This is a genomic window from Paenibacillus roseus (genome assembly GCF_016424485.1).
Classification (GTDB): domain Bacteria; phylum Bacillota; class Bacilli; order Paenibacillales; family Paenibacillaceae; genus Paenibacillus_D; species Paenibacillus_D roseus.
Genome location: NZ_JAELUP010000016.1, coordinates 1 through 56912 on the forward strand (window position 1 = coordinate 1; position 56912 = coordinate 56912).

General features: G+C 49.0%; 55 protein-coding genes (1 of these 55 running past the window's edge). 29 read left to right on the forward strand and 26 right to left on the reverse strand.

Annotation, left to right across the window (positions count from 1 at the left end; translation table 11 throughout):
• Positions 1-64: 64 nt before the first annotated feature.
• Complete coding sequence (locus JFN88_RS06295; RefSeq protein WP_199018492.1) at positions 65-709, reverse strand: TetR/AcrR family transcriptional regulator; 645 nt, start codon at positions 707-709, stop codon at positions 65-67.
• A 461-nt stretch (positions 710-1170) separates the two neighbouring features.
• Between JFN88_RS06295 and JFN88_RS06300 the strand changes: the two genes are divergently transcribed.
• Positions 1171-1740: a beta-class carbonic anhydrase gene (locus JFN88_RS06300; RefSeq protein ID WP_199018493.1), complete on the forward strand. Its 570-nt coding sequence runs from the start codon at positions 1171-1173 to the stop codon at positions 1738-1740.
• Positions 1741-1826: 86 nt separating this feature from the next.
• Here the strand turns inward: JFN88_RS06300 and JFN88_RS06305 are convergent, their stop codons facing one another.
• From JFN88_RS06305 to JFN88_RS25130, 3 genes are all read right to left on the reverse strand, one after another.
• Entirely contained in the window at positions 1827-2258 is a 432-nt protein-coding gene (locus tag JFN88_RS06305; RefSeq protein WP_199018494.1) for a hypothetical protein, read from the reverse strand.
• 138 nt (positions 2259-2396) lie between these two features.
• Positions 2397-2537 (reverse strand): transposase, encoded by a 141-nt coding sequence (locus JFN88_RS25125; protein ID WP_199018495.1) that lies wholly within the window; start codon positions 2535-2537, stop codon positions 2397-2399.
• A gap of 145 nt (positions 2538-2682) precedes the next feature.
• Positions 2683-2997 carry a helix-turn-helix domain-containing protein gene (locus JFN88_RS25130; RefSeq protein WP_199018624.1) on the reverse strand — a complete coding sequence of 105 codons (315 nt, stop codon included), beginning with the start codon at positions 2995-2997 and terminating at the stop codon, positions 2683-2685.
• A 236-nt stretch (positions 2998-3233) separates the two neighbouring features.
• On the opposite strand from JFN88_RS25130, the gene JFN88_RS06320 reads away from it, so the two are divergent.
• Positions 3234-3386 carry a hypothetical protein gene (locus tag JFN88_RS06320; protein ID WP_199018496.1) on the forward strand — a complete coding sequence of 51 codons (153 nt, stop codon included), beginning with the start codon at positions 3234-3236 and terminating at the stop codon, positions 3384-3386.
• Between the two features lie 410 nt (positions 3387-3796).
• Here the strand turns inward: JFN88_RS06320 and JFN88_RS06325 are convergent, their stop codons facing one another.
• Positions 3797-3949, reverse strand: a complete 153-nt coding sequence (locus JFN88_RS06325; protein WP_199018497.1) for a hypothetical protein — start codon at positions 3947-3949, stop codon at positions 3797-3799.
• 204 nt (positions 3950-4153) lie between these two features.
• Here JFN88_RS06325 and JFN88_RS06330 point away from each other — a divergent pair, with 204 nt between their 5' ends.
• From JFN88_RS06330 to JFN88_RS06340, 3 genes are all read left to right on the forward strand, one after another.
• The gene (locus JFN88_RS06330; RefSeq protein ID WP_199018498.1) at positions 4154-4825 is read left to right on the forward strand and encodes a hypothetical protein; all 672 of its coding nucleotides are present in this window, start codon (positions 4154-4156) and stop codon (positions 4823-4825) included.
• A gap of 20 nt (positions 4826-4845) precedes the next feature.
• Entirely contained in the window at positions 4846-5460 is a 615-nt protein-coding gene (locus tag JFN88_RS06335; protein WP_199018499.1) for a hypothetical protein, read from the forward strand.
• A gap of 290 nt (positions 5461-5750) precedes the next feature.
• On the forward strand, positions 5751-6050 hold the full coding sequence (locus JFN88_RS06340) for a hypothetical protein (protein ID WP_199018500.1): 300 nt from the start codon (positions 5751-5753) through the stop codon (positions 6048-6050).
• 309 nt (positions 6051-6359) lie between these two features.
• On the opposite strand, the gene JFN88_RS06345 is transcribed toward JFN88_RS06340, so the two are convergent.
• Together JFN88_RS06345 and JFN88_RS06350 are read right to left on the reverse strand one after the other, a co-directional pair.
• Positions 6360-6992: a DUF3238 domain-containing protein gene (locus JFN88_RS06345; RefSeq protein WP_199018501.1), complete on the reverse strand. Its 633-nt coding sequence runs from the start codon at positions 6990-6992 to the stop codon at positions 6360-6362.
• Between the two features lie 124 nt (positions 6993-7116).
• Entirely contained in the window at positions 7117-7773 is a 657-nt protein-coding gene (locus JFN88_RS06350; RefSeq protein ID WP_199018502.1) for a hypothetical protein, read from the reverse strand.
• Between the two features lie 652 nt (positions 7774-8425).
• On the opposite strand from JFN88_RS06350, the gene JFN88_RS06355 reads away from it, so the two are divergent.
• Positions 8426-8635: a sigma-70 family RNA polymerase sigma factor gene (locus tag JFN88_RS06355; protein ID WP_233167504.1), complete on the forward strand. Its 210-nt coding sequence runs from the start codon at positions 8426-8428 to the stop codon at positions 8633-8635.
• Positions 8581-8793 (forward strand): hypothetical protein, encoded by a 213-nt coding sequence (locus JFN88_RS06360; RefSeq protein WP_199018637.1) that lies wholly within the window; start codon positions 8581-8583, stop codon positions 8791-8793. Before JFN88_RS06355 ends, JFN88_RS06360 begins: the two co-directional genes overlap by 55 nt.
• A gap of 495 nt (positions 8794-9288) precedes the next feature.
• On the opposite strand, the gene pyk is transcribed toward JFN88_RS06360, so the two are convergent.
• A complete protein-coding gene (gene pyk / locus JFN88_RS06365; RefSeq protein ID WP_199018503.1) occupies positions 9289-10704 on the reverse strand; it encodes a pyruvate kinase in 1416 nt (471 codons plus the stop codon).
• 108 nt (positions 10705-10812) lie between these two features.
• Here pyk and JFN88_RS06370 point away from each other — a divergent pair, with 108 nt between their 5' ends.
• Complete coding sequence (locus tag JFN88_RS06370; RefSeq protein ID WP_199018504.1) at positions 10813-11595, forward strand: AraC family transcriptional regulator; 783 nt, start codon at positions 10813-10815, stop codon at positions 11593-11595.
• Between the two features lie 109 nt (positions 11596-11704).
• On the opposite strand, the gene JFN88_RS06375 is transcribed toward JFN88_RS06370, so the two are convergent.
• On the reverse strand, positions 11705-12001 hold the full coding sequence (locus JFN88_RS06375; RefSeq protein ID WP_199018505.1) for a hypothetical protein: 297 nt from the start codon (positions 11999-12001) through the stop codon (positions 11705-11707).
• Between the two features lie 228 nt (positions 12002-12229).
• On the opposite strand from JFN88_RS06375, the gene rnhA reads away from it, so the two are divergent.
• Complete coding sequence (gene rnhA / locus JFN88_RS06380; protein ID WP_199018506.1) at positions 12230-12907, forward strand: ribonuclease H; 678 nt, start codon at positions 12230-12232, stop codon at positions 12905-12907.
• An 86-nt stretch (positions 12908-12993) separates the two neighbouring features.
• On the opposite strand, the gene JFN88_RS06385 is transcribed toward rnhA, so the two are convergent.
• The 4 genes from JFN88_RS06385 to JFN88_RS06400 all read right to left on the reverse strand — a co-directional run bounded on the left by JFN88_RS06385 (position 12994) and on the right by JFN88_RS06400 (position 18025).
• Positions 12994-14343: a glycoside hydrolase family 30 protein gene (locus tag JFN88_RS06385; protein ID WP_199018507.1), complete on the reverse strand. Its 1350-nt coding sequence runs from the start codon at positions 14341-14343 to the stop codon at positions 12994-12996.
• Between the two features lie 125 nt (positions 14344-14468).
• On the reverse strand, positions 14469-16046 hold the full coding sequence (locus JFN88_RS06390; protein ID WP_199018508.1) for an extracellular solute-binding protein: 1578 nt from the start codon (positions 16044-16046) through the stop codon (positions 14469-14471).
• A 69-nt stretch (positions 16047-16115) separates the two neighbouring features.
• Positions 16116-16997, reverse strand: coding sequence for a carbohydrate ABC transporter permease (locus JFN88_RS06395; RefSeq protein WP_199018509.1), 882 nt, complete (start codon positions 16995-16997; stop codon positions 16116-16118).
• Between the two features lie 113 nt (positions 16998-17110).
• On the reverse strand, positions 17111-18025 hold the full coding sequence (locus tag JFN88_RS06400) for an ABC transporter permease (RefSeq protein WP_199018510.1): 915 nt from the start codon (positions 18023-18025) through the stop codon (positions 17111-17113).
• 486 nt (positions 18026-18511) lie between these two features.
• Here JFN88_RS06400 and JFN88_RS06405 point away from each other — a divergent pair, with 486 nt between their 5' ends.
• Positions 18512-19531, forward strand: coding sequence for a LacI family DNA-binding transcriptional regulator (locus JFN88_RS06405; protein ID WP_199018511.1), 1020 nt, complete (start codon positions 18512-18514; stop codon positions 19529-19531).
• An 81-nt stretch (positions 19532-19612) separates the two neighbouring features.
• On the opposite strand, the gene JFN88_RS06410 is transcribed toward JFN88_RS06405, so the two are convergent.
• Entirely contained in the window at positions 19613-20170 is a 558-nt protein-coding gene (locus JFN88_RS06410) for an NUDIX hydrolase (protein ID WP_199018512.1), read from the reverse strand.
• A 115-nt stretch (positions 20171-20285) separates the two neighbouring features.
• A complete protein-coding gene (locus JFN88_RS06415; protein ID WP_199018513.1) occupies positions 20286-21002 on the reverse strand; it encodes a DUF421 domain-containing protein in 717 nt (238 codons plus the stop codon).
• Positions 21003-21214: 212 nt separating this feature from the next.
• Between JFN88_RS06415 and JFN88_RS06420 the strand changes: the two genes are divergently transcribed.
• The gene (locus JFN88_RS06420) at positions 21215-21607 is read left to right on the forward strand and encodes a hypothetical protein (protein ID WP_199018514.1); all 393 of its coding nucleotides are present in this window, start codon (positions 21215-21217) and stop codon (positions 21605-21607) included.
• Positions 21608-21686: 79 nt separating this feature from the next.
• On the opposite strand, the gene JFN88_RS06425 is transcribed toward JFN88_RS06420, so the two are convergent.
• Positions 21687-22667 (reverse strand): hypothetical protein, encoded by a 981-nt coding sequence (locus tag JFN88_RS06425; RefSeq protein ID WP_199018515.1) that lies wholly within the window; start codon positions 22665-22667, stop codon positions 21687-21689.
• Positions 22664-22816, reverse strand: a complete 153-nt coding sequence (locus JFN88_RS06430) for a hypothetical protein (RefSeq protein WP_199018516.1) — start codon at positions 22814-22816, stop codon at positions 22664-22666. The genes JFN88_RS06425 and JFN88_RS06430 overlap by 4 nt, the downstream gene beginning before the upstream one ends.
• 227 nt (positions 22817-23043) lie before the next feature.
• Here JFN88_RS06430 and JFN88_RS06435 point away from each other — a divergent pair, with 227 nt between their 5' ends.
• From JFN88_RS06435 to JFN88_RS06470, 8 genes are all read left to right on the forward strand, one after another.
• Positions 23044-24804: a vWA domain-containing protein gene (locus JFN88_RS06435; protein ID WP_199018517.1), complete on the forward strand. Its 1761-nt coding sequence runs from the start codon at positions 23044-23046 to the stop codon at positions 24802-24804.
• A gap of 63 nt (positions 24805-24867) precedes the next feature.
• On the forward strand, positions 24868-28257 hold the full coding sequence (locus JFN88_RS06440) for a tubulin-like doman-containing protein (RefSeq protein WP_199018518.1): 3390 nt from the start codon (positions 24868-24870) through the stop codon (positions 28255-28257).
• A gap of 2 nt (positions 28258-28259) precedes the next feature.
• Complete coding sequence (locus JFN88_RS06445; RefSeq protein WP_199018519.1) at positions 28260-30644, forward strand: transcription initiation factor TFIID; 2385 nt, start codon at positions 28260-28262, stop codon at positions 30642-30644.
• A gap of 26 nt (positions 30645-30670) precedes the next feature.
• A complete protein-coding gene (locus JFN88_RS06450) occupies positions 30671-31939 on the forward strand; it encodes a vWA domain-containing protein (protein WP_199018520.1) in 1269 nt (422 codons plus the stop codon).
• 22 nt (positions 31940-31961) lie between these two features.
• On the forward strand, positions 31962-32585 hold the full coding sequence (locus JFN88_RS06455) for a beta-mannanase (RefSeq protein WP_199018521.1): 624 nt from the start codon (positions 31962-31964) through the stop codon (positions 32583-32585).
• Positions 32586-32617: 32 nt separating this feature from the next.
• The gene (locus tag JFN88_RS06460; RefSeq protein WP_199018522.1) at positions 32618-33877 is read left to right on the forward strand and encodes a TRAFAC clade GTPase domain-containing protein; all 1260 of its coding nucleotides are present in this window, start codon (positions 32618-32620) and stop codon (positions 33875-33877) included.
• The gene (locus tag JFN88_RS06465; RefSeq protein WP_199018523.1) at positions 33877-36699 is read left to right on the forward strand and encodes a GAP1-N2 domain-containing protein; all 2823 of its coding nucleotides are present in this window, start codon (positions 33877-33879) and stop codon (positions 36697-36699) included. The genes JFN88_RS06460 and JFN88_RS06465 overlap by 1 nt, the downstream gene beginning before the upstream one ends.
• A gap of 137 nt (positions 36700-36836) precedes the next feature.
• The gene (locus JFN88_RS06470; RefSeq protein WP_199018524.1) at positions 36837-37082 is read left to right on the forward strand and encodes a carbon storage regulator; all 246 of its coding nucleotides are present in this window, start codon (positions 36837-36839) and stop codon (positions 37080-37082) included.
• Positions 37083-37214: 132 nt separating this feature from the next.
• Here JFN88_RS06470 and JFN88_RS25610 read toward each other — a convergent pair whose 3' ends face one another.
• Together JFN88_RS25610 and JFN88_RS06485 are read right to left on the reverse strand one after the other, a co-directional pair.
• On the reverse strand, positions 37215-39437 hold the full coding sequence (locus tag JFN88_RS25610) for a flagellin N-terminal helical domain-containing protein (protein WP_233167455.1): 2223 nt from the start codon (positions 39435-39437) through the stop codon (positions 37215-37217).
• A 316-nt stretch (positions 39438-39753) separates the two neighbouring features.
• On the reverse strand, positions 39754-39924 hold the full coding sequence (locus tag JFN88_RS06485; RefSeq protein ID WP_199018525.1) for a carbon storage regulator: 171 nt from the start codon (positions 39922-39924) through the stop codon (positions 39754-39756).
• Between the two features lie 400 nt (positions 39925-40324).
• Here JFN88_RS06485 and JFN88_RS06490 point away from each other — a divergent pair, with 400 nt between their 5' ends.
• Entirely contained in the window at positions 40325-40828 is a 504-nt protein-coding gene (locus JFN88_RS06490; RefSeq protein WP_199018526.1) for a hypothetical protein, read from the forward strand.
• Positions 40829-40971: 143 nt separating this feature from the next.
• Here the strand turns inward: JFN88_RS06490 and JFN88_RS06495 are convergent, their stop codons facing one another.
• Together JFN88_RS06495 and JFN88_RS06500 are read right to left on the reverse strand one after the other, a co-directional pair.
• A complete protein-coding gene (locus JFN88_RS06495) occupies positions 40972-41640 on the reverse strand; it encodes a peptidylprolyl isomerase (RefSeq protein WP_199018527.1) in 669 nt (222 codons plus the stop codon).
• A gap of 174 nt (positions 41641-41814) precedes the next feature.
• Complete coding sequence (locus tag JFN88_RS06500) at positions 41815-42171, reverse strand: hypothetical protein (RefSeq protein WP_199018528.1); 357 nt, start codon at positions 42169-42171, stop codon at positions 41815-41817.
• A gap of 201 nt (positions 42172-42372) precedes the next feature.
• Between JFN88_RS06500 and JFN88_RS06505 the strand changes: the two genes are divergently transcribed.
• From JFN88_RS06505 to mgrA, 3 genes are all read left to right on the forward strand, one after another.
• The gene (locus JFN88_RS06505) at positions 42373-43083 is read left to right on the forward strand and encodes a class I SAM-dependent methyltransferase (protein ID WP_199018529.1); all 711 of its coding nucleotides are present in this window, start codon (positions 42373-42375) and stop codon (positions 43081-43083) included.
• 240 nt (positions 43084-43323) lie between these two features.
• Positions 43324-44175 (forward strand): AraC family transcriptional regulator, encoded by an 852-nt coding sequence (locus JFN88_RS06510; protein WP_199018530.1) that lies wholly within the window; start codon positions 43324-43326, stop codon positions 44173-44175.
• Between the two features lie 157 nt (positions 44176-44332).
• Positions 44333-45328: an L-glyceraldehyde 3-phosphate reductase gene (gene mgrA, locus JFN88_RS06515; protein WP_199018531.1), complete on the forward strand. Its 996-nt coding sequence runs from the start codon at positions 44333-44335 to the stop codon at positions 45326-45328.
• A gap of 166 nt (positions 45329-45494) precedes the next feature.
• Here the strand turns inward: mgrA and JFN88_RS06520 are convergent, their stop codons facing one another.
• Complete coding sequence (locus tag JFN88_RS06520; protein ID WP_199018532.1) at positions 45495-46280, reverse strand: Cof-type HAD-IIB family hydrolase; 786 nt, start codon at positions 46278-46280, stop codon at positions 45495-45497.
• 95 nt (positions 46281-46375) lie between these two features.
• Between JFN88_RS06520 and JFN88_RS06525 the strand changes: the two genes are divergently transcribed.
• Complete coding sequence (locus JFN88_RS06525) at positions 46376-46951, forward strand: GNAT family N-acetyltransferase (RefSeq protein WP_199018533.1); 576 nt, start codon at positions 46376-46378, stop codon at positions 46949-46951.
• Between the two features lie 29 nt (positions 46952-46980).
• Here JFN88_RS06525 and JFN88_RS06530 read toward each other — a convergent pair whose 3' ends face one another.
• Positions 46981-47952: an aldo/keto reductase gene (locus JFN88_RS06530; RefSeq protein WP_233167457.1), complete on the reverse strand. Its 972-nt coding sequence runs from the start codon at positions 47950-47952 to the stop codon at positions 46981-46983.
• 117 nt (positions 47953-48069) lie between these two features.
• Here JFN88_RS06530 and JFN88_RS06535 point away from each other — a divergent pair, with 117 nt between their 5' ends.
• Positions 48070-50211, forward strand: coding sequence for a HelD family protein (locus JFN88_RS06535; protein WP_199018534.1), 2142 nt, complete (start codon positions 48070-48072; stop codon positions 50209-50211).
• A 7-nt stretch (positions 50212-50218) separates the two neighbouring features.
• Here the strand turns inward: JFN88_RS06535 and JFN88_RS06540 are convergent, their stop codons facing one another.
• Both JFN88_RS06540 and JFN88_RS06545 read right to left on the reverse strand, forming a co-directional pair.
• Entirely contained in the window at positions 50219-51055 is an 837-nt protein-coding gene (locus tag JFN88_RS06540; protein WP_199018535.1) for a hypothetical protein, read from the reverse strand.
• 150 nt (positions 51056-51205) lie between these two features.
• Complete coding sequence (locus JFN88_RS06545; protein WP_199018536.1) at positions 51206-52111, reverse strand: LysR substrate-binding domain-containing protein; 906 nt, start codon at positions 52109-52111, stop codon at positions 51206-51208.
• Between the two features lie 255 nt (positions 52112-52366).
• Here JFN88_RS06545 and JFN88_RS06550 point away from each other — a divergent pair, with 255 nt between their 5' ends.
• The 3 genes from JFN88_RS06550 (at position 52367) to JFN88_RS06560 (ending at position 54871) form a co-directional block, all read left to right on the forward strand.
• Complete coding sequence (locus JFN88_RS06550) at positions 52367-53797, forward strand: NAD-dependent succinate-semialdehyde dehydrogenase (RefSeq protein WP_199018537.1); 1431 nt, start codon at positions 52367-52369, stop codon at positions 53795-53797.
• Between the two features lie 67 nt (positions 53798-53864).
• A complete protein-coding gene (locus JFN88_RS06555) occupies positions 53865-54386 on the forward strand; it encodes a CBO0543 family protein (protein ID WP_199018538.1) in 522 nt (173 codons plus the stop codon).
• A complete protein-coding gene (locus JFN88_RS06560; protein WP_199018539.1) occupies positions 54383-54871 on the forward strand; it encodes a CBO0543 family protein in 489 nt (162 codons plus the stop codon). The genes JFN88_RS06555 and JFN88_RS06560 overlap by 4 nt, the downstream gene beginning before the upstream one ends.
• Before the next feature lie 63 nt (positions 54872-54934).
• Here the strand turns inward: JFN88_RS06560 and JFN88_RS06565 are convergent, their stop codons facing one another.
• Positions 54935-55837 carry a J domain-containing protein gene (locus tag JFN88_RS06565; protein ID WP_199018540.1) on the reverse strand — a complete coding sequence of 301 codons (903 nt, stop codon included), beginning with the start codon at positions 55835-55837 and terminating at the stop codon, positions 54935-54937.
• A gap of 170 nt (positions 55838-56007) precedes the next feature.
• Between JFN88_RS06565 and hprK the strand changes: the two genes are divergently transcribed.
• On the forward strand, positions 56008-56912 hold the 5' portion of the coding sequence (gene hprK, locus JFN88_RS06570) for an HPr(Ser) kinase/phosphatase (RefSeq protein ID WP_199018541.1). Its footprint extends 4 nt past the window's final position; the window shows 905 of its 909 coding nt (coding positions 1-905); its start codon is at positions 56008-56010; its stop codon lies off the right edge, out of view.

Genomic DNA, 56912 nt, shown 5'->3' on the forward strand with positions numbered 1-56912 from the left:
CTTCTGGTAACAGAGGCCTTCATTTAACAAGTGACATTTTCATAGCACAATTAGAGTGACATTTTCACAGACGTTTGACACCTTTTTTTACAAATTGCAGCAGCGCATCCGGGTTTTTAATGGTAAGCAGTCTGAGCACTTTGTCCGCCGTAACGGAGGAAATCTCCTGAAAGCCTGGAATATCGTGAAGAATTAATCCTTCCATTAGCGATACATAAATGAGCGCCAGTTCGAATGGATCGCCGTCTACGATTGTCCCTTCCCGTTGTGCGTCTGCAATGAGCTCCGCCATGGGCTTCAAATTATCGAGAAAACGGGCGCTGACGGCTTCCTTGACTTCCACTGCCACAGCCTCTGACGTTCTGGCATGTTGCAGGATGATCGTAATAGCCCAGCCATTCCTGTACACAAGCCAATCTTCAGTATAACGGTGCAGCTTCATAAGCGGAGACAGTGGCAAATCCCGAATTTGCTCAACAAACTCCCGGTATTCCCGTTGTCCCATCTCTACCAAGGACTTAAATATATGCTCCTTCGATGTGAAATACTTATACACATTTCCCACGCTTAGCCCGGCCGCTGTGGCAATATCGGCGATTTTGGTAGCAGGCAACCCTCTTCTGGCAATAACATGCATGGCCGCCTCCAAAATCTCCTTTTGCCTCCGGCTCCGCAGCTCCTGATCCTTGGCAATATTTCTTGGGGACAACTGCTTTACCTCCTTGCATCTGAGACACGTCATCCAGCCTTACAGACTGCTGTGTTCTTGCTGCGCCGCACGATAGCGGTCACATGTATGATAACAGTCTGGTGAACAACGATCAATCGTCCCGCTGCATTTCATGCGAGGCTGCAAATTTCGGCTGCGCCCGTCTGTGTATATTTATACAAGAAGAAAAAAAGGATAGAAGAGGGATCGATCCTTTTGCACCAAGGCGATACTGCTATTCTTACGAGGCCCGGTACCAGAAAAAATGAGGGAGATTAGTATAAATATAATGCCGGAAGAAATGAGCGGATTTCTAGTTTGGCATTCCAATAAATGTAAATTATTGCTCGACAGGAGGGGCACAGCCCGTAAATTCCAGCGGGAAAACGTTGACGGCGATCAGGAATCTATGAATAATAGAAACATGGTATTTTGTTTAGGGCAAAGAGGAGGCTTATAAAATGTCAATTATTCCAGATATGATGGCGTTTAATAAAAAGTTCGTGGAAGAGAAGCAATATGAAGCTTATTTAACAAGCAAGGTGCCTAAGAAAAAGGTAGCCGTACTTACCTGTATGGATACCCGTCTTGTTGAGTTGCTGCCTCAAGCATTGGATATTAAAAACGGCGATGCCAAATTTATTAAAAATGCAGGTGCGATTCTGACTCAGCCTTTTGGCAGTGCCATGCGCAGCATTCTGGTGGCGGTGTACGAACTGGGCGCGCGTGAGGTGCTTGTAATCGGGCACCATGGCTGCGGTATGACGAACCTGGATACGGAAGGCATGGTACGCAAGTTTGCCGATCACGGGATCGATCCGCTCGCAGTTAAGACACTTGAGAACTCGGGGATTCGCATGGAAAAATTTTTGCGCGGCTTCCCAAGTGCCGAAGAAGGCGTCATGCACAGTGTCAAAATGATCCGCAAGCATCCGTTATTCCCGAAGGCGGTTCCGGTACATGGCTTTGTCATTGATCCGGAAACGGGCGAACTGGAGCTGATTGCCGAGGATTACAGGGAAGAAGAATAATATAACCTGGAACAACATACAAGCGGCATGCCCTGTAGAGGGTACTGTTTTACAGGAGCAGTCCGAGCAATCGGGCTGCTTTTGTACTATTCATTTATGTTGGATGGAGGTAACGAAGGTAGTCCGGTTAATTGGTTTATTAACTGAAAAAGTTTGTCATCTCCTCCCCATCCTAAAAGCTGTTCATTCTCTAGCCCTACATTTGCGAATTGGAATTCTAATAGAACTTCTGATTTAGATGTTTTAACTTTGTATTGTAAAATTAGTATGGGTAGATTACCTTCAATGGAATTATGGGATTTTATCATTCTGTTCCACAAAGACTTTTTTATAAAATAGTTTTGATTAACTACTTCTATACTATCGATTTCAATTTCTTGTTTTGTATAGGGAGCCAATTGTTTTCTTAAATCATTCTTGAAGAAATATTCAGCTTGTGCTATAGCTTCTTTTTTGGGCATGTATTCTAACCCTAAAATATAGCGTGATACAGCAGTACCGTTTTCTCTGTCTGTCAAGGTCGAGTAACTGTAATAAAACACAAATACGAGCAGGAGTATAACAACTGGTTTTCGTAATTTGTTTTTTGAGGGGAGGATTTTAACGCACTCCTTTGTTAGAAGGGTACTCCTTATTTAAGAAGTACCCTGGAATAATTAAAACTTGTAGCTTCTATGTCCCTCTGCACTATTGAGTTGCGGGCTGTAGGTTGGCAGGAACACACAGGTTAATCGCGGGTGCTCCGCCACAAACGACTGAAGCGATTTGGCATGGTGAATGTGAGCGTTATCTAGCAAGCCGTCAGCATTGGATACAAAAAGGCAAAAATTTTCGGCGGTGCATTGTTCATCTTCTCGCCAGACGATCTGGCCGATGTCACAATGAACGGTCTACAGGCGCTTCACTTCACGATGTTACCTGTCGTTTGGACGATGTGCTGCTTTACTTTTTCAAACCATGCTCGTTGCAGGGCCGATTAGTCGCGGATCTTACTTTAGTCCTCGAACAAAAGATGACGAATTTCGCCAGTTTCACCCCTTTTAACGAGGGGCACGTTTCTTCGACAAAGCTTTGCTGTTTCGCGGCATCGACCGCGGCTACTGTATACGTTGGTTTGGTGTAGCTCATATTCATCCGCTCTATTAATTTGGAGTTGCCACGCAACGAATAATGGAAGCCATAGTGACGTTCGCTATACTTCGAGATCAGTTGCAGCGTCCAATTAAACTTCGCGATAAAACCTACGTTAGCGGGAATTCATAATGACTTGTTTCCACGCGTCCAGATGCTCTTTTGTAAGACCCGATGATTTTTTAGGAGGCGACTGGATGACCACTCTTTCTATACTAGTAGGGTAACCCTTCGCAGTGTTTTCTCGAAAAGATATATCATTCGCGATATCTCTTTGACGGGAATACTCATCCGGCGGAGCCAAATCGTTTGAAGGCGTTCATTCATGCGACGGTTGTCGTAACTCGAGAGTTCATAGAATAATGATTTTACAATATACGGTTTTGCTCTCTCTTTCAAGAGAATTATTTCAACTATCTATTTCTGAATATATAGAAATGAGTCAACAAGTTAAGGCAAAGAAAGCTGGAGTAAACGAAAATCAACAAATTAGTACAGCAGTGAACAAAAAATAGAAATAAGACCTAATTAACTACATGAAACATCAAATTCATACATGATATTGATACAAAAGAATTATATACATAAATTATATAAATAAGGTAAATTTGGTATATTAATTTCATTCTGAATCCGTGAAAAGATTTGAACACCAACAAAAAAACGAAACATTACATGGACATGAATGAGATTACAGGAATCTGTCCGTCCTAAGTTTGGCTGCGGGGCAGATGCAAACAGAGCGTTCCTCTCAAGGCCACGCTGCAGGTGTTATGCGTGTCTCAGGAATAAGACAGTTTGGAATGACATGGGCCGGAACGTTGGAAACCACGGACTACAGAATGCCGAAGCGCAGCTTCATTCTGCGCGCATGCTTCCCCATACGCGAGGCCAGCCAAATCAAGTTTTTAATGATGGTTCTTACTCAGCGGCGCGTCACTCCCGTTTTCACCGGCGCATCGGGCGCTTGAAGCGAGATTTGACCAATCGCCCAGAGCACCAAATCATTGGTGACGAATTTGCCGGAGGATCCCAGATTCAAATCCGTTTTGAGTTCGCTATGGAAGTGCTCGTTCATTGAGAAGACAACTCTTGTTTGTGGTAGTGATTGTTAGACAGCTTTACTTTGCCAAACGAAGCGGTGTTTTCTATTTCTGTCAAGACAACAACCCAATTGAATTCAAACCTAAGCTAAACGTACTTTTGAGCTGATTTTGACTCTGCGAAAGTTGAGCTATTGATCTTGAAAAAGAAATAATCTTTAATTAATGGAGGAGTTAACATGTTGAAGAGATTTGGAATTGTTCTCATTTTATCATTTATTTCAGTCTTGTCATTTACAACTTCTGCTAGTGCTTTGGTTAATTACGGTAATGTCTCTGGCTGGATGGCATCCACATCTGTTAGCAAAATTGGATTTTTTTCCGCTTCAGATATAAAATTGTATATAACTAAGAATTCAAATTGGCTTATGACTGACACAAATTTCTCTACTTATATTACTCATGCTATTGATTCTTGGCACTCTGTTGTAAACAAAACAACAAGTACAGGAACTTCTTCAAATTTTGTAAAAAGTTTTAATGGAATAGGAAGAAGTGACGCGAATTCACTGAGTATCCCATCTAATGTATTGGGTCTTAATACTTGGACTGCTTCTACTTATTACGGGTATGGAAAAGCATATGGAACTCATAATTTTGATGTTTATACAATACAAAAATCTGTAACATATTTGATATGGAGTACGTCTGGTGCAGGTAAGACAAGTGATTTTACTGCAAATCAATGGAAGAATGTTTTTGCACATGAATATGGTCATGGCCTAGGATACTATGGACATAGCGCAAACTCGACTAAGGATTTAATGTGGGAGGATACTAGCTCATACAGTGACTGGGGAACAATTAGTCCAACCCAGTATGATAAAGGACATATGGGCATCGTTTACTAAAACTAAGGAGGGTGACGAAAGTGAGTTCAAAAAAAATATTAATAGCCTTATCAGGGACAGCAGTCTTGGGGGCATTTCTTTTATATGCTAATGGGTTTGGGAACAACGAAAGTAATTCTAATGATTCTGATTTACGTGCAAATGATTTGGTTATTGTTAAAACGGATGAGAAAATTTCTATTCCGGAAGGTGCAATAGCTGCAGAAGGGATTGTTTCCGATACTTCACAGTCCATTGAGGAAATGAGTATTAAATCAGATTTGATTATTAAAGGTAGGGTTGTTAGCCAAGAACAATTTAGCAGTATCGTTACGCACTCAACTATTGAAATTATTGAGCAATGGAAAGGGAACTCGGATACTGAAACAGTAATTGTATATCAACTTTCTGACGAGACACTGGAACTCGATAAACAATATATTCTTTTCTTAGGAAAGCAGGAGGAGGAGAAGGAGAACTCATACTATATTAAGGGTGGGCATCAAGGGGATTTATTAATAGATAATGGGGATTTAATAAGTCATAGCTCAATAATTTCAAATGAATTAATCAACTTGGCATCTGAAAAGTCAAGGAGTTCTCGTGAATCATCAGTTGAAGAAAAACTGAAACTGTTAATTACACAAAGTAATTGATAAAATTTGATTTTTAAATAGTATTTTATAGTCATTGTCTGTAGTCCCTCGTGATGAATTTGGCACGCCGCTTGCGGCTTCTTTCTTCTTCATTTTCAACATGCTGCTAAATCCTGCCGCCTACATTATTTTTGCTCTGTAGTGTTTCGTCCAGCACGCCCTGAATCCAGGAGTTAGGCACTTGCATGGAAAAGTTTGCAATCGGGCCATAAACGTTTAAAATATAAGTAATGGAGCCGCAAGCTCTGCTCGTTGTGGCGAAACATCCTGGAATGAAGGGGACGATTCATATGAACGCAAGACTGGATCAATTGGAGAAAAGATTGGACGCACAGCATCACCGGGATTTATTCCTGCAGACGAAGCATACCCTGAAAGCCCTGGACGATCTTGCAGAGCAGCATCGGCGTTTTACCTCTATGCAGGCTATCAGCGGGGTTAAGATTGTTGGCAGTGAAGAATCTCTGTTCTATGAGACGATTGCCGAGGCTAAGGAGCAGATTGTGGTGACTCTGGAGAGAACCTTAAGCGATCTGGAGCATAAAGGCGATAAAAATTATGACAAGAACTTCAAGGATGGCGTTGAGTAGCAACCGGCAGCACAATTAACGTCGTTACTTACCCTGACATAAAAAGGAGCACCCCTTGCGAAGGTGCTCCTTTTATATTGTGCACGATATAGGCAATAACCTAGCCTATGTAGACCAAATGAAGCGAATGGGAAGCACCGGCTAGATTACTCTCGCAGTGTCGGAAGAGCGCAATATTTCAACGCTCTTGTTATAAACGAAGCTTCAAGATTCGTTTGAAATGGATATCTCTTTTATTCATCAGAACAAAGATAAAGTAGCCGCTGAGAACTCTCGGTAGCTACTTTATCGATGATCGCATAACTGTTTTTAACCAGCGTGGTTTACGGTAACATCCATCGGCGGAAAGAGCGCGAGGAGGTCTTTCCCTTGAGCAGGGCCATCCCAATTATACACCGTGGCCCAAGGGCTGCCATTTACCTTTTTGTAAACCTCATAGCAAGGAAAGCCGTCATGAGCTCCTTCGACTTGGACAAGACCTGTGCTGTACACCGTTATTTTGAAGTCGTAATCAATGTCTGGAGCGTACCATTGAAACGGCTCGGAAACGGCGCCTGTAAGCTTAAAAACGAACTTTCCCGGATTTCCAGAGGCATCTTTGCCGGTATTGCTTACTTCCTTATAAACCATTCCAGAATCCGATGCCTGGCGGCTCGTAATTGTTTCGCGCGGAGGAACAAGGTTCTTCTCCAGAGTCTTCTTGTACGAGATACCAGTGTTCTTATAAGGGTATGCCGCAGTCATTTTGCCGGTTGTGTCGTTGATTGTGATGTTAACTTGTTGTGCTAGGCGAAAGTTAGGCGAATCTGGATTAAACCCATTAGTCCCGCCGCGTTGGGCGGGTGTGCCATCACCTTTGTACCAGGTAGTGAGTGAAGGTGTGTTAGAAAATTGAATCCAATCAAATGGTAACCATACCGCAACCCGAACTGCTACGTTCATAATAATAAACTCCCAAAAATAATGTAGTGACTCAGGGACTAGGTTTAAGGGATCCCTGTTCTCTTAAACCGTATTCGTCACTCATTATTAAGGGAGTTCTCTAGCATATTTTCACAACAGTATTCTACTTTTTCTTTCGTATCCAAAATCTACATAACATAACTAGTCCGATTAACGCCATTGCTAATCCAATTATGCACAATATCATGGGGATCATTAATGCGCTAACACTTCCAGATGCGTACCCAATGTCAGATTCATATCCCATCATAGGATTACTGCTTAACTTAATCAACAGGGTGTCAAGGTAATCCTGTGATTTCTGATCAATGCTAATGTGTCGGACTTCATATCTTTGATCTTGATCTAGGTAATAGATTGTCCAGTTCTTTTGTGCGGCAGTCATTACGACAATAGCGGTTTTGTCATTTGCATCTGTGCTCTGACTGTTTTCATGAATATTGAATACGGCGATCCATACTCCTTTTGCATAGGTTAAGTTGTTCGTAGCGTTTTCTGCAAAAATCGGATCACCTAATTTCACATTATTTAATACCAACTGCAAAAAGGCCCCTGATTCTTTAGTATCTTCAATAATTTCTATTCGATTGTTGTTCAACTCGATACGATTATTCACCAGATCCTTATTAGACACAGTATAAAGTTGAGTAAGCTCTTTTATAATGCTGTTTTCTTTGTAATATAAGTATATAGGATTCAGTGTTCCAACAATTATTAAAATACCAATTACCAACAAAATAGTGCTACTTATCTTTTTCATATCTTCCCACCTTATTTGTTTTACATTTGTTGCAAAGCGGTGAGACGGACTTGTAATTCCGCCATAGCGAAGTGTCTACGTTATGAGCATTTTTCCTTTTTATCCAGTATACAACAATTCAACAATTTGAGTGCTGACACAGTATTGAAATTTGTTTTACAGAAACTGTGCTCGTTTTGCAGGGCTCTCCAGTCGGAGGGTCTTTTTTGTATGGTAAAGAATAAAACGATGAGCTATTTAAGCCACGGCGATCGTTTCTTGTACGTCCGGAGTGGGCGTCATCTATAGGGTGAAAGTCTGAAGTGGGGGATGGCAAGCGCCTACACAAGCCAAGAGAGCATAGGTGCCGTTGCGAGGCGGAAAGATGACATATTTAACTGGCAGGGCTTCGGAATATGCGAGGTGTTAAGGTTAAAAACGGAAAAAAAGGAACAAATGTTCTTATTTTGTTGTAATTTGTTACTTTTAATCACCCTACAGGTAGAGCCTGGTAAATCGAAGGGGGAATATAATTTTGGAGAAAAACGTCTCTGTGTATGAGCTATATCGAAAGGAGTTGTATCGAATCGGGTGGAGGGTTCAATACCACGCTAAAGTGATAAGAAGGAGAGAAAACATGTATTCACAGATGGAGGATATTGGACAAGACACAATGTTTGACGTAGATAATCGGTTAATAATCTGTAAACTCTTGGAAGGTCTTTCGTCGTCTGTGGGCAGAGAGATACTACTCAAACTTTACATTAAGGATCAAAAGGAAGCAGAAGTTGCACGGGAGCTCAATATCAGTCAACAGGCGGTGAATCGATGGAAAAACAAAATGTTGAAGGAACTATCTCAAATGCTGAGATCAGCCAATTAATATTGGAAGCCAAACAAGCTAATCATGGGTCTACGTTGAAATTATTACAACTATTTAAAAAAGATATTAACCGTATGAGTCAGTTTATTCGAATGCCTAAAGAAGATGCAGTCTCGCATATTATCGTTGAATTTCTTGAGTTCATCAAAAAGTCATAGATGTTATTGGTGAACTCTAATAGTTACAGGCCCTGTTATTCTGCTCTTCACCAATGGTTCGGCAAAACACATCGTTGTACATGAACATTACTGGAATCAACATCAAGGACTTGCTAGAAAAATCGTCCAGTTGAGATTAAACAAAATGGGATTATGGAACGGGGCACGTGGGGACTGACGGAAGCCCACATGGCTCAAGGTTGCTGATTTCATCGACACTTGCGAATATCTATCTGCACTATGCGTTAGACTTATGGTTTAAGATAGTCATGAAGAACGTGTCGCAGAGAAAGCAGGCATCAATACCCCGATGATTGTGCGCAAACGAAAGACTCGCACAGGCAGGTTGTTATGACTTTCCTGCACAGTACGAGCGTCTTCGTCAATTGCGCGTAAACGGTTGAACCGGCGTATACCGAACAGTACGTACGATGGTGTGAGTGGTCGGCTACTCAAATAAAAAGTGGCCTCCTACTCGATTATGCCAAGTCAACTTTACACTTGCTGGATTTGCAGCAAATTCGTGCGGCCGGATTCCCCGAGCGGTACGCCTGCAGATAATACAACCGTATCGCCGGGCGCTATATGGCCGTTCTCCAACGCCAGGCGCGTGGAGGAGTCGAACATTTCATCTGTCGTTGCGTAGCTGTCGCCCTTGATCGGGATAACCCCGAACAGCAGGCAGATTTTTGCCAGCACATGCTGATGGCGGGTGATTGCAATAATTGGAGCTTGCGGACGATATTTGGATACCATACGCGCTGTAAAGCCGCTCTCGGTTGCGGTAATGATCGCTTTGGCTCCAAGCTCGAGTGAAGCGCTCACTGCGCCTTGGCTGATTACTTCGGTAATGTTGGTGGAATGCTGGGCTTTCTTCTTGGCGAATTGCTGCTGGTAGTTGATCATCGTCTCGGCTTTGCGGGCGATCGAGGCCATGGTGCGAACCGATTCCACTGGATATTTACCTGCAGCGGATTCCCCGGACAGCATTACTACGTCTGTCCCTTGCAACACTGCATTTGCTACGTCGCTTACTTCTGCGCGGGTCGGACGCGGGTTAAGCTGCATGGACTCCAGCATGTGAGTTGCAACAATAACCGGCTTGCCGGCCAGATTGCATTTGCGGATCATTTCCTGCTGCATCATCGGAACCTCTTCGACCGGTACTTCTACGCCGAGGTCGCCGCGTGCTACCATGATGCCGTCGGAGGCATCAAGAATGCCGTCGAGATGATTCATGCCTTCTTCGTTCTCAATTTTGGAGATAATCTGGACATGTCCGGCTCCATGCTCTTCCAGAATGCGGCGGATTTCCAGAATGTCCTCGCCTTTGCGTACAAAGGATGCTGCTATAATCTCGATATTGTGCTGCAAGCCGAATTTGATATGAGCGACGTCGCGCTCGGTTACGCCCGGAAGCGTCGTTTTGATGCCCGGCAGGTTAACGCCTTTTCTCGGCTTGAGCAGTCCGCCGCTCACAATGGCGCAACGAATTTCCGTTCCTTCACTGGACAGTACAGTCAAATCGACCAACCCGTCATCAATGAGAATACGGTCACCCTTCTTTACAACTTGCGGCAGTTCCGCATAATTAACGCCGATGCGCTTCTCGTCACCGAGAATGTCCTCGGCAGTGAGAATGAGCTCTTCGCCTGCTTTCAAATCAACAGCCGCTTCCTTCAGCTTGCCGATGCGTACCTCAGGACCTTTAATGTCCATCATAATCGGTACGAACGTATTCAGCTCCTGCGCTGCCCGTCTGACGTTTTCAATACGCATTACATGATCTTCAAGCTCGCCATGAGCCATATTTAAGCGGGCGACGGTCATCCCGGCCAGAATCATTTCCTTTAAAATTTCCACAGAATCACACGAGGGTCCCATTGTACAGATGATTTTTGTCTTTTGCATTAGAAGCACACCTCCAAGAATAGTTTCATTGTAGCCGTTCTTTTGATCCGATACTATGAACTATAGTATACTAAGTGAAACATAGTACGGTAACAAGGAGCTTGGCTGATGATAGAGGTATCCGAGGTTCGTCAGGATCATGGCGTCGAATGGTATGAAGAAGGACAGTTGCAGCAGCAGGGATACTGTCTGGTTATCGTGACATACGGCAAATGTGTCTATTGGGTTAACCACGAGAAGTTGATTATGGAAAAGGGCGATCTGTTGCTCCTTGCCGAGGGCGTTCCGTTTTATGGAAAGAGTATCCCGACTGTATTTCATACCAAATATAAAATCAAATTTCAGGCGCGGGAAGACGCAATGAAGCTGTCGATCCTGCAGCAGCCGGAGCTGTTCAAGCATAGAATGGGCTGCTACGACATCGTGCTGGAGCGTTTGAAAGAGCTGTTGCATCAGTGGAAGGAGAAGCCCTCTTATTACGAGATGATGAGCGCAGCTCTGTTTACCGAAGTGTTGATACAGATCAGTCAGGAGCTTGACCGGGGCATGATCTCGACGGAAAAGCACCGCTGCGCGGAACGGATGAAGTATTATATACAGCAAAATTACCGTGACCGAGTGACGAAGGAAGAGCTTGGCAATGCCATTCAGAGGACGCCGAACTATGCGGCGGCGCTTTTCCGTCAGGTCACAGGGCAGACGATCAGTGAATATGTGCATCATCACCGAATCAAAACAGCTCTGTATTTGCTTACGGAGTCAATGCTGACGATCAGCGAAATCGCCGAGTATGTGGGCTATAGCGATGTATCGTACTTTTACCGCATCTTCAAGCGGATTACAGGACACTCGCCCTCCGATTATGTTCATGAGCGGTCCCCGATTGTATAGGCAATTCAATTGTATAGGAAATTCAGCGGGGATATTGACAGGGCATTTGTAGGGGGGATGTCCATTCAAGAAGTATAGAAGGAAGGCTGGAGCGGGAAACCCTCCGCAGCTAGAGCAGAGGGTCCTGCTTTATAAAGCTTTTAGCCAGATTTTCAGTGTGGCGGTCTCTTTGCGCCGGCCTGTAGTCCTCCAGCACATCAATCAAATATTCTTCACCGTCCTGGTAAGCTTTGAAAATATAACGTTCAGGATCCATAATTTGAACATTGTGGCCGCAATCCCGCAAACATTGCTCAAATTCATGCAATCCGGGTTCTTTGCCTTCCTCCAGATAAATCAATCCTCTGAGCCGCTTCGTCTCATCCTTGCGGATGACCTTGAAATAAACGGTATGTTCTCTCTTCACGAGTGCTCACTCCTTTTCCTGAGGCTTACAGTCTTATTGTAGCGCAAAAGGTTTTATGAAGCTGTGATTAATTATACAATGAAACAATTTTTCACCCAATTTTACGTAAACTGCGATCTAATGGGCCTCCTTGCAGCAGCCAGTACCGGACATCGGACATTGTAAGACATCTGCAAATAATGATAGAATGACAGACAGAAGCTTAAGCAGAAAGACGGGTAATGAAATATGTCTAAATCGAAGTTTTATGTCGTGTGGGAAGGCAAAAAGCCCGGAGTATACACGAGTTGGCCAGAGTGCCAGAAGCAAGTGGCAGGCACTAAGGGCGCCAAATACAAATCCTATGAGTCGAAGGCGGCAGCGGACAAGGCTTTCCGGGAGGGCTGGACCCGTCATTGGGGACAAGGCGGTCAGGCAGGAGTCGCTTCTGCCGATACAACGGGGAAATCTCGTACAGCAGCTAGCAAGCGCAAGTCTGATGGAATAACTTCTGCCCAGGAGATTGATTATGACAGCATTTCAGTCGATGTCGGAACACACGGAAACCCGGGGCCGGTGGAGTATCGCGGTGTGGATACCCGCACGGGACAACTATTATTTTCCAATGAAAATATCGGCAAAGGCACGAACAACCTGGGCGAATTTCTCGCGATTGTACATGGGCTTGGATATCTGAAGCAGCAGGGCAGCAGCAAGACGGTGTACAGCGACTCGCTCAATGCGCTGAAATGGGTGCGGGAGAAGAAGGTATCGACCACGCTCGTCAAGGATGCGTCTACCCGCCAAATTTGGGAGCTGATCGAACGGGCGGAATCATGGCTTCGCAATAACACCTACGACAATAAAGTGCTCAAGTGGCAAACGAAGCAGTGGGGAGAGATTAAGGCGGACTATGACCGCAAATAGATAAAGCCATCACAACAGGGGCTATAGCCTTTTGGTCCAGGACAGACCATCAGGCTATAGCCCCTGCTTCATCATATATCCAACAATTAGGCCCAATAAAGCGTAACGGCTGCTTCTTCAGGAAGTGTGTAGGTGGTGTATCCTTTGCCGGTATTGATTTCAATGACGCGCTCTTGAGCCGTCCGATTCGAGAGAATCAATACGGTTGAGCCATCAGGATTGCGGAAGGCTGTGCTCTCCAACTGGTCGCGGACCATGGTCGACTCGATCCGGTAAGCGCCCGGCTTTACGAATTTGCTGATATGGCCCATCGTGTAATAATCCAGTTCATACTTGACGGCTCTCGTCTGCTGGTTAATCTGAACAAGTCCGCGGCAGGTGCTTCTCGACAGTACGGTCGGGCCATTGTGTTCGTCAAGGGCAATGTTCCACCAGACGACAGTCTTGGACCAATTGCGAGTCGTACGGATGACATGCTTCATCTGATCAAGGAAAGCGGTACGGAACGGAGGAATCCAACTGCCGCCGGAAGCTTCGGTGAACCAGACACCTTTATCTGTGAAAGCTTCCTGAACGCGGGACATGGCTTCATGCTCCCCCCCGTATACGTGCCATGCTACCCCTGCTATATAGCGTGAGGCTTCGGGATCTGAAAGTACGGTCAGCGGATGAAGCGGCACATCCCAGTTATGGTCATAGCATAGAATCTTGGCTTTAATGCCTGCCTGTTCAAAGGCGGGACCCAGATGCTTCCCGATAAATTCAGCTTCCTCTGCCGGGCTTACAAGCATGCCGGGATATTCCTTTGGCTCATATCCCGGCTCATTCTGCACAGATACCGCATAGATCGGAATTCCGGCTTCCTCATAAGCCTGGACGAATTTCACAAAATATTGGGCATAAACACTATAGCATTCAGGACGGAGTTTGCCTTTCACCATATGTCCTGTCGTCTTCATCCACCCGGGAGCGCTCCACGGGGAAGCCATCACTTTGATATCCGGGTTAATTTGCAGGGCTTCCAGCACGGCAGGAATCACATAGCCCCGGTCGTGATCGATGCTGAAATGCTTGAGTTCAAAGTCTTCCTGTCCCTCCGGCAAATCATTATAGCTATAAATTTCCGATGTATAGTCGGACGCTCCGATAACCTGGCGAAGGAAGCTGATGCCGATTCCTTCATTTGGATCAAACAGGCGTTTCATGACCTTTTTCCGTTCATCCTCGGGGAGGACTTTGTATACCAGATAAGCTGATGCGTCAGTAAAAGAAGCGCCGAATCCGTCCATATCCTGAAACCGTGTCCGTGTATCAACCAGGATTCGGTCTGTAATTTGCTTGATTGCAGGCAATTCCGTAATCTCGATCTCCTTTTGCTTTTGCAATTCTTGCGCTTGATCGATTGTGCTCAACCAGGCTTGTGCATAGTGATGCATGATCGTTCCTCCTTACAAATCAGGCAGCGCCCCGCTGCCGCGGATTGCCAGGGAAGCTCCTGCTGGATACTTCCGTCCGTCCGCCGCGCAGATTAAAGCGCTGCCTTTTTTGAAATATCAAAAGTTTATTTCAGGCCTCTTGTATCTGCGTAAGTGTTGACTTCCTTCTGCACATATTCGAGAACCGCATCTACGCCTGCCGATTTCAATCTGTTGCGGTAGTTCTCAATCGCCTTGTCTACATCCGGTACAAGTCCCAGCATCAACGGCTGGCCAAATTGCTGATACACCTGGTTAACCGCGGCCAATTGGGCTTTTACAGGCTGGTAGTCCATCAGTATCGGAGAGAAGATGTCTGGTCTTGCAATTTGCTTATATTCCTCAATAAGGGCATCTTCGCCTTTCCAGCGGTTGGCGGACGGACGATCATTTTTGTCTGTTCTCCAACCCCAACTGGCAATTCCGTACGCAGTAACCTTCGCCGGATCTTTGCCTGGAGCAGGGGAGACCAGTGCTCCATTCTCGTCTAGCGCATAGTTATGGCCTTCCAGACCATATGTCATCAGTTCATAGTAAGTTTTGTCATTGCGCAGCTTCTCCAGAACCATCAAAGAACGCTCAGGGTTGGCGGCATTTTTAGGAATTGCCATTCCGTTGTTGATTCCCAGGTTCGGTACAACATAGTTATGGAAGCGGGAGAACGGGAAGTAGCCCATTTCAATGCCTTTGTAGTTCTTCTCGACATCGGAGATGAATCCGGCTGCGCCCGGTGTATTCCGCCAGTAGACAGCACCCGTATTGGTTTTGATGAAGTCACCGGACTCTTGTTTGATGGATAGTGTATTGGAAGGCCAGAAGCCTTTGTCTGCCCAAGTTTTCATCCGTTTTACCCACTCTTCGAATTCTTCGGTGAACGGATAAGCGATCACTTCGCGAGGCGTGTCGTATGATTTTGCGACGATGACGCCGCTGTCTCCGCCGATATTTTTGAAATCATTGTAGGTGCGGAAGAGCGTGTTTACTTCGTTCCATGCGCTTCCTTTGATAGGCGTGACTTTCTTCACCTCTTTCACAAGCTCCATGTATTTCTCAATGGAATCCAGATCCTTAATTTCAGGAGCGCCAATTTCACGTCTCCAGTCTTCGCGGTATACGATGCCGTCCGGTGTATATTCCGGGTGTGTGCTTGGAATCGCGTAGATTTTGCCATTGATCGTAACATCTTTCCAGTCATGCTCCGGAACATCCTTTTGTGTCTCAGGAGCGTAGACCGGCAACAAATCAGTCAAATCAAGGAATGCTCCCTGCTTGGCGAATTTGAAGAAGTCAGCCCAGGATGAAGCGAAGATCATGTCGATCTTTTCGCCGGAAGTGAGCAGCAGATTGTATTTGGTCTGCCATTCATTCCAGGTTGTGAAGTTCAGCTTGACGGTTGTGTTCAAATCTTTCTCCAGCAATTTGTTCCATTCCTTGACTACTTCTGGTGTATCCTTGTGAGCATCCCCGACCAGATACCAATTCAGCTCTACCTTTTTGGAAATGTCCGGCTTTTTGTCTGTTGCAGGTGTATTGCTTCCACCGCTTGGTTTGTCGCTGCCTCCGGAAGAGCCTCCGCTATTGCCGCCGGCGCAGGCCGCCAGCAACGTGGTCAGCAGGGCTGTGGTGATACATAAGGTCAACAATTTGAATAACCTGTTCTTCATCGATTTACTCCCCCTGAATTCATCATATTTGTAAAACTGGCATCCGTTTACGGCATAAGTCAAATGCGCTTAACCTTTTACGGCGCCAATAGTGAGACCTTTGACAAAATAGCGTTGTACAAACGGATATAAGAAGACAATAGGTCCGGTAACAATGATGGCGACGGCCATTTTGAGCGTCTCGGCAGGCGGCTTCATGTCCGGGCCGAGATTGCCGGCGATATCGGTTTTCAGTACCGCGGCGCTAGCGAGTATTTTGTAAAGCAGGAACTGCAGCGGGTATTTGGATTCAGTGGTAATAAACATGTTCGCTGCGAACCAGTCGTTCCAGTAGGACAGCCCGAGGAACAGACCAATGGTTGCCAGGCCCGGCGTAGCCAGCGGCAGAATTAGTTTCAGGTAAATCGTGAACTCCCCGGCGCCGTCGATCTTGGCGGATTCGGTAATGGAGTCGGGTATCGACTTCATAAAGTTCTTCATCAGGATGATATTCCAGGCGCTCATCAGTCCCGGGATCACCAAAGCCAGAAAGCTGTCCTTCCAATCCAGATAGTTTACGATCAGGATATACCATGGAATGAGTCCGCCGCTGAACAGTGTCGTGAAGTAGATGAAGAAGGCCAGATTATCCCGGTATTTGAAATCCTTGCGCGAAAGCACATAGCCGGCCATTGACGTCAGGAACAGCCCCAGCAAGGTACCTGCAAGTGTAACCAGAATGGTAACCTGATAGGCGGAGAAAATCTGCTCCGGGTTTTGAAACACGGATTTATAAGCATCGAAAGTGAAATTTTGCGGGATCAGCTTGAAGCCGTCCCTTATAATATCGTTCTCATCAGAGAATGAGCCGGAAATGATGAGCCAGAAAGGCAGGGCGCATAACAGGGTGAAAATCGAAATAACAATGTAGCCGATAATGTTGAACACGATTGTCGAGCGTTCAGCACGCATGAGAGAGGGCACCTCCGTAATGAAAAGTTGGGAGCGTCCGGCAAGGGAACCTTCCGCACCGTTAGCTGGAGCCGGCGAGTTTTGTAAAGAGCGTCTACGCTGCGGGCAGCTTCCTAAAACAGGGCGTAATCCTTTTGAACCTTGCGGACAATCCAGTTGACTGAAATAACAAGCACGAAGCCGAAGAATGATTGATACAGGCCTGCCGCCGTACCCATTCCAATATCAAAATTGATCGCAAGCGAGCGGTAAACGTAAGTATCAATAATATCCGTCGTCTCGTATAGCATCCCGTTGTTGCCCACCACTTGCCAGAACAGGTCGAACTGTCCTTTCAGAATGCCGCCAAGCGCGAGAAGAATCAGCAGGATAAAAGTGGGCTTGAGCATCGGAATCGTAATGTAACGAATGCGCTTGAAGATGTTGGCGCCATCGATCTTGGCCGCTTCATGGTATTCATCGCTGATGCCCATAATGGCTGCCAGATAAATAACCGTTCCGTATCCAAGGCCTTTCCAGATGTTGAAGAAAATAATGATGTATATCCATGGCGTAGTGTTCATATAAAAGTCATAAGGCTCCAGCCCCAACTGACGCATCAGCGCGTTGACAGCCCCGGTTTCAAAGTTGAACAGATTGTATACGAATGCGCCTACAAGAACGAACGAAATGAAAAACGGCAGAAACATGATCGACTGTGTTGTTTTCCTGAACCATTTGCCAATCATCTCGCTCAGGAACACGGCGCAGATCAGCTGCAGGATATTCCCCAGGAAGATGAAAGCCAAATTGTAGAGAACTGTGTTTTTAGTGAGCTTGAGCAGCACACCGGATTCGAATAAAAACTTGAAGTTCTGCATGCCAACAAACGGGCTTCCGAACAAACCGCCATCAAAGCTGTAATTTGTGAAGGCGTAATAGACACCGATCATTGGAATATAGCTGAATGTAATGAAGAATAAGAGCGCCGGCAAAATCATGAAGAACAAGACCTTGTTTTTACTTAGCTCTTTGAACAAACCTGACATGAACCCTCACCTCGAATCGCCAATATTGATGTCTGGTCCGCTAGTTAACAATAAAAGAAACAAAAGGAAATCATGGGATTGATAGCGGATACAATAAATTACTGAAGTGTGCCGCCCGCTGATGAAAAGCGGAGATCTCATCTGGCGAGAAACCATCCCGCTGCGAAAAACGGGGGTTGCAACTATTTGTTGCCTTAGACTCCTGATACAGGACGGAGCATATTTGAAATCGATTTCACTATTACTAAACAACACTACCTTTTAACGACTCGTTCGAGATCATTCTACACTATTTCATCAAAAAATGAAATCGATTTCTTTTAAAATTAATAAAAAAGTCCTCCCTTTCCTATGATGACTAGTCCCTGAGACATAACGATTGCAAAAAATGATGCCATACAACAACTATTGAAATCGATTTTATTTTGAATTATAATTACGCATAAGCCGTTTGTCAAACAAAAATACAGTAAGGTTGATGAATATATGGATGCGAAAATAATTGACGTGGCGGCTAAGGCCGGAGTCTCGCCCGCCACAGTATCCCGCGTATTGAATCAGGGCAGCAGCGTGACGGCCAAGACTAGAAATAAAGTCATGAAGGCAATCGATGAGTTGAATTATCGTCCTAACGCTGCGGCTAAAAATTTGCGTCTGCAAAAATCGCTGTCCATTGGCGTCATCGCCCAAGACATTAATAACGCTTACTTTACCGAAATTATTAAAGGCATTGAGAACATGGCTTATGCGCGTAAGTATAAGGTATTTATCTGCGATGCCGAGAATCAGGCGGAGAAGGAGCGGGATTATTTGTCCTTGCTAATGGACCGTACAATGGATGGGGTCATTATGATTACGCCCCAGCTTTCCGATGAGGAAATTTACGGGGTTGTGGACAAAGGCTATCATATTGCCGTGATTGGCCGGAACGTAAATCATCCGAAGATTCCGTGCATTTATACGGATAATGTCAAGTTTTCACGTCATGTGGTCGAGCATCTGGTTGAATTTGGACATCGTGATATTGTTTTCTTAAGCGGCTATCCTGAGGCTGTCGACAGCTACGAACGTCTGGAAGGTTACCTGAAGGCGCTCAAAGACAACCATATTCCGTTCCGCCCGGAGCTTGTGGAGAATGGAGATTTCAATGAAACAGGCGGCTATGAGGCCATTGAGCGTCTGTTTGCGAAGAAAATGACCTTTACGGCAGTTTTTGCCGCCAATGATGAGATGGCTCTTGGGGTGTACAGAGCCTGTGAAGAGAGGGGAATCGCCATACCCGAGCAACTTGCTGTTGTCGGCGTCGACAACAACCGGATCAGCAAATATTTGACGCCGCGGCTCAGTACAGTGAATCAGCCGAAATATACGATGGGGGCGATTATCGTCGAGAAGCTGATTGACCAGATGAATGAAAATCAGTTTGAGGATAAAAGAGTCTTTACCGTCGATTCGGAACTGCTTGTCAGAGCGTCGAGCAACTATCACATACAGAAAAAGAAATAAAAACCAAAAATGCAGTCTTTTAATTCTAGTAGAAAAAAATGAAAGCGCCCTCTTCCGCTAAACGGGGACGCTTTCTTCTCTTTACACCCTGAATAAACCATAGCCTGGGAATGAAACCAATGGGGCCTCGTCCTTGACCAGTCCTGTACCAGATTGCTTGAGCGCGACATCCAATAGCCATTTGGTGAAGTCGGCTACATTCATCTGCTCCATTTCCTCCAGGCTGAAAAAGCCCGCATCATCAACTTCTACACCATCAGGCATAGGAACACCTGAGATATATTCCATGGAGAAGGCCAGGTAAATGTTATGAATCGAACGCGGAAGATCACGGACAGCAACGATGCTTTGCACACGGGCATTGACACCTGCCTCCTCCATCACTTCCCGGACAATTGTATCTTCAATTAACTCCTCCTGCTCCATATAGCCACCGGGGTTTGTCCATTTGCCCTTGCCCGGCTCCTGCGCGCGTCTGACGAGAAGCAGCTTCCCGTCTTTCATTACAAGTGCCCCGACACCTACGCTATAGTTGCCCCAATGCACATAGCTGCATGCTGTACACGCCAGTCTGATTGCCCCATCTACATCCCGGTTCTTGAGTGCTGCTCCGCACATTAAGCAAAATTTAGCATCCATCGTATTCACCTTATTTTCGAGTATAGTTGCCGTTGATGTTCCCATCATAGTCCTCGCAGACGAATTCTTCAACCCTAGGCATGCCCCAGAGTAATTCGTTTACAAGTTTAACAACCTAGTGGCGGAGAGGCGAAAGCTCAATATTTTCCTGATAGCGGGTAATCGTCAATTTGCGTTTGCCGTCGAGCGTGGCAAGGAAGACATCCTCCGGGAACACCCCCTGCTCCTGAAGGCGATTTGCCAGCCAGTCTTGCTGTACATGGAGTTTGGCCATAGCCTCCTGCTCGAATTTTCCCTCCAATATGACAGGGTAAGCCACATCCGGTTCCCCGGGGGGCAATTGCAGAAGCTCTGGCGTCACAGGGGTTTTGGAAGGGTTCTTAAGTACGCTTAGCCTGCCGTTGGATTCCAGAACCGCCAGTGTGACGGCACTAATATTGAAGATGTCTTTCTCGCGCAGCATTTGTAGAATCGTATCCACCGAATATTTTTGCTTCCGCAGATTCTCCTCCATTATTTTGCCATCCTGTATGACAACGACTGGCTCGAAGGTAGTCCACCGTCCGAAGGTACGGTAGCGGATGGAGAGTGCTGCGACCAGTTTTTGCAGAAGGCCGATCATGACGATCGCGAAGGCGGTCGGGAGATGTTTAATCTGCGGATTTGCAATATCCGCCCCGACGACAGAGCCAAGGGCCAAAATAATCAAAAAGTCAAATACAGGCAGCTTCCCGACCGACCTTCTTCCCATAAAAAGAGTAACGCAAAGCAGTAGCGGAAACAACGTCGCTATTCGAAGGGCTACAATGCCGAGATCCTTCCAAATCTCCATGTAATCATCCTGTCCTTTTCTTATGATGGAATATGGTTAGGTTAACCATTTGCAGTTGAAGCGATACGGAAGATTAAACCTAATCATCCAATAAAACAAGTCATCGGACAAAAAGAAGAGTTAACATGGAATCATAGCAAGTGGAGCCAGCAACAAATCAGGTCTTCCCCGCGTATAATGGGTAATCGTTTCAAGGAAAAGGAGGGGCAGCGATGTTCACTTGGCCGGAGGCAAGAAGCAATAGGTGGTGGACGTGGACCATCTGGTCTGCGCTTATACAGACAGGGTTGCTTTGGGGAATTCGATTCGGTCTTGCGGGGCAGCCGTTCTCCCCGGCAATCGCTCTCAGACTTTTGCTTTTGGGGAGTTTGCTGGCGGCGTTTTACGGTTTGTTCGGCTGGCTTGGAGCCAAGTGGCTGTGGCTGGGCGGGACAGTAGGGATTGCTGTAGGTCTTGTGTTTATGGGCTACTTGACGACCGGTAATTCAGGCTGGGAGGATCTGATCAGTCTAATGGTCTTTCTTTTGCTTGTGGGAGCAGGGTTGCTGTCGGGCCTGATTTTGGAAGCTGTAATGGGAATTATCAGAATTGTGAAAAGAAAATGAATGCGAGAGCAACGTATGCTTACACAATTCGCAGCTTCTACGCCGACAGCTTCAACCCCTATCTTCTAAATGGATTCTTCTAGTAACGTGAGTATCGTGTTGAGTCAGCCAGAAAGGTCATCCCGCCAAGCGACTGGAAATCCGGATCATGCTTGTAGCGGGCATTAAAAACCGTATAGACTTCAATCCCTACCTCGCCCCAATTTCGCGTCCGGTCAGAATTCAGAATCATGCACAATCTGAGGAAACGGTCCTTTGGCAACTTGCTTGCATAACGCACCAACAGGTGCGGATACATAATAACGTAGCGCTTCATGCGTACTGCCGCTCCGGCTACACGTGCCAAAATTTGTTCGCCCTGCTCCATATGGAGAATTTGCAATTCATGGACGAGCACATAGCGGAATGTTTTTTCCTTGATTAAATCTTTTCGTACCTTGGCCAGCTCTCCAATGTACTCTACTAAATCAGGGCTGAATCTGTGCGTCAGCAAAGGCTCCAGCATCAAATCCATATCTTTGCGGAGAATGAAAGATTGCAGCAATAAAATTTGCTCCATCCGAAGCTGATCCGTCCGGACAAGCATGCCCACTTCACGCAGCATTTCGTATGCAAGCGGTTTATCGCCCTCTTGGAATACTTCAATTGCCTCGTCATGATCAATGCCCAAACCTTCGACAAGCTGATCCTCGCCTCGCTTGAACAGCTTTGTCAGTTGATGTCTGTAGCGTGTCTCCGCGAACTTGTTTTGCGCCACAATTAACAGCACGATCAAGATCAGGCCGGCAGCGCCCGAAGCAGCCCATTCCATGTCATTCGTCCCAAGGCCGATGGCGGCCCCCCATAATACAAGAGCAAGGAGCCGTTCCAGCCAAGCTGCTCCTGAGGTCAATGCAGCCGCACGATCTTCCACCGGGACGAGGGCCATTTTGCCGCATGCGCCGCATTCTTCATCGCCTAGCACAGTAAAATTTCCGCAGCTTCGGCAAATTTTAAGCTTTTGATAAGAATTATGTGTTCTAATATAAGGGGATATCTGAACAGGGATTTTTTTGTTCATTTGTTCTCACGCTCTCGGGTTTGCAATATGGTCAGTATATACTGGTCCAACTTCTCCGGAGATAGAGCTCGTCTGCTGCGGAAATAATAGGCCGCCGCTCTGGAGGCGACAAAAAGAAACAATAGTCCCAGACAAACGTATGTAAGCATAGGCAGTTCCTCTCTTGCGCAAAAGTGATTTGTAAGCATCGATCCGCTATACTAATTAGTATAGCATCATCCAGGAGGCAATGTTAAATCGCACATGCTCTGGTGGTATCCTGTCAGTTCCGCGGATCTGATCGTGCCGGAATTTGGCGATTGATGCTAAAACCATATAGAAACCCATAGAAACGTTGATCTTGACGTATAAACTATCGTGAAAGAGGAGTTCAGCCATGATTCGATTGTATGACCGGTTTCGACTAATAATCGCAATGCTCTGCATCGCCGTGCTTGCAGTATCCGGCAGCTTGCCGGCAGCGCGCGCGGCGGCGTCCTCAACGCAAATCGATGCTGTGCTGGTGCTTGATGTGAGCCATTCCATGAGCAGCAGTGATCCGGGGAATATCGGCAACGAGGCGATGAAGCTGTTTATTGATATGCTGTCTGCCAAGGGAGACAGGGTCGGCATCGTTGCCTATTCGGAGCGGATCGAACGGGAGAAAGCCTTGCTCGAAATCCGCTCGCCTGAGGATAAGGAGAATCTGAAAGGATTCATCGATCAGCTTAACCGCGGCTCCTACACCGATATCGCTGTCGGGGTGAAGGAAGCGGTACAGATCTTGAAGGACGGGGCGGGGACAGGCCATGAGCCGATGATTGTAGTGCTGGCAGACGGCAATAACGAATTCAATCCCAAGTCCGGACGGACGCAGGCCGATTCCGACAAGGATATGGAGCAGGCGCTCAAGGAAGCGGGGAATAGCCAAATTCCCGTCTATACGATCGGGCTTAATGCGGATGGCAAGCTGAACAAGGATGCGCTTGCTGCCATTTCCGAGAAAACAGGGGCCAAATCATTCTCGACCGATACAGCGGATGATTTGCCGAAAATATTAAGCGAAATTTTTGCCAGCCATATGGAGCTGAACATTGTACCCGTCGGTTCCATCTCAGCTAACGGAGCTTTCCAGGATGTGACGGTATCCGTTCCGAATGCGAACGTGCTCGAAGCCAACATCTCCATTATGTCGTCCAAGCCGGTTGAGACAAGGCTTGTTGACCCGTCTGGAGCTGCTGTAGCCGTACCGTCGGATAATGTTCTGCTCTCCAAGTCCAAGAGCTATTCGCTCGTCAAGCTTCTTCATCCGGCTGAAGGAGACTGGAAATTGCAGATTAAAGGAGTCAACCGCGACAAAATCGACATCAACCTCGTGTTTAACTATGATCTGGAATTAGCAATCGACCCGCTGCCTGCAAAAGCCTACAAAAAAGGCGATCAGGTTGATGTCGTTTCTTATCTGGTCAGCAGCGGCAAAAAACTTCAAGATTTGGCACAATACAGCAACATGAAGGCTGTCCTGCTCGTCAAAGATTTGGATACAGGAACAACTGAGCAATTCGATATGAAAAATACGGGGGAGCAGTTCGAAGGCACATTCAAGCTTGCGCAGGAACATGATTACGAGATTAGAGTCAAGGCCGAGGAATCGAGCTTTTATCGGGAGACCGCAGCTGTGAAGGTGAGCGCCAAGCCGGGCATAGTATCAGGGAGCGAGGAGAGCAAGCCGTTTCCGTTGGTTCCGGTTCTGCTCGGTGTAGTCGCGCTGATCATCGTGTTGGCAGCAGCTTACTTCATCTGGCGTTACATGAAACAGGCCAGCCGTGGATTTGTCGGGCAGCTAGTCGTTGAGATACGGGACGAGAATACTGGCGACAAGTCCTTCCCGCAATACAAGAAGCTGTCTGCCTTCAAGGGCAAGCTCCATCTTCACCAGCTTCTGCAACTGGCGCCTGAACTGAAAGAGACCGAGAAGATTCGGTTCCTGCCAGGCAGCAATGACCGCATCCGGCTATTGAATCAGTCGGGCTGTACGATTGAGAGATCGGGGCGGACACTGGATGCGAGCCGCGGTGTGGAGCTCAAGAGCGGTGACCGGATTACAGTTGCCCTGCAGCAGGTTGATAAGACGATTTTCGTAGAATATCTTGTGTAAGAAACAGCTCACGACTATATAAAAGTTGAAAAGAAGAAACCATTGTTTCGGGAGGCATAGAGGATGAAACCAATCGTCAGAGAGCATATACAGCAATTGGATGTATCGCTGGGAGGCGGTATTGTCAGCGAGAAAATCCGGGTCGACACGATCGACAATCCGATTCTGATTATCGGGCTGGGCGGCACCGGAATCGATGCGCTGCTGCGCCTGAAATATCAGATCAACCGCCGCTTCAAGCTGCCGGAGGACCCGATTTCCAAGCGAAAGCAGGATAAGCCTGCCAACGTGGAGTTTTTGGCCTTTGAGACCAACGAGCAGGACCGCAACAAGAAATATAAGGGGATTGGTCTTGATCCGATCAATGAATTTGTTCTGTTGTCAAATCCGGAGGTCGGGGGGCTGTTGCAAAACCGCAGCATATTGGAGCCTTATATTACCGACTGGCTCTCGCCTGAGCTGACAATTACAGACGGCATGAACGGAGCAGCAGGTGTCAGACAGGCCGGACGGCTCTTGCTGTTTACGAAGATCAATCAAGTGGTGCAAAGCATTGACAAGAAAATCAAGACCCTCTCCGTCGGAACGAACAAGAAGCTGATGGTGTTTCTGCTTACAGGATTGTCAGGAGGAACAGGAAGCGGCTGCTTCCTTGATATTTCCTATATTGTCCGCGGCATCATCGAACGTGACCACGGGTCTGCGGGAATTGACCGTGTGAACACCTTGGGCTACTTGTTCACGCCGGACATTAATCTGGCAAACAAGAGCCTGAGCGAGCATACCCGCGAATATATCAAGAAGAACGGCTATGCCGCCCTCAAAGAACTGGACTACTGGATGAACGTAGACAGCCGCGGCGACCGGTTCAAGCAGCAGTACGGCAGCATTTTGAGCGTGAACTCGCCGTTGCCGCCGTTCAACCTGTGCCATCTGATCTCGGCGACCAATACCGAGGGCAAGCTGCTGGAGAATGCCTATGACTACTGCATGAATGTGACCGCAGAGAATATTACAAACTTTATGGCGAGCGAGGATAAGCAGTCCGGTGAAGAGTTCGCCATTCACGACTATATCAGCAACATCCGCACCAATATTGCACAGATGAACAAGATGTACCCGGCCAACTACGACTACAACATTATCGGGGCGTCCTCTGCGGTGCTGCCGATCGAGGAAATGACGACTTATCTTGCATACAGACTGTTCAACAAAATGGACAAAATGTTCGTCAAGGCGCCCAGCCAGGACGATGTAGAGAAGTTTGCCCGCAAGATGGGCATTGATTTGGATACGATGGTTAAAACCTTCGAATCCCGCGTGCCGGATCCGCTGCCGGGCTATGAAAACAGCGAGCGTCTGAGCTACAATAATGTCATTAAACTGCAAGTTGTGAATATGGATACGGAACTGGAGCAGAACTTCCTGGCGCGCGCGAGAGAGGAATATATCAAGGCGAAGAAACAGTTGCCGGGCGAGATTGTCGGACAGTTTACCGAACAGATTCGCCGCATGTTTCTGCATCCGGAGCAAGGGCCGTTCTATGTGTCGAGACTGCTGTATAGCGAGAAGGGCTTCTGCATTCTGAAAATGCTGTTGTCCTATATCGAGACGCTCAAGGAGAGTCTGACGCGGCTGCCGCGCGATATCGAGGCGGCCCGGGAGCAGGCCGAAGAGCGGTTGGGCGACGCCAAGAGCGCCTTCGTGTCCAAAGAAAAGAAGAAAAACTTCTATATCGAGTCCAAAATCAATGAATACTGGCTGCATGCCGATGTCGAGCGCATGGAGCAGATGATCGAGTTCTATGAAGACCTGCATGAGTTGCTGAATAATGAAAACAACCGGATTTACAAAGTTTTTACGGAAATTCTGAATGTGCTCAACAGCATTTTTGCCAAAAATGGCGATCTGCTTATTAACAGCGACGAGCAGTCCGACCATCGCGGCAATAAATCGTACTACTGGAATCTGGTCAATGTGCCGGACATCTCGGATATGATTACCCGAATGATGGATAGCCGGGACGGCGACGATCTGATCCGCGACTTTACCCAGGAATTGCTTAACCGTTCCAATCAGTGGGTGAAGGAGCAGGAGATTGATATTGTCAGCTCTATCTCCGAATTCCTGACCGACAAATTCGGTGATCTCATTACGAAGTCCATGGAAGAATTCCTGGTCTTGAAATACGGCAACGATGAGCCGGTGGAGAAGTTCGTTGAGCGCCAGATTGCGAGCAAACTGGATGACGAAGCGATTGCCGTGTTCCATCTCAGCAACAGCTCCGGCAATCTGCACTTCCCGTCCTGGGGTTTTGTCTCCGTTCCGGTGAAGGCGCCAAGCATTTTGAAGGGGATTCGCAACTACCAGAATAATGCGCTGGGCAAATCTCATTTCACCATCAAGGAAAGCGAAGTGAAGAATCGGATTTTCTGGTTGAATACGAAGAATGGGGTTCCGTTGTTTGTCTATACGCCGCTTAAGGTCTATGAGGAAAGTTATGAGCGGACCATTCTGGACAAAGAAGGCATCGGCCGCCATCTGGTGCAGACCGACAAGGTGAACTGGACCTATCTGCCTTCTCCAATTCCCGAGAAATCCTGGGGAGATACGTATGTGAACTCGCGTGTGCAGAATTACAATGCACGGGTGCGCAGCGAATTCGACCGGGCTGTGGGCTTCAAGATCATTGTCCAGAAGGATGTCGACAACACGACGAGCAGTCGTTACACGGTCCGATTTACGAAGCCGTTCAGTCTGGTGGACACATTAGGAGCTTTTGCGCTGCAGTCCTCAACCGGAAAGCCAAATCTCGGCGAGGTCAAACGCGCACAACTTGAGCTGCGCAGACTGCTGGGCGAAGGGCTGGAGCAGACGAGTGAGAAAGATATTTTCGGCAGCTTCACCGAGGAACTGGCGAAGGAAAATCTGATTCGTTCGCCGGAGCTGCTGATTCGCGTCAGGGAAGAGCTGGGCAAGTATGAGCAGATCAGCGCCAAGGCGCAAGAGCTGGAGCAACTGCTGGATGCCCATCAAAGTGAGGGCAAGGCGATGGATCAGTTCATCGAAGCGCTATATACAGGGACAATTTGCAAGAAGGGCGCCCTCTACGTCTATGATCGCGATGAGGAAGAAGAGTCTTGGCCGCCATTTGCCAATCTGATGAAGAGCAGCAGCTATGTTGAATTTGAAATCTATGAAAGCTTCGGCAAGCTGGAGGACAAATACCGCAGCACCCTGCTGCGCAAATCGGCGCGCCGTGTATCGGATATGACAGCCTCCGAGGATACCGCTCCGCTGCTCGGCAAGCTGGAGGAACTGTACGGCAGCTTCCTGGATGCGCGCGAGCGTCTGGAGTATGAACGGATTGAACTGGCCAATGGAGAAGAAGCCTATCAATTCTATCGGGATATGACAAGCAAACTACATGACATCCTCAGAAAGTTGAGATAGCTATGAACGTATTGCTGGACCGATACGCGGCCGGCTATGCCGCCGACGAGCAGAAGCAGAGTGGCCGCGGGGATGATCAGAGCAGCATCCACTATCCGACCGTCTTTCTGTTCATCGGGGATGGGGCTGGTGAAGCTATGGAGCCGATGATTCGCTCTAATGAATTGAAATGGGATAATAACGCGGGTGTTGTCTACTTGCATGTAGCCGCCCGTGCTGCTGAGCGCCTTGGTAATTCGCAAATTATCCGGGTTGTGCTGGATGATCTGGAGTCTGCCTGGGATAGCCGCCTGACTGTACGCCGGGAACTGGGGGAAGGCTTTCATGCGAATCCGAAAATTCGAGCCGATCTGAACCGGGCGATGCGCCAGGTGAGCAGTACGATTGCTGATTATGGCAGAATGTATGTGTCGTTTGACCGACTGCATTTGGCTGTCATTACGAGAGCTGACGATCCGCTGAATGTGCTGGTTCCCGACATTGCCTTACTGGCCCAGTCCATTCTTATGCAATCCTTCAAGTCGGTGCAAAAGGATCTTTACGTGCTCGTCAATGAAAGCGAGCAATCGGGCAGCTATGAGCTTGCAGGCGCGACAGGCGTCAGCTTTCTGCGCGAGGTGGAATACATGCAACAGCCGGATTTTTCTTATTCTGCGCCGCTGCAGGTAACAGGCGACGGATTTGCCATTTTGGTCACCCATTCTGCTTCCCCGCTCTTTGATCTGGTCTATCTGCTGTCAGACCGCAATGAGAAGGGGGTGACGGCGATTCACGGCATGCAGTCCAACTATGCGATTATTTGCCAGATCCTGCTGCTCAAGAACCGGAAACGCAAGGAAGGGGCGGCAAATGAAGGAGCGCCCGGTTACAACAATGCTTCCTTCCGCAACAGCCTGCTGGCGGATTCTGGCCGGCAAGGCCTCGTATCGGCAGGGCTTGCTTCGCTAACAAGGCCAAACTATGCAATTGCACTAACGGTGCTTTATCATTTCACCCGGCAGTTGATTCAGCGCATGAAGAGCGTACCCGAGCCGGATGTCAGAGAGAAGCTGGCATTCTTCGGACTTGATCCTGCCTCCATGACAGAGCTGTTATCTGCGGTAGTCCCGCCGGAAGAACAGGTAGCGGACATGAACGCGTTGCTGACAAGGAGCGGCGTACGGTATGAGCAGATTCGCAAGATGGGTTTGCGGGAAGCCGAGGATGAGCTGTTCGGCGACAGTTGCGAACGGTTCTTCGCGAAGAACTTCCAGCAGGAGGCCGAGCAGCGGCTGATAGACTTGAAACCGTGGGAGTTGCTGAGCCGTACGCTCATCCGCAAGCTTGAGAGCAATCCGAACATTTCTTGCTTTCAGATTGCAGACTGGACTAATGACCAGATGACAGAGAAGAGCCAGACGGGCAGTATCGTCCAGGCTGTTCACGCACGCGGGCGGGAGTTGGACGCAGAGCTTGCCCAGCTGCGCGGCGAACTGGAGCTTGCCCGGGAAACCAGAGTCGAGGACGTGAAGTTTCAACGGCTGCCGCTTATGGACAAACATAATTTGCGCTCTTTCCTTCGTGCTTTCTTCGAGCTGGTCTACCGGAAAAAATTGGACATTCTGCAGGCAGAGGTTGAACTGGCTGTCTATCGCCGCTTTTCAGCTGAGTTGGAACGGGTACATGAAATCTATCAGCGGCGGGTCCAGCGGCTGCTGGAATTGCAGGAGACATTCAAGGAAGCCGCGCTGGCCAGTATTGAGCGTATCGATCACTATACCGGACAAAATGTGTTCGACTACTATGAACGCGTTACAGAAGATGTCATGAAGGAGCTGGAAGCGCGCCGCGGCGCCAGTGTATTCTTCGAGGATCGCTATGTTGGCAGAATCGAGCCGCTGCTCGAAGAAGACGGCCATATGCTGGCTGAGCGGCTGATACAGGTCTGCAGGCAGCATCTGCTGACAACCGCACCGTTCTCCCGAACCTTTGAGCAGGAACTGTTGGAGCGGGCGAATGTATCCATTGAATACAGCAATCGCAAAGCGTTGTCCAAGGAGGAGTTGTTCAGCCGCCTGCTGCGCACGCTGGATGATAACGCAAGCATTAATATCCGGCTGCTGGATTATACGCATGAGCATCGCTATGAGGAGCGGTATTTATTCGGGGACAGCAGCAGTGAATTCGTCCGCTATACTCTCCGTGCAGGGGAAGCCTCGCTCTCTCATAAGCTTGGCTGCGTGCATGAGAACCGCAGCAGCGGGGTGGATAAGCTGCAACTGATGGGCGGCTTTCACATTGAGGATTTGCTGTACTATCGCAACAGCAAGGTATATTACGAGACCTATTTGCAAAACGGCGGCCAGTTCCACAGTATGGACACTGGAAAGCTGCCGCCAATGAGCTAATGTTAGGATATAAGGAGGCGTTCTTCATGCAGCGAAAAGTAAATCTGCTTCTGCTTCTATTTAGTCTGCTGGGCGCAGGTGTCGGATTTGCCGTCGGCGAGTTCCTGCTGGCCGCTCTGGAAGACCAAGCGCCCCGATTCGTAACCGTCGGCTTGTACTTCGGCCTTATTGCCTTTTTTATCGGGCTATTCAGCCTGATTGCAGAGCTGATATCGCCGCGGCTGAGCGGTTCATCCTGGAGGCAGCGCTATACGGACCTGTCATGGAAACTGCTGGTCCCTGCAACCCTTGTGCTGCTGTTTGTCGCGGGGGCCTTGCTGCAGGTGCTGTACCAGGTAAACTACGGGGGCATCAAGCCGCCGAAGGATTTGGTGCTGGTCATTGACAATTCTGGCAGCATGACGGAGACGGACCCTGGCAAGGAACGCTTCACAGCCGCCAAAAAGCTGATCGGCAATATGGAGGATGATATGCGCGTCGCCATTGTATTGTTCTCCGACAAGGCGGAAGTGCTCAAATCATTCGTCAATGTCGGCAATGCTGCAGAGCGTATAGCGATTGAGTCGGACTTGAACGCGATGGAGCAGCCGGATGGCGGAACGGATTTTAATCTGGCGCTGGGCAAGGCGTTGGATATCATCCATGCAAAGGATGATCCGGGGCGGGGGACAGCAGTAATCTTGCTATCGGACGGATTCAGCGAGACACCGATTGAGCAGCAGCTCCAGGAGTTGAAGGAACAGCAAATTAAAGTGCACACCATTGCGCTTAGCGTCGGGGATTACATGAGCTCCGGCCTGCTGGAGCAAATCGCGAGGGAGACAGGCGGAAGCTACAATGATGTTGCAGAGGCGGGCGAACTGACCCATGTCTTCCAAAACATCTATAATGCGCTGGATGATCGGCAGCTTGTTACCTGGCGGCAAGGACTGACTGAGAGCAGTCCGCTGTACAGTGTGCTGCGCATTATCGCTGTAACTTTGCTTGGAATTGCCATCGGCTTGTCGCTTGGCATGATCTTTGACAACCGTTATCTTGCCCGGAGCTTCGGGGTTGGCGGTGCTGCCGGAGGTCTGTTTGCCGGCCTGATACTTGAGAACGGCTTGTCAGGCAGCCCTTTTGTAGACGCTCTTGTGAGGCTTGCCGCAGCTCTGGTACTTGCCGCAATCATTGCACTGTCTACGCTGGTGATACCTGTAAAAGAAAACAGCCGGCAGTACCGGAGCGGCGGGGGCGCTGTACGGACTCCCGTTACGCCGGGCAGAGCAAGAAACAGCCGCAGCAGCGGTTTTTAGAAATGCGGAAGGGCGGATGGACATGCGGTTCATGGATGCATCACCTCTTACAGCCAGAGTCACGGGTCTATCCTGCCAGCAGGAGGATGACCGCTTCACGCTCCGCTGGCACTGGACGACGGAGATTGAAGCGGTATATATCGAGCGTTCCGCTGTGGATGGAGGACCTGACGGCGGCAGTCTCAGGCTGTATACGAAAGCTGAATATAAAGCGAATAATGGCTATCCGGGGCGAATGGAGGGCATCGGACGATATATTTACACGGTCTATGCCTGCCAGGAGGATGATCAGGGACCGTTCCTGATTCGCCAGACGGATGGGGAGAATGCGCTTGCCATCAGCTCTGGCAGAGCCCGGATTCAATACGAAATCCAGCAGAAAAGCGGCTGGTTCAGAAGCGGCAAAACGATTCAGATTCAAGTAATGACAGAGGTGCCAATCGGCAAAGACGTACTGTGCTATGTGAAAAAGCAGGGCGGTTATCCGGCAGGCAAGGAGGACGGGGTACTGTATCCGTTCGTCTCGGATTTTGCTCCGGGGAGAACCGTGCTGCCGTCTTTTGAGATTGGCAAACAGGATTATGTGCGCCTGTTTTTCACAAATGGACAAAAGTATGGACAACTGTACGAACTGGTTCCAATGTGAGACCCGGGCTGTAGGGAACGGAGGGAAGAACGATGGGAATTATGGACTGGTTTAAAAAGCGGCCTCAAGCTGAACAGCGGCCGCTGTTCTATGATATTGTCTGTCCGTATTGCTTTAGCAAATTTTCTCCGGAGGATGTTGTCTTCCGCGCAACCCATCACCGGGAGGATGATGAGGATTACGCGCTTGGAGAGGATGAGGAGTTGAACCGTTACCGGGAGCGGTTTGGCCTTGATCGGGTGCATGACATGGAGGCTGTGCTGCGTCCGCAGGATGTGCCGGAAGAGTATCATGTTTATTCGGACCATGTGCTTGTTGGCATTACGGACCGCTACGGAGAGCTTACAAGACGCAGGCTCTGCCCCAAATGCCACAACGAAGTTCCGGTTACTGCCGGAAAAGTTCCGAGCAATATTATTTCAATTATTGGCGCTTCCCAAGTGGGCAAATCGGTGTACATGACCTCGTTGATTCATACGTTGCAGCATACGACGGCAGATCATTTCAATGCGGCCTGCATGCCGCTGAATACGGAAATCAGCCGCAAGTTCCGCATGAATTATGAAGAGCCGTTATTTGAACGCGGAGACCTGCTCGCCTCCACACAGAAGGAGAAGATGCAGGAGCCGTTTATTTTCCAATTTGTATTCCGGGACGAATCGAAGCCGCCGCTCACTCTTGTTTTCTTCGATGTTGCCGGTGAAGGCATGGTAGAGCAGGATTATTTGGGCTTGCACGGCCAGCATATCAAGAACTCCGCCGGAATTTTGCTGCTCGTTGATCCGCTGCAGATTCGCTCTATCCGGGAGAAAATCCGGATTCAGCTTGGCGACAAACCAGGCGAGTTGGTATCCCAGTATGATGAGCCGCGCGATGTCGTGTTGACTCTGTTTGGCGATTTCATCGCCTATCAGGAGAACAGCAAGACCGATATTCCGACTGCTGTAGTGCTCACCAAAAGCGATATGCTCCACATTCTCAAAGACGAGGATGGCGAGTATATCAAATCCAATAGCAATATTTTCAATAATATGGTTCACCGCAATTATTTCAATCTGACCGAGTTTGAGAATATTGATGGTGAAATCCGCCGTTTTATAGAGAAGGTCGACCGTCCGTTCAAAGGGACGATGGATGTTTATTTCAAAGACACGGCGTACTATGCCGTCTCTGCGCTGGGCAGCAACCCGGTCAATCAGAAGATGCAGACGGTCGTCAGTCCGATCCGCGTCGATGAGCCGTTTATCTGGCTGCTCTACAAGCTGAATTATATTGAAGGGAGACGGGATTGATGAACCATTCGGCTCCCGCTGCCATTCAGCAGCAGATGTATACCCGGGAGCGGCGCGGGGTGTTCCGCTCAACGGAGGGCTACGATACGATCGCCAAATCTGCGGGGCTGGACGGTCAGCTCATCAAGAAGCAGATTCATCCACTCTGTATCTATGACGCGCCTGCCGCACTAACGGCCAGCGGAGAGAAAGATGAGTCCGCTTATCCGGCGGAACTTCATCTGCTCAAGCTGGATAACGGTGATCTGCTGCTTGGACGCAGTGTTTATAAAGCTGCAGATTTTACAGGACTGCGCAGCACTTTTTTTACGCATCATTACGTCATTCCCGGCAGCCGCTGGGATTCTGGAGAAATCGGCTACAAAGATATTTTGCGGGCATCATTCGCAGCGCAATACGATATGGAGCAGGGAGAAGAACTGCCCACGCTGGAGACACTGCCGCTGCAGGCTGCCAATGAAGAGCCTGTTCCTCCACGCGCGCTCCTCTCCGAGCTGAATCTTGGTGAACGCCGCTTCGGGCAGTTGCTGTATGCGGCAATGTCCGCGGTCCACGTGAAGAAGAAAGTGTATATCGCGCTGGATGTGCCGATTGAACAGATTTCGGAAAAGGCGGCACAACTTCTAGAGCTATTGTATGCGGCCTTGCCGCTGGCCTTTCGGCGGCAGCTCGGATTTTTGACCTATGCCAAGGAACCGCAAAGCAAAAAATCTATCCATTTGACATTTGTGGAACGGGGCAGCCTGCGTCCAGGCGACCGCAATATAGAGAAGGAGTTTATCTTCGATCTGGAGAATGATCGCATTGTCAATACGGATATAGATGCCAAACTCCATGCATTCCTGGAGTTTGCCTGGAGCAATCTGGAGCAGCCGGAACGGATGGCAGATTTCTTTGAATTTGCTGAACGGATGCTGCCTGGCATGGAGCCGGAGCGTGAGCTTTCAATTGGCAGCTATGACGAGCTGACTATTTTGTTCCAGTTGGAAGCCGGGCAGGCGGAGCTGTACGAACTGCACAAGAGCGCCATTCTGCGCAGCATGATGGATTACTTGTCTTCGGCCTCGGCTCTGACCGGGAAGGTGCGGCTTAACGATTTGTATCTGTCCTGCTTTGACCGTGAGTTTGATCGAGTCAGACAGGGTAGTCTGCCTGAAGTCTTTGTAGCGGAGAACTTCAGGGATTATTATCGTCTGGATGGCAAACATAGCGGGAACAAAATTGTCGCTTATTTCATTCATACCTTGACGCACGCGCAGACTCAGGGCAGCAAGCAAACTGCCGACCCATTCTATGAGGTGGTAGCAAGCGAGCCAGCGCTTAGCCAAGCGTTCTTTGGCAGAGTAATGAGCGATGTCCGGCTGTGCAGGCTGTTGTTTATGCCGTATCTGGGAGACCAACTCCAAAAAACCAAGTCTGTACAGGATGCGCTGGCTCTTGCCGAGAAGTGGGCTGAAGCTTACCCGGTTCTGTATGAATTGGAATTGTTCCATGAACTGGTGCGGACACAAGTTGCGGAAAAGCTTCGTCCGGGATCATGGTTGCTGGAGAAAACTAGCAAATTTCTGGATGAGGTCCGCAGGCGCAAGGAAGCAGGCGGAGTTCTGTCATATGGTGAGCTAAACCTGTTGGAAGGGGTGGAGTTCGCCGCGTACTGCAAGCTCATGAGCGTGCTGCAATTGTCCACAGTTACAAGGCAACAGCTTCTTGAAGCTCTATTCCTGAGCTGGCCGGATCAGCTGCGCGTATGGAATGCCGAGCTGAATGAAGATGGTCAGAGACTCACTGCTGCCAAGCTTCTGGCAGCCTACCGCTGGGTGACGCAACCCGGTCCCGGCCCAGAATTGCTGTCCGGTCTGTCTGCCGATGCGATGGATGAGGTACAGGAATTAGGCAGACAAATGCTGGCTAGCGAGGCCGATACGGCTTCCTTCGAGAGCATGATACTTGCTTTCTACCGCAGCCCTGAGCTTGAAGTGATTCAATACTCGGAGCTTATCGATTTTCTTCGCCATCATGCCAAGCATAAGGAGACGCTATACTCTTTCTTCAGGTGGTCGGAGCAGCATCCGGACTTTATGCGACCGCGCGGATTTGTCCCGGCTTACCGGACGGTAGTAATGGCCTACTTTAAGAAGTATGACCGCGATGCGTTCAAGAAACGTGCGAATGTGAAGAGGTATTTCTCCAAGGCGGGCCCGCACCTGCAAGACCTGTATAACCAGGTCAGACTGGAACTGTCCTCGCCGCTGATGCGTTTGTTCCGTCAAAATTCCAAACTGACATGGCTATCTGTTTTGCTGGCAGCTGGAATCATTCTGACTGTTGGGGGGGTATGGCTGGCAGGTGGAGAAGGGCCAGCGGGCGGCAAGACTGGAGCTGGCGCCGCTGTTTCTCCTTCGGACTCTTCCGATACAGGTGCTGGCCAGGGAGATCGGGGAGAGACAGCTATCCAGCATTTCGTTTATGCGGAAGGGGAGCTGGCGAAAGGCGTAGAGAACGCAATTGCACTGGTTTTTCCTTTTGAAGATGCAGCGGCTTGCACCGCTTTCAAGCCTGATCAGCTAACGATTGTTTCTCCTGACGGTCCGAAGCTGGAGCTTAAAGGTCTCAAGTATGCGTCTGCTTGCGCAACTACGGGGGAAGATGCCCAGCCACAGGGAGAAGAGAGTGCCGCTCCATTGGGAGAATTGCCATATAAGGTATCCGTGCAACTGAGCGAGCCGCTTGCAATTCCTTTGAATAGTATCATTCAAGTCCAAGATACGGAGTTTGTCCTTGCGGCGGCTCCTGATTCAGAACAAGATGAAAGCAAGTCTTGAATTGAGCGCTCACGACCGTTGAAAAATCTGTCGTGAGCGTTCTTTTTGTGTTATGAATTACAGTTTTTGTTCGGGAGTGTCTGCTATAATTCTCCTTGTAAGTTTCATTAGTCAATCGGGAGCGAGGAGATCAACTTATGTTGGTTGTTGGCAGGAAGCCGGGGGAGTACATCCAAATTGGAGATTACATTAGTGTGCAAGTTGTAAAAAGCAGTCAAGGGCAGCTTCGCCTCGCGATTTCGGCGCCTGCCGATGTTCATGTGATTAGGGGAGAACTTTACGAGAAATTTATGGGAGTCGATGGAGGAGAGCAGTCAGATATAGCCGAACCTCGCCATCATGCGCCACTTGGAACGTGCCACAATCTGGGAGCAATTAGCTAAGGTAACCGTTAGAAATTGTATAAGCAAAAATCAGGTTATCGAAGTCGCCAGACTTTGCTGCTGGATGTGAAAGAATCCGCTGTCCCCCTTGCTTGCAGCAAGAAGGGAAGCGGATTCTTTGTCTGTAAAAGATTAACGAAGCAGTTGCAGAACGCCTTGCGGCTGCTGGTTCGCTTGCGCCAGCATCGCTTGAGCAGCCTGGGTAAGGATGTTGTTCTTCGTGAACTCCATCATTTCTTTTGCCATATCTACATCACGGATACGGGATTCGGCTGCTGTCAAATTCTCAGCGGAAGTGCCCAGGTTATTAATGGTATGTTCCAAGCGGTTTTGGTTCGCACCGAGCTGAGAGCGTTGAGTGGAGACCGTATTGATTGCATTGTCCAGCACTTTAATGGCGCTCGCCGCAGTTTCATGCGTAGACACATCAAGCGATTTTTCTACGGCTTTATTATTTGTACCATCAGTTACGACATTCTCCTCCACGAAGCCGGCTCCGCTGCCAACGATGCCCAGAGCTGCTGCGCGCATATCGCCAATCGTAATGCTCATGGACTGGTTTTTGTTCGCGCCGATTTGGAAGTTCAGCAATTCTTTTTCGACATCTTTACCGCTTGCAGATACGTTGCTGTTAACTGTCAGACCCAGATTGCGGGCAAGTGCGCTGTCTTGTACAGTAACATTAGAGACTGCACCGCTGACTTCGGAAGTGATGATCAGCTTGTTGTTTTTGTCCAGAGAAGCGATGCCTTCAGCGCCGCTCGCGGCAATAGCGTCATTGATGGCTGTCAGAAGCTGGTCCTTGGTGTAGGACTTATTCTCCAGGGTGATCGTTACATTCTTGGAGTCGATAGAGAAGGACAGCTCAAGTCCAACACCCTTATCAACGGTTTCTTTGCCCGTTGCATCAACCAGACCAAGGTCTTTAGCGAGCTGGGAGTTTTCAATTTTCCCGACGTGACCGTTGGCAGACAATGACTCAAGGTGAAGCTTACCGTTCACATTGCTTGCTTTCAGCCCTTGAGCTTCAAATTCGCTTTGATTTTTGGCGATCAGATCGTCCAGGCTCTCATAGACGCCGTCAGCGCCGCTTTTCAGGGTGACTGTTTTTGTAGTGCCGTCGACTTCGACCTGGAAGGAAGTGTTGGCTGGAACGCCGTCAGTAGTGTCCACTGTGTCGAGACCTAGTGCTCCAAGAGCGTCGCCGCCGGTAAAGGATACCTGGGTACCGGAGTCATGCGTAATAATGAGCTTATCGTTCGCATCGAAGCTGGCCTTGAAACTCGTGCCTCCTCCAAAGGCTGCATTCAGTTTGTTTTGGATATCGGTCAGGAAGTCTGCTTTTGCCGCATCGTCAGCTAGAATATCTGCTGAATTGTCCAGTGCAATGGAACGGGACACACCATCAACATTAACGGTTAATTCATTCGTATCGTCAGTAATTTCAACCGTGCCTGTAAGAGCTGCACCGGTTACTTTAGCAGGGGTGCCCGAGCCAACAACGAAAACATCGGCTTTGCCATCCACGGATTGGACATCATCGCCGAAGAAAGTGGAAGCGAAATTACCGCCCAAAATCTCGACTTTGCTGCCGTCACCCGATGTTGCAGATTCCAGGATAAGCTTGCCGTCGCGAATCGAAGCTGTTGCGGTCCCGCCAAGAGCTGTGTTCAACTCGTCAATGGCTTCCTCAAGTGTAGTGCTGGATAGAGCGAATGTTTGTGCTGCTCCGCCATCAATACTAAGGGTAATTTCGTTCTTGCTGGAATCAACAGTATCAGTGCCTGTAACTGTCACAGTGCCAAGGGCTTGACCGGCTGTTGTTTTATCGAAGGCTACAGCCGAGTTAGTCGTTACCCCTTTATTGATGAGGTTCAGGCCGTCAGCAAGACTATTGGAACCGCTGATCTTGGCAGCCTCACTCGCTTTGAAATTGAAATCGCCGTTCAACAGCGTCATTTCGTTGAACTGAGTTGTATTGCTGATTCGGTTGATTTCGGAAGTCAACGAGTTGATTTCTTTCTGAATTTGCTCACGGTCTTCGATCTTGTTGGTGCCATTGGAAGCCTGAACAGCCAGCTCGCGCATACGTTGCAGGATGGAATGGGTTTCTGTCAGAGCGCCTTCAGCTGTCTGAATGAGGGAGATCCCGTCCTGGGCATTTTTTTGCGCCATATCCAAACCGCGGATTTGCGCGCGCATTTTCTCCGAGATTGCGAGACCTGCGGCATCGTCTCCTGCGCGATTAATGCGCAGACCGGAAGATAATTTCTCCAATGCTTTGCTTGAGTTGGATGTGTTGACAGAAAGCTGGCGGTGCGTGTTGAGTGCTGCGATGTTGTGATTAATTCTCATTTTCTAATTCCTCCTTGGACGTATGTAGGTGAACTTCCATTTTCACCTGTTATATATAACAAGCCCGTAAAGTGGCTTATTACCGATACCAGCCTATTCCCCCCGCAGTCGCTGCTTGTGCAGCTTACGCTTCAGTTCAGGAATAATGGCTTTAGGAGGCCCGAATCCAACAAAAAAAGGACGGGCCGCGATTTCTTTGCCACGCGGTATCCTACCGGGCGATAAAGAGATGACGGCTCGTCCTTGAGCGCTGTATATAAAAAAAGCAATTTAGAAAAGATGGTGCAGCATACGGCAATCCTCAGAGCTAGTTGCGTCACAGTCGGGATGACGTATTGGCTTCGTATACCTCTCCCCGCAAGATAGTGATTTCCTTCGGTGCATCAATGGCGAGTCGCAAATTTCCATCCTTGCTCTTGACTACCTCAACCCTGATGTTGTCTCCAATCATGACATATTCACCTGGTTTTCTTCCGACTACAAGCATGAAGCTTCCCCCTCAGACAAAATCAATAGAAATAAAAAAAGGACAGCTTACAAAATCGCAGCCCTTCCTCCGCATCCTGCAGAGAAGAGACGATTCTTATAAGCCATCCTTGACTTTTGATCGTATAAAGTTCATTTCATAAGACTTAATAACTATATCGGCAGTCCTAGATGAAAGTTTATAGCAAAAAAACAGCGAATTAAAAAAAATTTCACAAGCTACAGCAAATTCTGCGCAAGGCTATTCTTTTATGCGATCCTGGACTAAAGTCCAGTTTTTTCTCACCCCAGAGAATGAGGAGTTTAGGGTGGGAGTATGATACTCTGAATGCAAACGGAAACAGAGTAAAAATCTGTGGACGGCAGTAAGAGAAGAATATAAAAGGGAAAGGTAGGGTGTTATGGTTAAAAAAGCGATCATTGGCCCTGTGTTGCTGCTGATTGGAATTTACTTATTTCTGAATCCTGGAGGGTCATTGAGTACAGGAAGCATATTTGCTTATTTCTGGCCGACCATATTTGTCATTCCGCTTGGATTGTTTTTTCATTGGATGTATTTCTCCATGACGGGTAGAAGAGGGATCGGCCTGCTCATCCCCGGCGGGATTTTGTTCACCGCAGGTGTTGTGTGCCAAATCGCGATGCTGACAGGGGCATGGGGCAACCTTTGGCCAGGATTTATATTGGCTGTTGCTGTCGGTCTGTTCGAGTTTTACTGGTTCGGCAACCGCAATAAGTGGATGCTGATTCCCATTAATATTTTGACGGTGCTGTCTGTATTGTTCTTTACAGTGTTCTCGATGGGGACTATCTTGAGTCAGAAGGTGCTCGGACAACCGATGCTGGCTGTTGTACTGATTCTTGCCGGAGCTATAATCATGATGTCCAAGAAAAGGATGTTATAGTTCACGCCGGGGCGATTAGAATCGAATTCCAACGAGAAAAGGGACCTCAACCTCCACTTTGGAGTGGAATTTGAGGTCCTTTTTGCTTCAAAATCGGGATATTCCCCTATTATGCGAACGCCTTTTGGGACAGCCCCTTGCTATTATAAAATAACATCAGGCTTCGGATACTGTACGCCAAACGTATTGACAGTCACCCGTTTCATCGCCAGAGGATGTTCGGGGCGGTCTGATGCATCAGTGGTTTGGTTGACGATTTCATCAACAACGTCTATACCCTCTACAACTTTTCCGAAGGCTGCATATTCCTTGTCAAGATGAGGAGAGTCGGCAACCATAATGAAAAATTGGGAACCGGCGGTGTCTGGAGACTGTGTGCGAGCCATAGACAACACCCCGCGCGTATGCTTCAAATCATTTGTAAAACCGTTATTGGCGAATTCACCTTTGATATCATAGCCTGGTCCGCCTGTGCCGAGACCTTTCGGGTCCCCGCCCTGGATCATAAAACCTTTGATGACACGGTGAAAAATGGTTCCGTCATAGAACCCACGGTCAATCAGGTGGATGAAGTTATTCACAGTATTAGGGGCAATTTGCGGGTACAATTCAACCTGAATCTTCTCGCCATTGTCCATTTCAATTGTGACAAGTGGATTCGGAGCAGAGCTGTCTGTTTTGCTGTCTGCTGTGCCCGCAACTTGGGAAGGGGGTTGAGGCGTTCCGTCGCGGCTGCCGCACCCTGTAAGCATTACAAGCAGAGCAGTCAGTACGAGCGTCAGTATTGTCCAGTTTTTACGATGCTTTGACATGTCATCATTTCCTCCTTTAGGCTTGTCCAAGGATTAAGTATAACACAACCCGACATCATTCTCCCAGATGTTTCCGGTGACGACAGGCAATGTGCATGATTAATGAAAAAAACAGGGCCGCTATCGCTATCCGCGAATGAAGCGGCCCTGTTCGGCTATGCGGTATCTATAAGGTCAGATGAACAGAAAAGGCAGCAGGAATAATGTAGCGATTAAAGCAATATCGATCCCCAATCCTGTGCCCAAACCGAACCCTGGAACACCAAAAGGAGCACCGAAGCCGAAGGGGGAAGAACTGGTTTTTGCCGTCTTGGCAGGACGTTTCCCTTTGTTCGAATGGAAAGTGGATTTGGGACGTTTCTGGAAAGAAGACAGTTGCGGTCCTTCCTGCCCTCCGCGCAAATAAAGCTTCCCGCCGCGGATACTGTCCAGACTGCCGTATAGATGTCTGCCGTCACGGGTTACGATGCAGACCTGCTGGCCGATGTGGGGGCGAATCGAGTCTGTACTTATAGGGTGGATTCTGTGCATGGATATCCCTCCTTTTTCTACTACAACTTTTATGCGGCTTAATAGGGGTACAAACAGTACTCCCTGATTCAGTATATTCGGAGACTGGTCGCCTGATTGGACGAGCGCCTCCTAAGTAAAGGAAATAATGAAGGTGAAAAAATTGGGCACGGCAAAGAGCTCCTTAGCTGCATATAATAGCCGCAGAGGAGGCGGTAAACCGTGAACTATCACGATTTGTTAGCCCGGCTGGGGGAGGGAAGCGCGCATCCCGGCGGTTTTTTATCGACCCAACGTCTGCTGGAGCGGCATCTGCTTCCGCAGGGCAGCCGCATCCTGGAGATCGGCTGTGGCACCGGGCGAACAGCCTGCCATCTAGCCCGCTGCGGTTATGAGGTCACAGCAGTAGACAGCAATGAATCGATGTTTGAGCAGGCTTCCAAACGCATTGCCAAAGAGGGGGCGCAGGTCAGACTGTTGTCTGCCGATGCTTGCAGGCTGCCATTCGATGAGGACACATTCGATATGGTTTTTGTAGAATCGGTCACTGTTTTTACCGAAGCGGCGGAGTCGCTTAGGGAGTACAGCCGGGTCCTGAAGCCGGGCAGAAAGCTGCTTGATCGTGAAATGATCTTGGCAGGTGAGAAAACAGCCCTCTTGAAGGGCAGTCTGAAGGCATTGTATGGCATGGTGACACTTGCCCGCATCGAGGAATGGGCGAGGCTACTGGAGCAAGCGGGGTTCAAAGATGTACACGCAGAGGATATAAAAACAGAGATTCTTGTTACACTAGATGATGTGGATATGTACCGGGAAGTGGACCCGACAGTATTCTATGACGAACAGGCATTTTATATGGGACAGATGAATGCGAGAATACTGGAGCGGTATGGGAAAAGGCTGGGTTCCGCTGTATTTGTAGGAACAGCATAGACGGGCCGGCCTACATTGGTACACGGAGAACAGCCGGCATAATAGCGTCGCCGGCTGTTTTTTTGGGCTGTTAATGGCTTTTCCGTATAGCGTTTCAAGCCAATTTGTCCGTCGGTACTACGCCATGCTATGATTGGAATTATAGGGTCAGTACAGCCGATTGAAATCTTGTTTTGTCATGTGTCTCATTGGGCTGGCCAACAGCAGCCTGCTCCGCAGCAAGTCGTATGGGGGGAAATCATGTCATTATTTCAATATAATCCGGCTCAGCCCGGCCAGGCTAGGCCAGGTCTGCATTTGCTGTTTTGGGGCAAAGAAGCCTGTGTTCCTGGTCATGCAGTCGGGCCCGGTATACGCGATGTCTACAAGGTGCACTTTATTCATCAGGGCAAGGGTACGGTCCGAATTGGGGATTCTGTCAGCGAGCTAGGTCCCGGTCAAGCATTCCTTATCTATCCACAGGTTGTGACATACTATGAAGCGGATCGGGACAACCCGTGGACGTATTCATGGATCGGATTCGATGGCTCAGAGGTTCAGCGGTTACTGGAAAGAACCCGGCTCAGGCCAGAGCAGCCTGTCTTTCCAATGGATTTGCAGGTCATGCCTTCATTGGTGGAACGAATGACTGAATCGCTAGGCTATGAAGGTACGCTGGATCTGAGACTTTCCATATTGCTGCAGCATTTCTGGGCGGCATTAATTGACGAGTTCCCGGCATCGCCGGACAACCGCCGGACAGATTTCAAAAAGCAGGACGGCTATATTCACCAAGGGCTGGAATTTTTGCATGCCCATTACAGCGAGCAAATATCGATCAGCCAACTCGCCAGTTATATGGGGCTTGACCGCAAATATCTGTCAGTCATCTTTAAGGAAGCAGTTGGATTGCCGCCGCAGCAGTATTTGCTTCACTATCGGATGGAACGGGCATCCAAATTGCTGAGGAGCAGCAGTTACTCGGTTAGTGAAGTAGCGGGGTCGGTAGGCTACAGGGATGCGTTGCTGTTTTCCCGGATGTTCAAAAAGGTCGTTGGTCTTTCTCCAAAGCAGTACCGGGAACAGGTGCAGGAAGAAGACATTAATCCATAAAGAACTTCCTTGCTGCTATAGGCATGTCTGTGGCTATCGGATAAGGTAGAGGAAGGGGCCAGGTTGTCAAGGAAGTAACAAAATCGCCATCATATACATGATAATAGGCTGGCTCTGGAGATTTATTGAACCGCTTTCAGGAAGGGAGATTAATGGAATGACGTATCAAGCGCAAAATAATCGTTATGACACCATGATATATAACCGCAGCGGCCGCAGCGGATTGAAGCTGCCTGCTGTCTCGCTTGGGCTTTGGCACAACTTTGGAGGAATTGATGTCTACGAGAACGGCAAAGAGATGATCCGCAGAGCCTTTGATTTGGGGATTACGCATTTTGATATTGCCAATAACTATGGCCCGCCAGCCGGGTCGGCTGAGGAAAACTTTGGCCGTCTGTTGAAGGAGGACCTGTCTGCCTATCGCGACGAAATGATCATTTCTACCAAGGCAGGCTACTATATGTGGCCGGGGCCTTACGGAGAATGGGGCTCCAAAAAGAATCTGATAGCCAGCCTTGATCAAAGTCTGAAACGACTGCAGCTGGACTACGTTGACATTTACTATCATCATCGTCCAGACCCGAATACGCCGCTAGAAGAGACGCTTGGGGTGCTTGACCTGGTCGTCCGCCAGGGGAAAGCACTCTATGTCGGCCTCTCCAATTACAGTCCGGAGGATACCCGCCGTGCAGCAGAAATTTTGCGCCGGCTCGGCACGCCATGTCTGATCCATCAGCCAAGCTACTCCATGCTGAACCGCCATGTGGAAAAGCAAGGACTGCTTGATGTGCTGGAGGAAGAGGGCATCGGCTCCATCGTGTTCTCACCGCTCCAGAAAGGCATCCTGACAGATCGTTACTTGAATGGAATTTCATCGGATTCCCGTGCTGCAGGTCCAAGTATATTTCTTCGCCCAGAGGAATTGACGGAGCAGACTATGGATAAGGTCCGCCGTCTGAACAATCTGGCTGCCGAGCGCGGTCAAAAGCTGTCTCAGATGGCACTGTGTTGGGTATTGCGCGGCGGCCGCGTCACCTCGGCATTGATTGGGGCCAGCCGCGTCAGTCAGATTGAGGACGCGGTAGGCGCGCTGGACAAGCTGGAGTTCACGGATGAAGAGTTGAAGCAAATTGAAGATATTCTGGCCTCTTGACCAGGGAATAACAGAATGGAAAAGGCTCATTCCTTGAGGAATGAGCCTTTTTGACATTGAAATGAAGCGGAAAACATGGTATTCTGGCGTAACCGAATCAGACTGTTTTTATAGTTTATCTTCTACGCGAGACGAGCTTTGCCCTTCTAAAGGACGGCAAAGCCGCTTACGCTTGGGCTTCGAGCAATCCGGCATGAATGAGGCCGTTGCGAATCCCCTCCTCATCAACTGAGGTTGTGACGTAGTCCGCATGAACCAGTAGTTCGGGGTGTGAGTTGCCCATCGCGATGCCGAGTCCTACATATTCGAGCATCTCTTTGTCGTTGAGCCCATCCCCGAAAGCGACAGCTTCCTCCGGCTTGATGCCGAGCGACTCCAGCAGATATTGGATGCCGAGCGCTTTGGAGCCGTCTGTCGGCAGAACGTCCATCGCATTGGGATGCCAGCGTACAAAGCGCAAACTGGGGATGGATCCGATATAAAGATGTTCCTCAGCTTCCCCGCAATGCAGGAAAACCTGAAATACCTCGGAGCTCTCCCAGAATGCCGGGTCATAATGAGGCCGGTCTACTTTTAACGAATCGACGGAGGAAAGCATGAAGGGATGATCCTCTGTATTGGAATAATAAAATTGCTCCCCTTCAAAGACCAGAAAGTGATTATTGCTGGCTGCGTGCCGAACAAGCTGCTCCATACTGTCCCTTGGGATTGCCCGTTTGAATATCGCCTTCCCTTTATAGACGACGTAGGCGCCATTAAGACTGACGTAAGAATCAATACCGAGCTCATCGGCAATTGGTTTGAAGAAGTAAGGCGCCCGACCAGTTGCGATTACAGCTTCCACGCCGCGGGCTTTAAGTTCGTGTATGGCAGCAATGGCATCTTGGGGAATCTGCTTTTCCTCGTTCACCAGCGTACCGTCAATATCAAAAAATGCAATTTTATAAGCCATCTTGTTGTTCCAACTCCCTTAAGGCAAATAGCGGTTAGGCTGCTAGTAGTATAATAGCGGAATTAAAAATGTGCAAGCAAAGAGGAGGCATAATGATGATCCGTCCCGCAGAAATAAAAGACAGCAAGGAAATCGCAGGGTTGATCTATGAGATATGGGAAGGCATGGATTTATTTGTCTTGAATCATTACAGCCGTGAGGTCATTACCGAGGGACTAAGCGAGGCGGTAGCCGATCAGGACAACAAATTCAGCCACCGCAATGTTCTGGTGAAGGAGCAGGAGGGCCGTGTAGCCGGGATAGTTATTGCCTATGACGGCTCCCGGGAATTTGAACTGCATGACCGTCTGATTGCGATTTTGCGGCGCTGCTTTCTGCGTGAGTCTTTCGAGTCGGACCGGGAGGCGGATAGAGGGGAATGGTATATTGATATGCTCTGCGTTGATAAGAGCAACCGGGGGCAGGGAATCGGGACGAAACTGCTTGAGGCTGCGGAAACCTATGGTGCGAAGAAAGGATTTGCTATAGTTTCCCTCAATGTCGAGCAGGATAATTCAGGCGCGCGCAGGCTGTATGAAGCATTAGGCTACCAAGAGATAAAACAGATTATGATAGCGGATCATGAATACGCCCATATGGTCAAGCCATCCGGCTGCGCGACCGGCGCATAATAAGCCGGTCGCGCAGCCGATGCCAGACATTAAGGCAACTCGCTGCCTCTGGAACTGACATACAGGCTGTACCACTCTTCACGGCTCAAGGTTGTCTTAACCGCTTCCGCACAGGCGCGAATGCGGTCCGGGTTCGATGTGCCGATGACAGGCTGAATTTTAGCCGGATGGCGCATCAGCCAGGCCAGTACGATGGCCTCTGACGTTGTTTCCTTTTGTTGGGCCAACTCGCTGACAAGGCGGGCAGTCTTCTCCCTTGCTGGGCTTGGGTCCTTGGGCAGACGACCGGAGAAAATCCCATTCGCCAGCGGGGCCCAGGCTTGAAGCTGTATCCCTTCCAACTGACAATATTCCAGTGTGCCTTCGGGGAAAATATTCGCCTTGGCCGCTTCTTGATTGACATGGACGCCATGATCCAGCCACCCGATGCTGTCCAGGCTCATCTCCAGTTGATTGGCCACTATCGGCAAGTCTGAGCCGCTCTTTAGCAGACGGATCTGGCCTTCGTTCATGTTGGATACGCCAAAATGACGTACTTTGCCCTCAGCTTTCAGCTTGCTGAAGGCTTCACCGACTTCTTCAGCCTCCATGAGCGGGTCCGGACGATGCAAAAGCAGGATATCCAGATATTCAACACCCAGACGCTGCAAGCTTCCATCCACACTTTCCAGAATATGCTCTTTGGAAAAATCAAAGCGCTTCGGCCCGCCATTCCCTTCAAAGCGAATGCCGCATTTGGATTGGATAATGATTTGCTCTCGCAGACCGGGGCGCTCGGCAAGCACTTGCCCGAATATTTGCTCGGACTTGCCCAGTGTGTAGATATTGGCGTGATCGAACATGTTGATGCCGCTGGACAGCGCCGCATCTATCGCTTCGTGCGCCTGTTTCAAATGTTCGGCAGTCAAAGGACTGTTGTCCCAGCCGCCTCCAAGGCCCATGCATCCAAGCACAATTTGGCTTGCGTCAAGTCCGTATTGATTTAAAGGAAGAGATTTCAATGCTATTCAACTCCTTATCGGAAAAATGGAATGATGCCATGCCTTTCTATTATACAAGCTTTTGCGCCATTTTTCGAAAAGGAAATAACACGATTTCAAATAAGGGGGTATGAAGTGATGGAAATGAACCGCGCCTATGAAGAGGAACAGGCCAGACTCAAGGAGACAATGGAGGAGATTTCGCAGCAGATTGAGGGGATCGGGGATCGCTATTACGGAGACAACTTTGTCGAGCAGCTTCTGGATGCGAAGCGGGAAGAGGACCGGAACCGTCTGGGGCTGCTGCTGGCAGAGCCGTATTTCGGCAGGCTTGATTTTATGGAAGAGCAGACGGACAAGACGCTCCCGCTCTATATTGGCAAGCGCGGGATGGAGGATAGCAAAACCGGGGAGCCTTACATTATTGACTGGAGAGCGCCGGTAGCGAGCCTGTTCTATACATTCACGGGAGGAGAGGAGCCAGTCGTCTACGAGGCTCCGGAAGGCCCGGTGGGCGGCGAAGTGCTGCTCAAGCGCAACTTGTCGGTTCGCAAGCAGGCGCTCGAGCGGGTAGTCGACAGCTATGTGCGCGGGGGCGACAATCTGAGCTTAACTGATGAATTTCTGCTCTATCGGCTCGGAGAGAAGAAAGACAATCGTCTGCGGGATATTGTCTCGACGATTCAAGCCGAGCAGGATCGTATTATTCGGGCGCCCAGACTGACGGCGTTAATTATTCAGGGCGCTGCAGGTTCCGGCAAAACAACGGTTGCGCTCCATCGCCTCGCTTATTTGCTGTATCAGTATCAAGATCAGGTACGCCCGGAGCGGATGGTTATTTTTGCGCCGAATACGATGTTCCTGGACTACATATCGGGGGTATTGCCGGAGCTTGGTGTTGGCGATGTCAGACAGACGACCTTTGCAGATTGGGTCATCGATCTTCTCGATCGGCCAAAGCTGTTGGAGAAGGATATGGCCGAGGGCAAGCAGTGGTTCTCGGTTGGCAATGCCCGCAATGAGCAGTTCGAGTTGTCACCGGGCCGCTGCAAAGGCTCGCTGGTATTCAAGGACAAGCTGGACCAATTCATTGCCCGCTATGAAGCGGACTATCTGCCGGGGCAGGATTTTGAGGCCTGGTCTGGAAAGGTGCTGCCTGCTGCTGATATTGCCGCCTGGTTCCGTGTGGAATACCGCCATTATCCGCTTGCGCCGCGCCGCGAGCGGCTGACAGCAAGAATGAACCGGTGGCTGGAGATGGAGCTGAATCAAATTGGCGATCCGAAAATTCGCAAGGAGCGCAGCAAGACTTCCAAGCAGCGTATGCGCGCCTATGTGAAGCGTCTTGGTGAACTGGACGCATTGCAATTGTACAGGCAGTTGTTCGATACGCTGGCAGCCGACCTGGGAGATGGGGTGAATATACCCGTCGCAGTTGTGGAACAGACGAGACGGGATTTGAAGAAATCTATTGTCAGACAAGAGGACTTGGCTCCGCTGGCCTGGCTTCATCTTGCTTTCCATGGCACTCCTGCGCAAAAGCTCGACCATGTTGTACTGGATGAAGCGCAGGATGTGCCGCCGCTGCAAATTGAAGTGTTGAAGGTGTGTATGAACGAAGCTTCCTTTACGATTCTGGGCGACCTTGCACAAGGTATCCATGCGTACCGGGGGATTCAACGGTGGGAGGAGTTCACTGCGCTGTTCAGCCCGGATCGACGCTCCTATCATGAGTTGCGGCAGAGCTACAGATCGACAATGGAGATCATCGAATTCGCCAACACGATTCTTCCCTTCACGGATACCCTGCTTCCACCTGCGCAGCCTGTATTCCGCAGCGGCGAGCCTGTGAGAATCCGGGAGCTGACGGAGGGAGAGGACAGGATAAGCTATATCCGCAATTTCATTGCGGTCAACGAACAGGACGGCATGGCGACGATTGCTGTCATTGCAAGGACGGAAGAGGACAGCGCAGCACTCTGCCAAGCCTTGCTGAATCAAGGAGTGGAGGCGAGTCTGATCTCTGAGGGGCAGCGTGGATACAGCGGTGGCATCTCGGTTGTTCCTGTCTATCTGACCAAGGGGCTGGAATTTGACGCTGTGCTGCTTCTGGACGTTGATGCGGAGCGCTATACAGCGGCCCCTCAGGACGCCAAGCTGCTCTATGTCGGCAGCACCCGCGCCCTGCACCGCCTGGAGCTTGTCTATCAGGGCGAGGCTTCGCCGCTAACCGAGGGTGGAAGCCAGTTGGTCAAGGCTAGTCTCCGTGAGAACACCTGACTTGAGTTTATGCTGCAAGCAGTATCATGGCTTTGGCGATGATGCTGCTTTTCTTCTGTTCCAATTGAAATAGCTGCTGTCGCTGGCCCACAATTTGCTGTGATTGGGTATTGAGCGTGGTTAGCGACTTATTGATCCCAGTATTGTCTTTGTTTTTTATAGTCTGGTTAAAGCTTTTCCATTCTGCGGAGAGGCTTTTTTTCGTTGCGGTGATCAAGGTGCGGCTTTGTTTTATTTGAATTGTGACAGCGTCTGCTTCGCTTAATAGCTTGCGAATAGCGGCGACTGAGCGGGCCTTTGCCGCCCTGGCAGCCTGTAGCGCATGTTCCTTTAGTTTGATATCCTTGCGGGCTAACTGAACGGCTAATTGCAGGTCTGCTGCCTGGCTTGCGAGTTTTTTTGCCAGTTCCTTATTGCCCTTCGTCCGGGCAGCCTTAGCCTGCTGGTTGAGTGTGCTGTAGAGCGTTAAGAGCGGCTGGTACCGCAGCCGGGTTTGCCGGGCCTGCGTCTCCAGCTTTTCTACCTTCACCTGGTCCAGTTCTTTCAGGCGAGTGCGAATCTCATGAATAGCGGCTGCGTTTTGCTGCTGCAGGCTCATGATCTTGGCTTCCCAGTCGGTCTCCTGCGTTTGCAATTGCTCCAGCTTGTTATACAGTTCATTCATCTTGATTCTGAAAGAGCTGTCCGCCGTGCTTAACGCTGCTTCCAGCCTGAACTGAACCATGGAATCAAGCTGGAGCGAAGCGGCTCTTGCCGGGTACGGGCTTGCCAGGGTAAAGATCGGAATTGTGCCGACCATTAGGAGAAGCGGAAGTAACAGTGTCTTTAGCAAATTTTGCTTCATCTTGACCTCCTTACATGACGGACATGCAGAAACGCAAAAAAGCACCCGATTAAGAGCAGCGCAGGTCGTGCGCAGTCTCTTACGGGTGCTTCCAGCGTAAGTCCGTTCATTTGAAATTTTTTCTAATAATACTACATCCTGATCGAGGCGTCAACCCTTGTCGTGAAACGGTTCATTCCATTCGAGTAATGCGTTGATGAATTGTTCTGTCAGTCTGGAGTCATAGCGTTCTTTGTTGTAGCAGCAGTAAATGGAGCGCTGGAAGTCATTGTAGGGAACGGGTTGCCCGAGCAACGTTTCCTGACGTAGTTCATCCTCTACAGCCAATCGCGAGACGAAGGCAATGTGATTGCCTTGCCGGACCATCTTCTTAATCGCTTCAATCGAGTCCAGCTCGATCATCCGGACTAGTTGAACCCGATGTTGTTTCAACCATCTGTCCGTCATATCGCGGGTGCTGGAGGTAGAGCCGTGCAGGATGAAGTTGGATGCGGCAATCCAGCCGGGATCAATCTTGTCCTGGGCTGCGAGATGATGGTCAGGCGAATAAATAACCATCAATTCATCCTTGCACAGATTGCGTGCCGAGATCGGCGGCAGCACGAACGGCTCAGAGGAGATGAGACCCAGATCGATGTCGTGGCTCATCAGCTTCTCCTTGATTAATGAAGCAGGTTCGACAATTACGGAAAGGCCAATATTCGGATTCAGCTCGGCAAATTTGTTCAGCACTCGCGGCAGCAGGTAGGTAGCAGGGATGTAGCTGGCCCCGATCGTCAGATGTCCTCTTGTAAGTGAGCCAAACTCATAGACAATACGTTCAGCCTCGGAAGCAAGTCTATTAATCAAGGCAGCATAGTGATGCATGGCCTTCCCGGCCTCTGTAAGAAAAATTTTATCGGCGCGCGTCTCGAACAGCTTGACGCCCATTTCCTGTTCGAGGCTTTTCATATGATAGGTGACGGTTGGCTGCTTGAGTCCCAGCTTATTTGCGACGGCTGTAATTTTTTTGTGTTGCTCGATTAACTCCAAAATTTGCAGTTTTAACAGATTCATCTTGGACAGGCCTCCGCAGGATAGATTCTGTCCTCAAATTACCATAGAAAAATTCGATGAATGTTAAATTAAATCCGCTAAAAGATTAATCTTTCATTTACACAACGCGAATAATTGACGCTGCTGATCCACAATAGCTTCAACTTAAGATAGGTTTTTACGGACTGCGGCTAACTCGATCAATGATCAGTTTCGATTCGAATCGGCTGAATCGTGTTATACTTTTTACAAAGACAACGAGAAGAGGGTGACGGGATGAATCAATGGTCGATGTACATGAATGGCCAGTGGGTGCAGGCAACGTCGGGGGAGCGAAGCGAAATTATAAATCCTGCCGATCGGTCGGTCGTGGGTACGGCTGCATACGGAGGAGCAGTGGATGCCGAACGCGCTATTCATGCGGCGGCCGCTGCATTCAAGAGTTGGGCTGCGCTAGCCGCAAAGGAAAGAGCAGCTTATCTCAACCGGCTTGCTGAACTGCTGGAGCAGCATAAGGAGGAACTTGCCGGCCTCATTACACTGGAGATGGGCAAGCCGCTTGCAGAGGCGAGGGGGGAGGTTGCGATCTCCGCTGAGTACCTGCGCTGGAATGCAGGAGAAGCTGTGCGCAGCTACGGGAAGGTGATTCCTTCGTCGTCAGCGGACAAGCGTCTGCTTTCCATCCGCCAGCCTGTGGGCCCGGTAGGGGCAATTACACCGTGGAATTTCCCGCTGTCCATGGCGGCGCGCAAGCTTGGTCCGGCGTTAGCCGCTGGCTGTACAATTGTACTCAAGCCAGCCCTGCAAACGCCTGGAGCTGCGGTCAAATTTTTTGAGCTGGCAGCCTTGGCGGGTATTCCGGCAGGCGTGATGAACCTGGTTACCGGCGATCCGAAAGAGATCGGGGACAAGCTGTTAAGCCATCCTGCAATTCGGAAGATTACCTTTACCGGGTCCACGGCAGTAGGCAAGCTGCTTATGAAGTCGGCAGCCGATCATGTGAAAAACGTGTCCATGGAGCTTGGCGGACATGCGCCGCTGATCGTATTTGAGGATGCTGATTTGGAGCAGGCCGTTGCCGGCGCCATGAGCAGTAAATTTCGGAATGCCGGACAGACCTGTATTTGCGCCAATCGGATTTATGTCCAGCGGTCGGTTGCGGATCGGTTCATGGAGCAGTTCAAGGAGGCGGTGGAACGGCTTGTTGCGGGTGATGGACGGGTTGAGGGAACCACGATCGGTCCGGTTATCGATGAGAAATCCTTACGGAAAATCCAGTTTCAGGTGGATGACGCCATAAGCAAGGGCGCCAGCGTTGTAACCGGAGGCAAGAGGAATGAACGCTTGTCGGGATATTTTTTCGAGCCGACCATTTTGCAAGATGTGAATGATACAATGACGATTTCGCAGGAGGAAACCTTTGGGCCTGTCGCGCCAATTTACCTGTTTGATACCGAAGAAGAGGTTATTAATCAGGCTAATCATTCGGTATACGGGTTGGCCGCTTATTTTTATACGAAGGATCTGGGCCGCACGATACGGGTGTATGAAGCATTGGAATACGGTATTGTCGGTTGCAACGATGCCGTTCCGACAGCTGTTGAAGGTCCCTTCGGCGGCTTGAAGGAGAGCGGGATTGGGAGAGAAGGCGGCCCGGACAGTCTGGCTGACTTCTTGGAGACTAAGTTTGTGTCGATCCGAATTTGACGAATTCAACGGCTTTGGTTTTGGCTCACAGCTTGCATAACTTAACTGAGTTAGGGAAATCATGTCAATGTGGCATTTGACTCGGAAGGGAGCGGGCCTGTTGACTGTGGAGCGAATCATTATCATTTTGGCCTGGATCATAAGCCTGGTTGGTTTACTTGTTCTGAAAAGGCTGTCTTGGCGGGAGAAGTTCCTGCTGTTTATTGCGGTTCAGTTTTTTACATGGTCGCTGGGCATGATCAATGTCGAACTTGGAGTGATCCAATATCCGGTGCGTGATTTTTCGGTCGCAACATCCGTGAACTTCAGCTTTCATTATGTTTTGTTTCCGGCGATAGGGGTCTATTTTGTCGCTTATTACCCGGCGGGCCGTCGGCTTATCAGCCGATTGCTGTATAATTTCTCCTTTGCGGCAGGCTTTGTGATCGGCTACGTATTGTGCCGGAAGTATACCGAACTTGTTGATTTCAAACCTATATATCCTCTCGTTCTGGCTCTCAACGTCTGGATCGGATTTAATAGCGTTAATCATTATTATGACTGGTTTTATGGGAAGCGGAGATTGCGGAAAGAAGAGGTTGCCCCATGAAGCTGAACTTGAACTCCATCATATTGTGCGGCGTTTATGCGGTGACTCTGCTTTCCTTGCTTTGGATACCGCGGGGTCGGGGGAGAGAGGCGCAATTCATTTTCCTTTGCCAGGGAATGATGACTTGGATTTTAGGACTGCTGGCAGTGGAATTTGGTTGGATTGCGTATCCTGCCCGCGAGCTTCAGAAGGCTACGCACACCAGCTTTGCTTTTGAATTTCTGGTCTTTCCTGTACTCTCTATATTTTTTACGCTATTTTATCCTGCAAATAAAAGCCTGCTCCTGAAGGGTGTGTATACGCTCGCCTTCGGCGTAGGGGTTTGCATCCCGGAAGTCATCCTGGAAACGTACACCGAGCTGGTGAAATACAATCAGTGGCGCTGGTACTGGACGCTGTTCAGTGTCATGGTGACTTTGCAGCTGTGCCGGGGGATATACCTCTGGTTTTTCAGAGTGAGTCCGGCAAGAATCGGCGAGGGGTAAGCTTTCGATGCCAAAAAAAGCAGCCGCGCGGCTGCTTTTTTTGTAGGGGGTCAACCCCGTCCGTTATTCTTTTTGAAGCAGATACTCAATAAATTCGTAGGCATGCTCACGGCGCTCTGAATCGGCACGGATACCGACGACATATTCATCCGACTTTGGCGGCAGCTCCAATAGCTTGCTGTGCGAAACATCAATGCCATATACATGGTCTCCCGTATCATCACTGGTCCTGGAACTCATCAATTGATCCGGAAGCAGCAAATCCTTCCACGAACCGTTCACTTTATCATCCAGGGGGATGAGCAGACCTTGCGCGGCAAGCTGTGCGAACGTAGTCTTGTCAAACACATAGACATCGGAGTGTTCCGTTATGATCATCAGCACAGCCTTTTGGATGTTTGCCATATCAATCTCGTTGCGGGCATCTTTGGGCACATAGGTCAAGTCGGCTTTGATTCGTTTCCATTCCGGGAAAAAGCCCAGCATCTGCTCTTCCGTGATTTTCATATCATTACTTTGATCTGCAATAAGAAATTGCCCGTGATACATCACTTGAACATCAATTGGCGGGAGCTTGGCCAGTTCGGCTTTTTCCGCCTGGTTGTCCATATAGCTCTTGATTCCGTAACCGATTAGAGCCAGCAGCAAAACAGCGCCCAGCAAGTGATATTTATAATAGTGGAAGAAGTGGTCGGTCTTCTCCGCAGCACCGGCCATCTTTTTATATTTTCCATACTGTTTGGCGGTCATTTCTTCAAGAGCTTGCTGGTTATCGGCATTCAGGATAAACTTGTAGGCGCGGTTAATCTCCTCAAAATCAAAGTCCTCGACCGACCCTTCGTCTTCGCTTCTCTTCTCGCGTGCTCTGGCTCGTCGGACTAGCGTCATGTAGCGTTTTTCTACGTCTTCCTTGGAAGCGCCTTCGGGAAGTCCAAGTGTTTCATATGCTTGTTTTAAATTTTCCAAACTTGCTTCACCTCACAACTAAATCGCATACCTACTAGTATACGTGTCTTTTTACGGCACGTAAACCTTTCCAACCCGTGCCGAAGCAGGGAAACGGTTCGTTCTTAACGAATAAGAATACAGCAGGAGGTTGAAAAGATCCAAATTTAGCGGCAGCAGGGGGATAAGGGATGAGGACCATAACCGTTCAGGAGCTTGCAGACCAATTTTCGTTAGAAGTACTGGCAGGCTTTCATCATATGCAGCGAAAAATCGGAAAATCACGAGCCTATCGACCAGGGCTTGAGTTTGTAGGCTATTTTGATTTTTTTCCACAGGAGCATGTGCAAGTGCTCGGAAAAAAAGAAATTACGTATTTGCATAAACTGGACCTCGATGAAAGAAAGCAACGTATCGGAAATATTGTGAAGTATCATCCTCCTTGCTTTATTGTCACTGCAAATCAGGAAGGACTTAAATATCTGACGAAATATTGCGAGCAGGAGGAAATTCCGTTGCTTCGCACAGGGGCAACAACGACTGAATTTTTGGGCAGATTGGATGCCTACCTGACAAAAACGCTGGCTCCCCAGATCGCTATCCATGGCGTGTGTTTGAATGTATCGGGGATCGGAATTCTGCTTCGCGGCAAATCAGGAGTCGGCAAGAGCGAGACCGCCCATACGCTGATCCGCCGTGGACATCGGCTTGTAGCAGATGATATTGTAGTATTGAAGAAGCTTAGCCCACAGACGCTGCTTGGGACTCATGATGAGAAGACCAAGGAGTTGCTGGCGCTGCGCAGCATTGGCCTGATCAATGTGTCCCGGCTTTATGGCCGCAAGGCTTTTCAAGAAGAGACGCGCATTGTCCTTGATATCGAGTTGACCAAGTGGCAGGAGAATGCTCTGAATAATGAGCTTGAGCTGGAACCTAGTTTCACAGAGTACATGGACGTCAAAATTCCGCATATAGAGATTCAGTTGCAGCCGGGACGAGATGTTGCGGGTCTGATTGAAGCCGCTGCGAACAGCTGGTATTTGAGACAGCAAGGTTACAGCGCCGCCGAGGAATTTATGAAGCGGCTGAAGATGGA

Excerpts from the sequence above, each read along its gene's own strand:
- JFN88_RS06300 (WP_199018493.1), top strand. The coding sequence starts at position 1,171 with ATGTCAATTATTCCAGATATGATGGCGTTTAATAAAAAGTTCGTGGAA.
- JFN88_RS06320 (WP_199018496.1), top strand. The coding sequence starts at position 3,234 with ATGATTTTACAATATACGGTTTTGCTCTCTCTTTCAAGAGAATTATTT.
- JFN88_RS06325 (WP_199018497.1), bottom strand. The coding sequence starts at position 3,949 with ATGAACGAGCACTTCCATAGCGAACTCAAAACGGATTTGAATCTGGGA.
- JFN88_RS06330 (WP_199018498.1), top strand. The coding sequence starts at position 4,154 with ATGTTGAAGAGATTTGGAATTGTTCTCATTTTATCATTTATTTCAGTC.
- JFN88_RS06340 (WP_199018500.1), top strand. The coding sequence starts at position 5,751 with ATGAACGCAAGACTGGATCAATTGGAGAAAAGATTGGACGCACAGCAT.
- JFN88_RS06345 (WP_199018501.1), bottom strand. The coding sequence starts at position 6,992 with ATGAACGTAGCAGTTCGGGTTGCGGTATGGTTACCATTTGATTGGATT.
- JFN88_RS06350 (WP_199018502.1), bottom strand. The coding sequence starts at position 7,773 with ATGAAAAAGATAAGTAGCACTATTTTGTTGGTAATTGGTATTTTAATA.
- JFN88_RS06355 (WP_233167504.1), top strand. The coding sequence starts at position 8,426 with ATGTTTGACGTAGATAATCGGTTAATAATCTGTAAACTCTTGGAAGGT.
- JFN88_RS06360 (WP_199018637.1), top strand. The coding sequence starts at position 8,581 with ATGGAAAAACAAAATGTTGAAGGAACTATCTCAAATGCTGAGATCAGC.
- pyk (WP_199018503.1), bottom strand. The coding sequence starts at position 10,704 with ATGCAAAAGACAAAAATCATCTGTACAATGGGACCCTCGTGTGATTCT.
- JFN88_RS06370 (WP_199018504.1), top strand. The coding sequence starts at position 10,813 with ATGATAGAGGTATCCGAGGTTCGTCAGGATCATGGCGTCGAATGGTAT.
- rnhA (WP_199018506.1), top strand. The coding sequence starts at position 12,230 with ATGTCTAAATCGAAGTTTTATGTCGTGTGGGAAGGCAAAAAGCCCGGA.
- JFN88_RS06385 (WP_199018507.1), bottom strand. The coding sequence starts at position 14,343 with ATGCATCACTATGCACAAGCCTGGTTGAGCACAATCGATCAAGCGCAA.
- JFN88_RS06390 (WP_199018508.1), bottom strand. The coding sequence starts at position 16,046 with ATGAAGAACAGGTTATTCAAATTGTTGACCTTATGTATCACCACAGCC.
- JFN88_RS06395 (WP_199018509.1), bottom strand. The coding sequence starts at position 16,997 with ATGCGTGCTGAACGCTCGACAATCGTGTTCAACATTATCGGCTACATT.
- JFN88_RS06400 (WP_199018510.1), bottom strand. The coding sequence starts at position 18,025 with ATGTCAGGTTTGTTCAAAGAGCTAAGTAAAAACAAGGTCTTGTTCTTC.
- JFN88_RS06405 (WP_199018511.1), top strand. The coding sequence starts at position 18,512 with ATGGATGCGAAAATAATTGACGTGGCGGCTAAGGCCGGAGTCTCGCCC.
- JFN88_RS06410 (WP_199018512.1), bottom strand. The coding sequence starts at position 20,170 with ATGGATGCTAAATTTTGCTTAATGTGCGGAGCAGCACTCAAGAACCGG.
- JFN88_RS06415 (WP_199018513.1), bottom strand. The coding sequence starts at position 21,002 with ATGGAGATTTGGAAGGATCTCGGCATTGTAGCCCTTCGAATAGCGACG.
- JFN88_RS06420 (WP_199018514.1), top strand. The coding sequence starts at position 21,215 with ATGTTCACTTGGCCGGAGGCAAGAAGCAATAGGTGGTGGACGTGGACC.
- JFN88_RS06425 (WP_199018515.1), bottom strand. The coding sequence starts at position 22,667 with ATGAACAAAAAAATCCCTGTTCAGATATCCCCTTATATTAGAACACAT.
- JFN88_RS06430 (WP_199018516.1), bottom strand. The coding sequence starts at position 22,816 with ATGCTTACATACGTTTGTCTGGGACTATTGTTTCTTTTTGTCGCCTCC.
- JFN88_RS06435 (WP_199018517.1), top strand. The coding sequence starts at position 23,044 with ATGATTCGATTGTATGACCGGTTTCGACTAATAATCGCAATGCTCTGC.
- JFN88_RS06440 (WP_199018518.1), top strand. The coding sequence starts at position 24,868 with ATGAAACCAATCGTCAGAGAGCATATACAGCAATTGGATGTATCGCTG.
- JFN88_RS06445 (WP_199018519.1), top strand. The coding sequence starts at position 28,260 with ATGAACGTATTGCTGGACCGATACGCGGCCGGCTATGCCGCCGACGAG.
- JFN88_RS06450 (WP_199018520.1), top strand. The coding sequence starts at position 30,671 with ATGCAGCGAAAAGTAAATCTGCTTCTGCTTCTATTTAGTCTGCTGGGC.
- JFN88_RS06455 (WP_199018521.1), top strand. The coding sequence starts at position 31,962 with ATGCGGTTCATGGATGCATCACCTCTTACAGCCAGAGTCACGGGTCTA.
- JFN88_RS06460 (WP_199018522.1), top strand. The coding sequence starts at position 32,618 with ATGGGAATTATGGACTGGTTTAAAAAGCGGCCTCAAGCTGAACAGCGG.
- JFN88_RS06465 (WP_199018523.1), top strand. The coding sequence starts at position 33,877 with ATGAACCATTCGGCTCCCGCTGCCATTCAGCAGCAGATGTATACCCGG.
- JFN88_RS06470 (WP_199018524.1), top strand. The coding sequence starts at position 36,837 with ATGTTGGTTGTTGGCAGGAAGCCGGGGGAGTACATCCAAATTGGAGAT.
- JFN88_RS25610 (WP_233167455.1), bottom strand. The coding sequence starts at position 39,437 with ATGAGAATTAATCACAACATCGCAGCACTCAACACGCACCGCCAGCTT.
- JFN88_RS06485 (WP_199018525.1), bottom strand. The coding sequence starts at position 39,924 with ATGCTTGTAGTCGGAAGAAAACCAGGTGAATATGTCATGATTGGAGAC.
- JFN88_RS06490 (WP_199018526.1), top strand. The coding sequence starts at position 40,325 with ATGGTTAAAAAAGCGATCATTGGCCCTGTGTTGCTGCTGATTGGAATT.
- JFN88_RS06495 (WP_199018527.1), bottom strand. The coding sequence starts at position 41,640 with ATGTCAAAGCATCGTAAAAACTGGACAATACTGACGCTCGTACTGACT.
- JFN88_RS06500 (WP_199018528.1), bottom strand. The coding sequence starts at position 42,171 with ATGCACAGAATCCACCCTATAAGTACAGACTCGATTCGCCCCCACATC.
- JFN88_RS06510 (WP_199018530.1), top strand. The coding sequence starts at position 43,324 with ATGTCATTATTTCAATATAATCCGGCTCAGCCCGGCCAGGCTAGGCCA.
- mgrA (WP_199018531.1), top strand. The coding sequence starts at position 44,333 with ATGACGTATCAAGCGCAAAATAATCGTTATGACACCATGATATATAAC.
- JFN88_RS06520 (WP_199018532.1), bottom strand. The coding sequence starts at position 46,280 with ATGGCTTATAAAATTGCATTTTTTGATATTGACGGTACGCTGGTGAAC.
- JFN88_RS06525 (WP_199018533.1), top strand. The coding sequence starts at position 46,376 with ATGATCCGTCCCGCAGAAATAAAAGACAGCAAGGAAATCGCAGGGTTG.
- JFN88_RS06535 (WP_199018534.1), top strand. The coding sequence starts at position 48,070 with ATGGAAATGAACCGCGCCTATGAAGAGGAACAGGCCAGACTCAAGGAG.
- JFN88_RS06540 (WP_199018535.1), bottom strand. The coding sequence starts at position 51,055 with ATGAAGCAAAATTTGCTAAAGACACTGTTACTTCCGCTTCTCCTAATG.
- JFN88_RS06545 (WP_199018536.1), bottom strand. The coding sequence starts at position 52,111 with ATGAATCTGTTAAAACTGCAAATTTTGGAGTTAATCGAGCAACACAAA.
- JFN88_RS06550 (WP_199018537.1), top strand. The coding sequence starts at position 52,367 with ATGAATCAATGGTCGATGTACATGAATGGCCAGTGGGTGCAGGCAACG.
- JFN88_RS06555 (WP_199018538.1), top strand. The coding sequence starts at position 53,865 with ATGTGGCATTTGACTCGGAAGGGAGCGGGCCTGTTGACTGTGGAGCGA.
- JFN88_RS06560 (WP_199018539.1), top strand. The coding sequence starts at position 54,383 with ATGAAGCTGAACTTGAACTCCATCATATTGTGCGGCGTTTATGCGGTG.